The 43364-nt window shown below is 46.1% G+C and carries 33 protein-coding genes and 1 tRNA gene; 12 read left to right on the top strand and 22 right to left on the bottom strand.

Annotated features, from left to right (window positions below):
* Positions 1 to 146: 146 nt before the first annotated feature.
* A complete protein-coding gene (locus JGK39_RS22585) occupies positions 147 to 683 on the bottom strand; it encodes a DUF2231 domain-containing protein (protein WP_293257907.1) in 537 nt (178 codons plus the stop codon).
* Between the two features lie 49 nt (positions 684 to 732).
* On the bottom strand, positions 733 to 1011 hold the full coding sequence (locus tag JGK39_RS22580; protein WP_293257905.1) for a hypothetical protein: 279 nt from the start codon (positions 1009 to 1011) through the stop codon (positions 733 to 735).
* A 212-nt stretch (positions 1012 to 1223) separates the two neighbouring features.
* On the opposite strand from JGK39_RS22580, the gene JGK39_RS22575 reads away from it, so the two are divergent.
* Entirely contained in the window at positions 1224 to 2402 is a 1179-nt protein-coding gene (locus JGK39_RS22575) for an FAD-binding oxidoreductase (RefSeq protein WP_293257982.1), read from the top strand.
* 432 nt (positions 2403 to 2834) lie between these two features.
* Here the strand turns inward: JGK39_RS22575 and JGK39_RS22570 are convergent, their stop codons facing one another.
* The 8 genes from JGK39_RS22570 to JGK39_RS22535 all read right to left on the bottom strand — a co-directional run bounded on the left by JGK39_RS22570 (position 2835) and on the right by JGK39_RS22535 (position 16356).
* Positions 2835 to 3956, bottom strand: a complete 1122-nt coding sequence (locus JGK39_RS22570) for an ATP-binding protein (RefSeq protein ID WP_293257903.1) — start codon at positions 3954 to 3956, stop codon at positions 2835 to 2837.
* A gap of 4 nt (positions 3957 to 3960) precedes the next feature.
* Complete coding sequence (locus JGK39_RS22565) at positions 3961 to 7332, bottom strand: PAS domain S-box protein (protein WP_293297777.1); 3372 nt, start codon at positions 7330 to 7332, stop codon at positions 3961 to 3963.
* A gap of 265 nt (positions 7333 to 7597) precedes the next feature.
* A complete protein-coding gene (locus tag JGK39_RS22560; RefSeq protein WP_293257899.1) occupies positions 7598 to 10384 on the bottom strand; it encodes an adenylate/guanylate cyclase domain-containing protein in 2787 nt (928 codons plus the stop codon).
* Between the two features lie 396 nt (positions 10385 to 10780).
* Positions 10781 to 12331 carry a PAS domain-containing sensor histidine kinase gene (locus JGK39_RS22555; protein ID WP_293257897.1) on the bottom strand — a complete coding sequence of 517 codons (1551 nt, stop codon included), beginning with the start codon at positions 12329 to 12331 and terminating at the stop codon, positions 10781 to 10783.
* A complete protein-coding gene (locus JGK39_RS22550; protein WP_293257895.1) occupies positions 12328 to 12864 on the bottom strand; it encodes a Rab family GTPase in 537 nt (178 codons plus the stop codon). The genes JGK39_RS22555 and JGK39_RS22550 overlap by 4 nt, the downstream gene beginning before the upstream one ends.
* A 2-nt stretch (positions 12865 to 12866) precedes the next feature.
* Positions 12867 to 15359: an OmpA family protein gene (locus JGK39_RS22545; RefSeq protein ID WP_293257893.1), complete on the bottom strand. Its 2493-nt coding sequence runs from the start codon at positions 15357 to 15359 to the stop codon at positions 12867 to 12869.
* 43 nt (positions 15360 to 15402) lie between these two features.
* Entirely contained in the window at positions 15403 to 15741 is a 339-nt protein-coding gene (locus JGK39_RS22540; RefSeq protein WP_293322403.1) for a hypothetical protein, read from the bottom strand.
* A 6-nt stretch (positions 15742 to 15747) separates the two neighbouring features.
* Positions 15748 to 16356, bottom strand: a complete 609-nt coding sequence (locus JGK39_RS22535; RefSeq protein WP_293257889.1) for a hypothetical protein — start codon at positions 16354 to 16356, stop codon at positions 15748 to 15750.
* A 1572-nt stretch (positions 16357 to 17928) separates the two neighbouring features.
* Here JGK39_RS22535 and alaS point away from each other — a divergent pair.
* The 4 genes from alaS to JGK39_RS22515 all read left to right on the top strand — a co-directional run bounded on the left by alaS (position 17929) and on the right by JGK39_RS22515 (position 26376).
* Positions 17929 to 20580: an alanine--tRNA ligase gene (alaS, locus tag JGK39_RS22530; RefSeq protein WP_293257887.1), complete on the top strand. Its 2652-nt coding sequence runs from the start codon at positions 17929 to 17931 to the stop codon at positions 20578 to 20580.
* A 296-nt stretch (positions 20581 to 20876) separates the two neighbouring features.
* Positions 20877 to 24254, top strand: coding sequence for a CHAT domain-containing tetratricopeptide repeat protein (locus JGK39_RS22525; protein WP_293297770.1), 3378 nt, complete (start codon positions 20877 to 20879; stop codon positions 24252 to 24254).
* A gap of 252 nt (positions 24255 to 24506) precedes the next feature.
* Positions 24507 to 24869 (top strand): hypothetical protein, encoded by a 363-nt coding sequence (locus JGK39_RS22520; RefSeq protein WP_293257883.1) that lies wholly within the window; start codon positions 24507 to 24509, stop codon positions 24867 to 24869.
* On the top strand, positions 24856 to 26376 hold the full coding sequence (locus JGK39_RS22515) for a hypothetical protein (RefSeq protein ID WP_293257881.1): 1521 nt from the start codon (positions 24856 to 24858) through the stop codon (positions 26374 to 26376). The genes JGK39_RS22520 and JGK39_RS22515 overlap by 14 nt, the downstream gene beginning before the upstream one ends.
* Positions 26377 to 26726: 350 nt before the next feature.
* Here the strand turns inward: JGK39_RS22515 and moeB are convergent, their stop codons facing one another.
* The 9 genes from moeB to JGK39_RS22470 form a co-directional block, all read right to left on the bottom strand.
* Complete coding sequence (gene moeB, locus JGK39_RS22510) at positions 26727 to 27896, bottom strand: molybdopterin-synthase adenylyltransferase MoeB (RefSeq protein ID WP_293257879.1); 1170 nt, start codon at positions 27894 to 27896, stop codon at positions 26727 to 26729.
* Positions 27897 to 27975: 79 nt separating this feature from the next.
* Positions 27976 to 28455, bottom strand: coding sequence for a M67 family metallopeptidase (locus JGK39_RS22505; protein WP_293257877.1), 480 nt, complete (start codon positions 28453 to 28455; stop codon positions 27976 to 27978).
* Positions 28456 to 28533: 78 nt separating this feature from the next.
* Positions 28534 to 29148: a Uma2 family endonuclease gene (locus JGK39_RS22500; RefSeq protein WP_293257875.1), complete on the bottom strand. Its 615-nt coding sequence runs from the start codon at positions 29146 to 29148 to the stop codon at positions 28534 to 28536.
* Positions 29149 to 29292: 144 nt separating this feature from the next.
* A complete protein-coding gene (locus tag JGK39_RS22495) occupies positions 29293 to 29520 on the bottom strand; it encodes a ferredoxin family protein (protein ID WP_293257872.1) in 228 nt (75 codons plus the stop codon).
* A gap of 251 nt (positions 29521 to 29771) precedes the next feature.
* Positions 29772 to 31007 carry an ATP phosphoribosyltransferase regulatory subunit gene (locus JGK39_RS22490; RefSeq protein ID WP_293257869.1) on the bottom strand — a complete coding sequence of 412 codons (1236 nt, stop codon included), beginning with the start codon at positions 31005 to 31007 and terminating at the stop codon, positions 29772 to 29774.
* 292 nt (positions 31008 to 31299) lie between these two features.
* Positions 31300 to 31536, bottom strand: coding sequence for a hypothetical protein (locus tag JGK39_RS22485; RefSeq protein ID WP_293257866.1), 237 nt, complete (start codon positions 31534 to 31536; stop codon positions 31300 to 31302).
* A 51-nt stretch (positions 31537 to 31587) separates the two neighbouring features.
* Positions 31588 to 32574 carry a tetratricopeptide repeat protein gene (locus JGK39_RS22480; RefSeq protein ID WP_293257863.1) on the bottom strand — a complete coding sequence of 329 codons (987 nt, stop codon included), beginning with the start codon at positions 32572 to 32574 and terminating at the stop codon, positions 31588 to 31590.
* Between the two features lie 102 nt (positions 32575 to 32676).
* On the bottom strand, positions 32677 to 33492 hold the full coding sequence (locus JGK39_RS22475; RefSeq protein ID WP_293257860.1) for an inositol monophosphatase family protein: 816 nt from the start codon (positions 33490 to 33492) through the stop codon (positions 32677 to 32679).
* 183 nt (positions 33493 to 33675) lie between these two features.
* A complete protein-coding gene (locus tag JGK39_RS22470) occupies positions 33676 to 34191 on the bottom strand; it encodes a thermonuclease family protein (protein ID WP_293257980.1) in 516 nt (171 codons plus the stop codon).
* Between the two features lie 15 nt (positions 34192 to 34206).
* Here JGK39_RS22470 and JGK39_RS22465 point away from each other — a divergent pair, with 15 nt between their 5' ends.
* Positions 34207 to 34383, top strand: a complete 177-nt coding sequence (locus JGK39_RS22465) for a hypothetical protein (RefSeq protein WP_293257857.1) — start codon at positions 34207 to 34209, stop codon at positions 34381 to 34383.
* Between the two features lie 2 nt (positions 34384 to 34385).
* Here JGK39_RS22465 and JGK39_RS22460 read toward each other — a convergent pair whose 3' ends face one another.
* Positions 34386 to 34754 (bottom strand): 2Fe-2S iron-sulfur cluster-binding protein, encoded by a 369-nt coding sequence (locus tag JGK39_RS22460; RefSeq protein ID WP_293257854.1) that lies wholly within the window; start codon positions 34752 to 34754, stop codon positions 34386 to 34388.
* Positions 34755 to 34978: 224 nt separating this feature from the next.
* Between JGK39_RS22460 and JGK39_RS22455 the strand changes: the two genes are divergently transcribed.
* Positions 34979 to 35063, top strand: a tRNA-Ser gene (locus JGK39_RS22455).
* Between the two features lie 222 nt (positions 35064 to 35285).
* On the opposite strand, the gene JGK39_RS22450 is transcribed toward JGK39_RS22455, so the two are convergent.
* Positions 35286 to 36089 carry a pentapeptide repeat-containing protein gene (locus JGK39_RS22450; RefSeq protein WP_293257851.1) on the bottom strand — a complete coding sequence of 268 codons (804 nt, stop codon included), beginning with the start codon at positions 36087 to 36089 and terminating at the stop codon, positions 35286 to 35288.
* A gap of 68 nt (positions 36090 to 36157) precedes the next feature.
* On the opposite strand from JGK39_RS22450, the gene JGK39_RS22445 reads away from it, so the two are divergent.
* On the top strand, positions 36158 to 37066 hold the full coding sequence (locus JGK39_RS22445; RefSeq protein WP_293257848.1) for a phosphodiester glycosidase family protein: 909 nt from the start codon (positions 36158 to 36160) through the stop codon (positions 37064 to 37066).
* Positions 37067 to 37141: 75 nt separating this feature from the next.
* On the opposite strand, the gene JGK39_RS22440 is transcribed toward JGK39_RS22445, so the two are convergent.
* The gene (locus tag JGK39_RS22440) at positions 37142 to 37711 is read right to left on the bottom strand and encodes a phycobilisome protein (RefSeq protein ID WP_293257845.1); all 570 of its coding nucleotides are present in this window, start codon (positions 37709 to 37711) and stop codon (positions 37142 to 37144) included.
* Between the two features lie 130 nt (positions 37712 to 37841).
* Between JGK39_RS22440 and JGK39_RS22435 the strand changes: the two genes are divergently transcribed.
* The 4 genes from JGK39_RS22435 to JGK39_RS22420 all read left to right on the top strand — a co-directional run.
* Positions 37842 to 40337 carry an MASE1 domain-containing protein gene (locus JGK39_RS22435; RefSeq protein WP_366049060.1) on the top strand — a complete coding sequence of 832 codons (2496 nt, stop codon included), beginning with the start codon at positions 37842 to 37844 and terminating at the stop codon, positions 40335 to 40337.
* Between the two features lie 227 nt (positions 40338 to 40564).
* On the top strand, positions 40565 to 41854 hold the full coding sequence (locus JGK39_RS22430) for a response regulator (protein ID WP_293257839.1): 1290 nt from the start codon (positions 40565 to 40567) through the stop codon (positions 41852 to 41854).
* Between the two features lie 33 nt (positions 41855 to 41887).
* Positions 41888 to 42220: a hypothetical protein gene (locus JGK39_RS22425; protein ID WP_293257836.1), complete on the top strand. Its 333-nt coding sequence runs from the start codon at positions 41888 to 41890 to the stop codon at positions 42218 to 42220.
* A 130-nt stretch (positions 42221 to 42350) separates the two neighbouring features.
* A partial coding sequence (locus JGK39_RS22420; RefSeq protein WP_293257833.1) for a ribbon-helix-helix protein, CopG family occupies positions 42351 to 43364 on the top strand: 1014 nt, incomplete at its 3' end.

The raw sequence follows: 43364 nt of genomic DNA, 5'->3' as shown, positions 1-43364 counted from the left end.
TTTAGTCCTTGATTATCCACGCATCAAGACGGACTGAAGTCCGCACTACAAACGAAACAATAAAGGTTCGTCCTAAGGACTTTAGTCCTTGATTATCCATGCATCAAGACGGACTGAAGTCCGCACTACAAACGGTTGGAAACCTACTAATTGTGACTGCTAGGGCCGATGACGCCGACTTTGTGGCGAAAACTTAGTTCGCCGCCAAACCAGCCTGTAACGCCCAGCAAGGCTGCAACGACGATGGACAAAGCTAAACCTGTAAAGACGATCGGCTGCGCCGGATTTCCTTGGCGCAACACCAGGTTAATCAGGGAAAGTACCATAGCCGCCACATTCCCGCCCATGTGCAACCAGCCCGCACTGCGATCGCGCACTCTTTTAACTTTGAAAAAATCTAAAAAGCCCGTGATTGCGGCCAAAATCCCCGCACCAAAACCGACACCGATCAGCCACACCGAAGCTCTCGCCCAAAACGGATCGCTTGTCAGCCAATAACCGATATCCGTGCCCGCGGCTCCTACTAAAAAAGCTATCGGAAAGGTGACGATTACGGGGTGAAGGGGATGGCCTGCAACTGAAACTGTACTGGTAATGCCGGCATCGCGATACTCTCTGTCGTCACTTTCGAGAATCGGCGGAACATTGGGAAAGGGCGTACTATTTCTTTGATTTGTTTCCATGATTTCTACCGATAAATTTTGTACAAAACCCGTTTTTATTGGATTGAACTTAATCCCAAATGCGATCGCCATTTTCGTCAACGCGCGCCTGCCGAATTACGTCAGAAATTTCCTCGGCGTCTTTGACGTGGTGCAATGCTTTCTTTTCCCCGTCCGGTTCGTCTACGATGAAATAAGTGGGAACTGTAACTGTATCTCCCGTGATGTCTGGCACGTGGTCAACTGCTAATTGCTGAGCTTTTTCTTCGATGCTTTGCGGTTCGTCGGAAATGCGATCGCCCGGATTGACAGTGCGCTCCATATCTTTACCCGGTTTGTCGATACTCATAAAACCTCTCTGGTGTTCTAATTTTTTGCTGCTTGTAATTGCTACTATTGAACGAAAAATCTCCGGTTGCGAGCATCTCCCGAGGGGTGGAAGTTTCTGTTATGGCGATCGCACCTCAGCTCTTTCTGTAGGTATAGACTTTGGGGCCTGTTCCGAAACAACCTAAGCTAAAATCAAAGCATTCCCGAATCCTTCCCTGTAAATTGCCCATGATGAAAAATTACGACTGGATTGTTATCGGCGGCGGGATTGCGGGTGCAGCGCTGAGTTACGAGCTCGCAAAAAAAGGTTTTGCTGTGCTGCTTTTAGAACGAGATGCTACCATGCAAAATGCTACTCGTTTTAGTTACGGCGGTTTGGCTTATTGGTCGGGTACGACTGATTTAACTCGGCAATTGTGTGCAGAAGGTATCGAACGCCACCGCAATTTATCTGCCCAATTAGATGCTGATACGGAGTTTCGCGAGTTGGATTTGTTGCTGACTATTGATGCAGGAGTCGAACCTGAAAAAGTTGCGGCTAATTACGCGCATTTTGCCATTCCTCCGCAGCTTTTGAGCGTTGCAGAAGCTTGCGAGTTGGAGCCTTTGCTGAACAAAAGTGCGATCGCCGGAGCTCTAACTGTCCGTCACGGTCACATTTCGCCGACTGCCACAAATCAAGCTTATTGTCAAGGGTTTTTGCGGTTGGGAGGAACTCTAGAATTTGCTGAAGTAACTAATTTAATAACAGACAAAAATCGGATTTCGGGAGTCAAGACGGTACAAGAAACTTACGCTTGCGAAAATGTGGTGATTTGTGCTGGAGGTTGGAGTCGGAGTTTGTTGAAGGCGGCGGGTATTTCTGCGGGAGTTTATTTTACTCGCGCCGAGATTTTGGAGACGGCGCCTGTGGATGTCAAACTCAGGACTTTGGTGATGCCCGCACTATTAAAACGTTTTGAATTGGAAGCACAATCGAGTAAAATTGAGGTAGATCACCTTTGGGATGAACCGGGTAAGGAGTTGTTACCGCCGATTTTGGATGCTGGTGCAGTTGGGTTTAATGACGGGAGTTTGCGGATCGGACAATTGTCTCGCACTTTGAGCGATTTGAATGCTAAAGTCGATCGCCAAAGGAGCGAAACGGCAATTCGTGCAGGTATCGGCAAAATTTTGCCTGCTGTGGCAAATTTACCCGCAACTTGGCACGATTGTATTGTGGCATTTAGCGCCGATCGGCTGCCCGTAGTCGGGGAAATAGGCTCTCGCCCTGGATTGCACGTTTTTTCTGGTTTGAGCAATCCTTTGGTTGTTTTACCTGCCTTAGCTGAGCGATTTGCAAATTCGGCTGCGGTAGAAAAAGATTGGGCGATCGAGCTTTTGTCTCCGAATAGATTTGCTGAAAAATGACTAATTTTAACTGTTAGCTTTTAACTGTTAGTGAGGAGGGCGGGTTTGTTTATGTATATTGTTAGTTGGAATTAGAGATGGTTGGCGAACCCGCCCCTAGGGATTCGCTCAGACAAAAATACATCTAAAATATCAAGATTGGTAGGGGCTCCCCTCACCCAAATTCCCATCATCAAATCGCCGGATTCAAAAACCCGCCCCCTCCCATCGCAAATACCCAAAAACCTGTCCTCTCATCAAAATTGGTTGGTTGGGTGGGGGCGGGTTTATTAATATTTTGGATGTTAATTATAGATGGTTGGCGAAGTGAGCCCCTACGGATTCGCTCAGACAAAAATACATCTAGAATATGAAAATTGGTAGATACTATATTTTTGGAGATTACCAATTAATAACCAATGACCTGTTTTGCCAATGACCAATGACTAATGACTACTGACTAAAAAAAGGCAGCGCCACAATAAATGTAGTACCTTTGCCGATCGCACTTTCCACACTTATTGTACCGCCGTGCAGGTCAACTATGTGTTTGACAATGCAGAGTCCCAAACCCGAACCTTTAATCTTTCCGACATTAGCGCCCCGTTCAAACTGCTGAAATAGTTTTTCTTCATATTCCGCTGTCATCCCAATTCCTTCATCTCGAACGCAAAATATTATTTGCTGGTTTTCGCAGCTTAATTCTAAACTAATATTACCGCCATTGGGAGAATATTTTATAGCGTTTGAAAGCAAATTAGTCAGCAAGTGGTGCAGCAGTTTTCCGTCGAGATTGGCGTGCAGCGGCTCTGTTTTGGCGAGGAAAGTTACAAGGTGTTTGTCGGTGACGATCGGTTGCAGTTCTTCTAAAATAGATGTGCAGAACTCTGTCACATTTAGCTGATTTAAATTCAAGGAAAGTTTGCCTGCTTCTGCTTTACTGAGCATTAAAATATCGTCCAGCAATTCACTCATATTGCTGACGGCTTTTTTGATGCGATTGACATTTTTATTTTTTGTTCCTGGCGACATCTGCAAATTGCTATCTTCCAGCATTTCAGCCGAGAGTTGTATGGTAGTTAAAGGAGTGTTTAAATCGTGGTAAGCCATTGAAACAAATCGCGCTCTATTTTCGCTTTTTGCTGCTGCTAATGCCATGATTTTTTGCAGATTAACTGCTTCTTGATGTTTGCTCAGCGCTATCTTGATAGTAGCGTGCAGTTCTCTTTCTTTAAAAGGTTTGAGGAGGTAGCCGTAAGAACCAGTATTTTCGGCTCGCTGCAAAGTTTCGTCGTCAGCATAGGCAGTTGTATAAATAATTGGTATATCTAATTCTTGATGAATTATTGCTGCTGTTGCTATACCATCCATATCACCTTTTATGACTATATCCATTAAAATTAAATCTGGTTTGAGTTCGCCTGCGCGCTGGATGGCATCGGCTCCTGAAGAAACAATATCGGCGATTTGATATCCCAATTTTTGTAATTTTTGAGATAAATTCTTAGCGATTAATAGTTCGTCTTCCACAATTAAAATATAAATCTTTTTAATTGTTTTCTCTGGGAAACTCATGATTTTAGAACCTTTGCGAGTAGATTAACTCGTTAAATACTAAGTGAAAGGCTGTGCCGATTTGTCTTGACATTTCGATGGTTCCTTCTAACTGCTCGGTTAAAGTACAGACAACTTGAAAGCCCATCGAGTTAGTTTTCCTAAAATCTAAGTTTTGAGGAAAACCAATGCCGTTGTCCTTAACGAAAAGGTGGATTTCCCGATCGCCAGTTTGATAGCATTCTACACTAACTGTACCGCTCGCACCGTGAGGAAAAGCGTGTTTCAGGGTATTTGAAACCAATTCATTAGCAATTAAACCGCAGGGAGTAGCGGTCTCAAGATTTAGGGAAATTGGTTCAGCTAATACCTGCAACTGAATGCGGTTGTCACTTATATTGTAAGAGTGAAACAAGTTAGTTACCAAATCTTCTAGATATTCGCCAAAATTAATTTGTGCCCGGTTGGTCGATCTGTACAGTTTCTCGTGAATCAGAGCCATAGAGTACAGGCGGTTCTGACTTTCTTCAAACATTTTGGCTATTTGGGGGTCGGCAACCGTGTTAGATTGCAATTCTAATAGGCTGGCAACTACGCAGAGGTTGTTTTTAACGCGGTGGTGAATCTCTTTGAGCAAAATTTCTTTTTCTTTGAGGGAGTTTTTCAAATTGGCTTCCGCTTGGAAGCGATCGCTCAGTTCAGCTTGCAGTTGCTGGTAAAGTAGAGATTGCTGAATGGCGATCGCCAATTGATTCACCAACTGCTCAAATAAATTCATTTCCCATTCTTGCCACTCCCGGGGCCCATCGCACTGGTGCGCGATCAGCAATCCCCAAACTTCCCCGTGCTGAATAATCGGGACTGCTAGCTTGGCGCTAACTTCAATTTCTTTCATAAACTCCACCATACAAGGTGTAATGGAGAGGTCATCCCGTTCGGAAATTGCACAAATTCGTCCTTGCAAATAAAGCTGATAACATTCGGCAGGAAAAACCTCTCGGCCAAAAAATCTATCCATCAGCCGACTGCATCCTTCTACCACCGCTTCCGCAATGACTCGGCCGCCGCTTTCGGGTAAAATTTGATATACCAAAACTCGAGCGGCTAACAAGACTTGCTGGAGTTCGGCAACGGTAGTGTTAAGAATTTCCTCTAATTGCAAAGACTGGCGGACGCGGCGGGCGATCGCCTCCACCAGCCGTTCTTGCTCGAACTGGTGCCGCCAAGCTATTTCGGCGCATTTAGAATTGCTGATATCGGCCGCGTAACCAATAATTTCGAGGCGAATGCCCTTGCTGTCAACCAATAGTTTAAGTTCCGTCCGCAGCCAGCGGTACATTCCATCTTTATGCAGAAAGCGGTATTCGCAAATGCAATTTTTACCTACTGACAAAGCAGAAAAATTTACTATAAATTGCGGCAGATCTTCAGGGTGAATCCTGTTAGCCCAAAACTTAGAATCTGCTAACACCTCTTGGGGGTCGTAGCCAACGATTGCCTTAACATTATCGCTGATGTAAGTAGTACAAAAATCCCCTGCCGATGCGGCCGTAAAAATTACCGCAGGATTAGAAGCAAGTAAAAATTGCAGGCGTTCTTTTAACTGCTGCAATTCCATTTCTGCCCGCTTGCGGTAACTGATATCTTCGATCGCCGCCATGCTGTAGAGAGGAATGCCCTCGCCGTCGCGAATCAGCGTCACCGTCAAGTTTGCCCACACCAAATCGCCATTTTTCTTAATCAAGCGTTTTTCCATTTGGAAGCGAGGAATATTACCCTCGACTAACTGCTTGAGTAGATCTAAATCTGCTTCTAAATCTTCTGGGTGGGTGACATCAGCGAAACTCATTACCGCCCAATCCTCATCGCTGTAGCCCAACATCTGGCGGTGAGCTTCATTCACCTTGAGCATCCGGCAATCATCGCGCACGCTTGCCAAACCGATCGCAATTGGAGCATCGTCAAACAAGTTGCGAAACTTTTCCTCGCTCTTTTGCAGTGCAGCTTCTGCGTGTTTGCGAGCGGTAATGTCTCGGGCCACCCACATCACTCGATCGACTCCAAAGGGCGAAACACTGGCATCAAACCAGATTAACTTGCCCTCAATTTCCATGCTGTATTCAACTCTATGGGTTTGTCCAGATGCCAAGGTTTGGCGAATGTGGCCCTGGGCAAAATTAGCTTCCGCTTCTGGGAAGATTTCGGCGAGGGTTTTGCCGAGCACTTCAGCCGCCGGTTTGTACAGCAGTTGGGGAGCCGTGGGGGCGATTTTGAGGCAGCGGCCGCTGGCGTCGAAAACCAGCACGATATCCGTCATGCCATTAAAGTGCGCCAGCAGCTCAGCTTCCGAGTTTTGCAGTTTTTCTGCGGTCAATTTACCTGCTAATACGGTCTGTTCGTAGCATTCAGTCCGCTGCTGAACTCTCCGTTCTAACTCTGCATTGAGTTGCTGCAAAGCGATTTCTGCTTGTTTGCGATCGGTGACATCCCTACCCGCAGCTTGATACTCCACAATTTCTCCGTTTTTGTCGAATATCGCCCGATCTATCCACTGCTGAGTGCGAATTTCCCCGCTCGGCAAAATTACTCGGTGTTCGCAAGTAAACACAGGCTTTTGCGGAGACAGAGAAGCATATTGTTCTTGAAAAATTTCTCGGTCTTCCTCTGGGATCAGTGGCATAAAACTGTTACCGAGCAAGTCTTCCGATCCCACGCCGAAATAGTCACAATAAGCTTGATTCACAAATGTGATTTTACTGTCCCTCCGGTAGCGGCAAATTAGTTCGCTCTGGTCTTCCACAATTGCCCGGTAGCGCGCCTCGCTCTGCCGCAGGGCATTTTCGGCATTTTTGCGCACGCTCGCTTGTTTTTCGATTTCTGACTGGCTTGCTAAGAGTTCACACTGTTTTTGCTGAAGTTCGACAACTTCTTGCTGCAACATTTTGACTAGGCTGTAAATTTCTGGGCGAATCCTTTCTTCGGTGACTAAACCTACTGGCTGACCCGATTCATTTACAATTGGCAAACAATCAATAGAGTATTGACAAAATAGCTCAAATGCGGTAAAAATATCTGTAAATTCGGATTCTTTTAATACAATTAAATTCCGCGTCATGGCGTCGGCAACTTGCATTTCTTGCCATCCATATTCGGCGGCTAAGTTCAGCACATCTCCCCGGCTTAGCAGTCCGACTAGCTGATTTTCCTCGACCACTAAGACGCAACTAATCGATGTTTTTCCCGTTTCGTTTGAGTCGGGAAGCGGGCAAGTGTTTGGATCCCGACGCATCAGGGCGATCGCATCTCCGAGCGAAGTTGAGGGCGCAACTGTCACTGTTGGGCGATCGACAAATTCGTGGGGCGATCGTAAATTTACCGACAAATTCGCAAGTTCCATAAATCTTGGTCAAAAAGTATTTCTAATTAACTTTAGCAACACTTTTAGCCACCAGCCAGATAACATATCACTGATGACTGATGACTAATGACTACTGACTGCTGATACTAAATCCGGGTATCATAGCCCCTTTATGATTCGGCGGTTGAAACCGCGTCTATACAAACAAAGTCGGCCTGCACCGACGGTCGAAATAAAGGGGGTTTCAAGCCCGGACTTGGTATGACCACTGTCAACTGTCAACTGTCAACTGTCAACTGTCAACTTATTTTTTCCCAACAAGCAGATAAGTTTTCATTCCCCCTTTACCTTTAACTTCAATAGTTCCCCGCCCTTCAAGAACATATTTGTGTTTCAATAAGTTATAAGTAGTTTCACTGACTTGAATCCGCCAAGGCAAACCATGAGATTCCATGCGGGAAGCGATATTTACCGTATCGCCCCACAAATCGTAAATAAACTTTTTGATGCCAATTACTCCGGCAACAACCGGGCCGCTGTGGATGCCGATGCGGATGCTAAAATATTTCTTATTCTGACCATTAAACCGAGCTATCTCTCTTTGCATATCCAGAGCCATTTGGGCGATCGCCTCTGCATGGTCTGCCCGAGGGTAGGGCAGCCCTCCTACCGCCATGTATGCGTCCCCGATTGTCTTGATTTTCTCTAAGCCGTGCTGCTCGCACAACAAGTCGAATCCTGAGAAAATCTTATTCAAGAGCTCCACGAGGTCGATGGGATTCATGACAGAAGACAAAGCAGTAAACCCCACAATGTCTGCAAACAAAACAGTCACTTCCGGAAAGTATTCAGCAATAGTAGTTTCGTTTTGTTTGAGCCGTTCTGCTATTGGGTTCGGCAAGATATTTAACAGCAGCTTTTCCGATTTTTCTTGTTCTTCCCGCAGGGCATCTTCTGCTTGCTTGCGTTCCGTAATGTCGTGGTAACTCCAGACTCTACCGATAATTTTATCTCCCAGCCGCTGCGGTTCCGAATGGCGTTCAAAAAATCTGCCGTCTTGAAATTCCAACAAATCGAAACTTTCGGCTTCTGGGTGGTCGTAAAGCGATTCTATTCTCTCTTGGAATGCTTGCGGGTCTTTCAGTTGGTTCTGCACAAAGGCGATCGTTGTTGCGTCGTCTCGCAGCGCCATCACGTCGCTAGGTACGCCCCACATTTCCACAAATTCGCGATTGAAAGTAACTATTTTTCCGCTCCTGTCAATAGCTAAAATACCGTCAGCAGTAGAATCAAAAGTTGCTTGCAGCAAGGACGCAGATTTTGCTAGAGCATCTTCCGCCATCTTGCGAGCAGTAATGTCTCGCAAAATAGCGCGAATCGCCACTAACGAACCTTCCAAAAACTTACAGTTTATGCTACCTTCCAGCAAAATTTGTTCGTGATTCTTAGTAATAAATATTACTTGAATAGAGTGAGGATAAAATGTATTTTCATTAACAGTTTTTTTCGTAAAAGCTTGATATAATATATCCATCGACTCTGGGGAACTGTTGGGATGAATGATCTCAAAAACAGTCAGTTGAGCAATTTCGGCTTCGCTGTAGCCCAGAGTTTCCCGCCAAGCCCGATTTACATACAAAAAATGACCGTCGGATCCAATACTTTGAATTAAATCAGTAGCATTTTCAAATAAGTCTCGTAATTGTTCTTCGCTTTCCCGCAAAGCTATTTCCGCTTGCTTGCGCTTGAGAAATTGACCGAGTTGGCTGCCGATTGTTGCCATTGTCTGGAGCAATTCTTCATCAAAACACTGCACTTCGCGACTAAAAAAAGTCATCACCCCCAACACAGACTTTTCAGAATTTTCCTGCTCGTAGTCGCCCAAAATTGGGAAGCCAAAAGCTCCGTGCAGTCCTTCTTCTGCGGCGATTTCTCGGCGCAGACAACTGTCGCTTTCTGTGACATCTGCAATCCACTGAGACGAACCGCTGGCCCAAACGAGACCGGGCAATCCTTCCCCGAATCCACAGGTCATTTGTTCGGCAAATTCGGCAAATTTGGGGATGGAAACTGAGCCTTTTGTCCAACTGGCGACACACCTGAGCGAATTGGGGTCGGAAACCGCAGTTATTCTCTTATTTCCTGACAGCAATTTTTCCTCAGCTTCCGGCATCCAAAGTTCGGCAGTATCCCATCCCAAACTGTCGCAAATTGCGGGGAGAATTGCTTCTAGAGCTTTTTTGATTGTTTCGGATGTAGAGAGGATGTGAGTGGTGACGTACTGAGCTACTTTTCGCTTGCGGGCTCGCTGTCTGTATGTCATGTCGCGGCCGATGTACACAAAATCTTGGAGGGCCGCAGAATTTGCAGAAATACTTTTCATGTCACTTGGAATCGCCGTACAGGAAAAGGAAACTGTGAGCTTTTCTCCGGTTTTTGCCGTGCAAATTACTTCGGTGTTAGTTTGAGATAGTTGAGGCGGCTCTTGGCTGACTGCTTGTAAAGATGCGCCCTCAGCAGCCAGGGCGTCTATTTGCTGACCTACTAATTCTGATTCGCTGTAACCGAACAAATCTTGAGCCGCTTGATTGACTTTTTTAATTTTTCCCGAAGCCGTTGTTACCAACAAAACTTCGGCCATGGAAGTAATAATTTTTTCAACATAATTATTAGTAGCCGCTAAGGTACTCAATAAAATATTCATTTCATTGGTAGCCTGGACTAGAGTTTGTTCCAAACCCATCCTGTCAGTTACGTCTTCAAAAAATACAATTAATCTCCTATCGTTATCGTCATTGCTGAACTCGACGATATACATATCAAAATAAAGCCGCGAGCCATTTTCTAATACCCGCGTCATTGCTTTTAATTCAAAATTTGGCAACCGCCCTTCAAAAATATCGATTAAAATTTCTTCAGTTCCCAGCAATTCGGGAAAGGGAATGCGCGCATCGTTTCCGGCCGCTACTTCCTCGGGACAGTCGGCAAACCGCTGCACATTGAGAGATGTCTCTTCGATAAGAAAGTCTCGATCCAGTGCTAGGTACTCCAAGTGGTGGGGAACCAACAGTTTTTTTAACAGGGTTGTCATGTTGGATTTTGTAATAGTGAACGCGCCCTCTGTTCGTGATAGTCATTAGTCATTGGTCATTAGTCATTGGTCATTAGTCATTGGTCATTAGTCATTGGTCATTAGTCATTGGTCGATTTGAGATTTTTCGATTTGAGATTTACTTCACAGATGAATCTGGCAGCGCGAACTTTTGTCTAAAATTTTTGGCTCGACCAGCCAAGCTCGCGGACGTGGCACGGTACCCATTTTTGGGCGGGGTCATTCCCAAATCGAAAAATGGAAAATCGAAAAATGGAAAATCGTATTATAGCGGTTCTCAAGCATAGTGAGGTATGCTTGCGTGCCCACGGAGGCCTATGCCCACGGAGGCCTATGCCCTATGCCCAATTCCCCATTCCCCATTCCCAAATGGTATTACCTCTGTTTTTCAAATGGAATTGTGACTACAAAGGTAGTGCCTAACCCTGTATCGCTGGAAAATTCGATTTGACCTCCGTGCAAGTCTACACACTGCTTGACTATGGATAAACCCAGTCCTGTACCGGGTACTTTTCCGACATTTTGGGCCCGGTAATAAGATTCAAACAGTTGTTCTTGGTCTTCTATAGGAATGCCAATGCCCGCATCTTTTATTTTAAATATAGCTTCTTCATGACGACAATTTAATTGAAAATCAATATAGCTGTCGATCGGCGAATATTTGACAGCATTTGACAGCAAATTTGTCAAGATGTGCCGCAGCAATTTGGCATCCAGTGCGGGCCAGTGTTCTGTTTCCTCCGACTCCCGAGCGGTTTTTTTCGCCTGCGGAATAGCTTTTCGGCAATTAAAGTTAATTCTATGATTTTTTCCGTAACTAATTTTAATTGATTCTACTAACTCGCTGCAAAATTTTCGCAAGTCAAGTGGTGCGGGATTGAATTGGAGTTTTCCAGCTTCGGCGCTGCTGAGCAACCGCACGTCATCTAATAGCTGAGCCATGTGTTTAGATGCTGATTTAACGTGTTCGAGGTATTCTTGTTTTTCCGCTTGGGTGATTTCGTCGCCGTATTCTTTGAGGATTTGAGTAGCAAATAATACTGTATTTAAAGGATTGCCGAATTCGTGAGCAAGCATTGAGAAAAAACGAGATTTTAGTTGTCTGAGTTCTTGCTCTTTTACCAAACATCGGCGAATTTCCATGTCTTTTTGCTTGCGTTCTGTGATGTCCCTGCCGATATAGATGAAATCATAAAGTCCGTCTAATTCTGTCTGAATTGCCGAACAGGAAAATTCTACCCAAATTTCTTCTCCCGACTTAGTAGTGCAGGCTACTTCCAATTCTCTTAGCAGCTCTTTTTGAGACAAAATATAGCGGTGGCGACCTTGGTAAAGCAATGTTTCTTCGACTACTATGAGTGAGAGGGGCTGGTCGATCAATTCTGCTTCGCTGTACCCAAACAACCATTGTGCCGATTGATTGACTGTTTTGATAATTCCTAATGTTGTTGTCACCAACAAAGCATCGCCCATGGAGCGAATAACTTTATCTATATAATCTTTTGAAGCGGCTAAGGCGCTCAGTAAAAGATTAGCTTCATTCGCCCTCTGAATCAAGGATTGCTTCATCACCATTTTTTCGGTGGTATCTTCAATCAAAATTAGCAAATTACTTGCCATATCTTGTTCGTTTTCATGTTCTATAGCCAACAGATCGAAGTATAAAGGGCGGTTGTTGTCGGTAAATCGAGCGATACCTTTGAGTTCAAAACTCGGCCGCCTTCCCATCACGATCGACATGAGGATATTTTCAATGCCAATCAGTTCGGGAAAACTGATGCGAGCATCTGTACCGAGGAGCGCGTCGCCTGGAGTATCGGCATAATTCTGCACTTCGGCGGAGGTTTCTTGAATGATGAAATTGTGATTTACTACCAGATACTCTGTTTGTCGCGGGCCCAGGAGCTTTCTAAAAAGGGGGTTCATACTGCTTCTACCATTGTGTAAGCTAGTTTGTGGAAAATTTCGTCAACGTCTTTGCCTGTTTTAGCCGATGTAGTGTAAACTGCTATTACTTTGTCTTGACCGATCGCATGGGAGATTTCCACTAGCAGTGCCAATTTTTCTTCGTCAATTAAGTCTACTTTGTTCAGGGCGACAATAATTGACCCTTTGGGATTGACTGAAGAAAACAGCTTAACGTGTTCGGAGATTCGCTCGACTGTTTCGGAGCGGCTGACATCGGCAACGATTAAAACGCCGCTAGCTCCTTGCAAGTAAGTCGGTGCGATTCCTTTGAATTTTGTATGTCCTTCTAAGTCCCAAATCAGCAACTGTGCTGTGACACCTTCCTGGTGTTTGGTGTTTTCTAATGGGATACTTTTACGGGAAATTTTGACTCCGACGGTGGAGAGGTACTCGTCGCTGAATTGCCGATCGACAAAACGGCGGATCAAACTGGTTTTACCGACGCCAAAGTCGCCGATCATGCACATTTTTTTAGATATAGTAACTGACATAATTATTTGCTGTTTATGGTCTTAGTTATTGGTTCAAATAGCACGCATCTGCTTAAAAGTAGCGGTTGATTGGGTTCCACGCCGGGGGGAGGATTTTGACTGCCAACCGCAAGGAGGCGCTTCGGATCGGCACCTTGCCGCACCAAAGCATCTCGCACTGCTGCGGCACGCTGGAGCGACAACCGTTGATTTGTGACAAGTTCCCCTGTGCGATCGCTGTGTCCAATTATCTTAATATGTTTTTGAGGATATTGATCCATGAAACTTTTGACACTGGCGATGATTGCTTCTGATGTTGAGTCTAATGTTGTCGTTCCTTGGTCGAAGTAGATGCGGGTGGCAATTTTGAGCGGATCTAGTTTAACAGTGCTGACGACTGACTCAACGCCGGGAATTTGCTTCAGGGACTGAGCAATTTTCTCGGCGTCTGCACCGTCGGTGACTGTCCCCTCTACTGTAACTTTGCGATCGCCATACCGACTAGAAATAGAAACGCCCGACAAGCGGTTCAAAACAGCGGTGATCCGCTGCACCTCGGCCGCCGTCAAAACTGGATCTGGGGGGACATCTACAGCTACAATTTTATTATCTAATTGCAATGAAGGTGCAGTTGATGCGGCTATTTTTTCAGCTTTTGTCCGCAATTCTTGATTGGGCAACTTTCCGGTTAGCTTTAATGTTTTGCCATCGACATCAACATCTAAGCGGTAAACTGCTAATTCGGGAGTCGAGGCTAAGGCTGCGAAGGCATTTGCTTCGAGGCGGCGGTCGATGCTGCTGCGGTACTGATAAATTCCCCAAGGTACTAAGATTAAGCTGAGGGCGGCTAAACCGATACCGACTATGGCGATCGGGGGTTTGGTTGATTTTTCCCTTTGCAGCGGCTCGAATAAATTTTGGATGAACGGGTGCAGCGAGTCGGGTATAGTACCGGGATCGCCGTTAAACTCGTGAATTAATTTAGCGTAATTAAGGATCAGATTACTAACTGTTTGCCGCAGTTTGTTGATGAACGACTGTGGCGGTTCTCCTTTAATCACGACTGCCATGTAGCAGTATCCGGCTACTTCTAGCATGATTTTGGAGTCGCCGTATTCAATTTGATTTAGTTCCGAAATTTCTCCGGGCTGAACGATGCACTCGTTCACAAAGCTGCGAATAGCTGTGAGCATTCCTGCTACCATTTCTGATTCTAACTGGTAGGTTTCTGAGTTTTGAACTTCGGAAATTACCAAGCCTGATGCTTTGTGAATTAAGAATGCTGCTTGGACGGTAAAATGTATTGATTCTCTGAGGATTAATTCAGCTTCGGAGACTCCTTGTACTTGGGAGCGAATTTTGCGCCCTACTCCTTCCATGCTTAAGCTATTTGAGACTTTTTCATTGATAGTTTTAATAGCTTCTGCCATGTATTTAGAGATCGTACTGCCAATGACGGGATAGAGAGCATCCACCATAGAGTCGCGTTCGAGGGCGATTTGGGCTGTAATGGCTTTGCCCATTTCCGGGGCGAGGGCTTGGGCGATCGACTCTTGATCGAGGCGAATTTGCTCTTTAATAGCCAAACCCATTTCTGGGGCGATCGCCCGAGCAATATCCGCTGGCGAATTTTCTATTTGTTGAGCAAGTGCGTCGGGCAGCAACTCACCTATCGCCGAACTCATTGCTTGCCTGTTTTCCACAGTTTTAGCCCTAATCACTTCGTCAATAATTGGGACTATCGCATTAACAACTTCTTCTCTGGAATCGGCAATTTTGCGGCTGAGAATTTCTGCTATCCAAGGCAGCATTAGGGCGATCAGCTCTTGTGGATCGTAGATTTGGTGTTCCAGTTTTTCTAATTTAGAGTCGATGCTTGCTAGCAGATTGCACACCCCCGGCAAATCAGTTTCTGCTAGGAGATTTTTGAGTTGCTCGATATCTGACATTTGCGAGCCAAAAATCAGATTTTGCAGCCTTCCCATGGCGCTGTCGGCTTCATTGAATTCTTGTTTAATATCGCCTATGATTTCCGATCGCTGCGATAGTGGTATCGGCTGTTCTTGCGACTCTCGCTTCGGTTCAATTGATGCCACACTTGCATCTGCATATATTTTTTGGGATGGCTGCGAAAGTCCGGACACTGAGGAATTCGGAGCGGTGGCTGCGGGTGGTGCCAGAGTTTGGGGAATGGGCGAATTCTCTAAAGCGGTGTCAGAATCCTGGGATTTTTCGCCCTGTACGTGCTGGGGAGAATCAGAAATTGTCAAGGGCAATTCTTGTAGCGGCGGCGATTCTCTCTCCAAATCGGAAACATCTGCGGAAACATCTATAGTTTTAGCTGAGGAATAGTTTCTTTCCAGTTCAGAAGTGTTGAGTTTGTGAGTAGCAAACAGCCAACTTTTGGACTCGCCTGCAACAGCCGGGGAAGCAGTAGAATCCGGTTTGCGAGAGCCAGTTTCTGACGCGGCTGCAATGGACTCTGGCTGTGCGGAGGAAATACCTAACAAATCCATCAACCCGCCGAGGGCCCCAGCTTGACCGTTTTTGTCGCTGCTGTCAGCTTCGGGCTCGGGATTTTGCTGCGGTGAAATTTCTGTCGCTGCTGTCAGCTTCGGGCTCGGGATTTTGCTGCGGTGAAATTTCCTCTGGCTGTGGGGAGGAAATACCTAACAAATCGATCGACCCGCCGAGGGTCCCAGCTTGACCGTTTTTGCCACTGCTGTCAGCTTCGGGCTCGGGATTTTGCTGCTTTGAACCAGCAATAATTTTGAGATCGAATAACAGATTCAGCAAGGGGTCTAGCTGGGTTGCTGCCGAGGCAGCAGGCTCGTCAGGTTTAGAAACAAAACCCTCTAGCTGATTTTCAACTTCCGGATTTTCTTTCGGTAAAGCCATGCGTTATTATCCGTGATGGTGGCGCTCCGGCAACAAAAATTCGTTATTTGACTTATTATCAGCAACGCCTTTAAGTTCGGGCACAAATTCTGTTCCTTTGAGCCTCATGCCTAGTTCAAACAGAATTTCTGCCATGTCATCTCTGGAAACTTTAACATCCCTGAGCATGGAAAAGCGCCGGTCGAGTTCTTCAAAAACCTGTGTTTTCAAAGTCCGGGTTTCTTCGGAGAGTCGCTCTCTGGTTTGGGAGAGTTCGTCGCGAATGGAACTGGTTTGATTGTCTATCGCCTCGTCGAGGGCTTCGATGGTGCTGGAGCATTTGCGGTTAACGCGATCGATTTGCTGTCGGAGATCGGCGGTTTCTTCTTGCGTATTTAAGGTGAGCGATTTAACTTTCTTTTCTAACGAATCAACTGCCGCCCTCATTTCTGCGGACAGAACTGTTTTCACCTGTTCGATGCGAGCCTGCATATCTTGCTGCATCATCGACAAGTCGGAATCTATTTTGTCGAAACGATTGTCGTATTCTCTAAGCTGTGCCCCGAAAATTATATCGCGAATCTGGTCAATATTTCCCAGCCGTTCGCGCATTTCTTCTTTGGTTATTTCGGCCATGATTTTACCTCGAATCTCCTAAAATTGTGAGTTTAAGAACTGTACTATATTTTTTGTTAAACTGCTAGTCGAACGGTTTGAGCAGGGTCAAAAGACGTGCTGCTGACTTTTACTGTTATTGGTGACAGTTGTCAGAGACAGGGGCTTTTTGACTGGGGACAGCTCGACTTTTAGATACTCCCACCCCTGCGGCAGGGATGAGATGATTGAGAAGTTTAACTCTAAATTTCCTGAAATTCAGGTTGTTGGAGGCAATCATCGGAGCTACAACCAGGCTCCGGAAAATAGCGGTTTGCTATCCTTGCCTTGCAGCAAGCTCCTCAATTGTAGGCTATCACCCAGATAGCGAGGTAGGTTTTAATATCTTGCACAGACTTTTCAATGATATCGCATCTTTGACCTTGCCTAGTGCCACAGCGCCGGGGCCGCGGCAAAAAGCGGGCGGGGACGATCGCTCGCTATGTATAAGATATAACTCAAAAGCTCGATCGATCGCTGTTTCACAGGACTCCGAGCCGGATAGCACGAATAGAGCCAGACGCTCGAAGTGAGTTTTGCAAGCGAGCGAGACAGCACTATAAGAGCTGGCGCACAGATGCTTGCATCGGGATTCTTCCCTCTGTCCCCCTCTTCCCCTATAAAAAAGCGTAGGGCCCGATCGACAGCGACCAGACCCAATAATATAAGAATCTTTGATTTTCTAACAAACGAGATGTGTTTCCGGTAGAGAACAATATGCTTACTAGGGTTTACAACTTGTGCAGCTTTACTTTTAATCCGCAAACACAATAAGTCTGACTCGACTGCGGTTTGGCTTGACTGCGCGATCGGCAGTTTTGCCACTATTCCAAGTTGTGTTTGGTTAATTTCTGCCGCGCCTGGGAATCTAGACCGGAGACACCATGTCTATATCCTTGAACTTTGCTTGTGACGCTCCTACATCAATTGCAAGCAATATGTTGTAGGCATCTGAGTCCTGTTAAGGATATCTAGATCTTCCTTCGAGATACTCCAAAATGTTTCTCTCTACGGCGTTTTATAGTGAGGAACACGTCCAGCCCCACTGTCTTTCCAATATATCAAGGATTGTTTGTTCAAGCTGTGAAGATTTCCCTGTCCTACGGAATCGGTCAACCTTCCATTTTTCACAAACCTGGCTTTCATCCCACCCCAAATTAAAAATTATCGAGAGGGGGTTCCCGCTGAACGGGCTAAATATAGCGACCTCCTGTTTCTTTCTGTCCCGGTGTCTATTGTTAAGTTAGCACGACCTTTGGGAGGAGTAAAGCACAATTTGTAAAACTTGATAGGTCTTTACATTACTAAGTATAATGATATAAATATCCACATAGATGTAAGTTCTATTGCAATACGCTTGGGCTAAGCCCGATCCCCCCTTAGCTTGCCCCCTACTCCCCCTTAAAAAGGGGGGGACAAGAGTTTTCTCAAAGTCAACCCCTACTCCCCTTTTTAAGGGGGATGCGAGGGGGATCTCCGGGCAATAAACACTATTAACTGAAGCGTATTGAGTTCTATTGCTGCTACATCTTTACATACTTAACAGTTTTTGTCATGTCTATTACTCCTAAGTCTCTGGGCGGCAGTCAAATCCGCCAAACATTCCTCGACTTTTACGCCCAGCGGGGACACAAAATCCTGCCGAGTGCTTCTTTGGTGCCGGAAGATCCGACAGTGTTGCTGACGATCGCCGGAATGCTACAATTTAAGCCGATATTTCTCGGACAGCGCACCGCCGAATCACCGCGCGCCACGACTTCGCAAAAGTGCATCCGCACCAACGACATCGAAAACGTCGGCCGCACCGCCCGCCACCACACGTTTTTTGAGATGTTGGGGAACTTCAGTTTCGGGGATTATTTCAAGAAACAGGCAATTGCTTGGGCTTGGGAACTTTCTACGGAGGTTTTCGGTTTACCAGCGTCCAATTTAGTTGTTAGCGTTTTCCGCGAAGATGACGAAGCTTTTGCGATTTGGCGCGATGAAATTGGCATTCCGGGCGATCGAATTCAGCGCATGGGAGAAGCAGACAATTTCTGGCAATCAGGCCCCACAGGCCCCTGCGGCCCTTGTTCCGAGATTTATTACGATTTCCACCCAGAAAGAGGCGACAATATTGACCTCGAAGATGATAGCAGGTTTATTGAATTCTACAACCTGGTTTTCATGCAGTACAATAAAGATGCAGAGGGCAATTTAACACCGCTGCAAAATCAAAATATTGATACTGGGATGGGATTGGAACGGATGGCGCAAATCCTCCAGAAAGTCCCTAACAATTACGAAACAGATTTGATTTTTCCGATCGTTCAATCGGCGGCGGAAATTGCCGGAATTGATTACCACAATAGCGATGAAAATGTCAAGGTTTCGCTGAAAGTAATTGGCGACCACATTCGGGCTGTGGTACACATGATTGCAGACGAAATTCGCGCGTCAAATGTGGGGCGCGGTTACATTTTGCGCCGGTTGATCCGCCGGGTGGTGCGCCACGGGCGGCTGATTGGAATTCAGGGCGAGTTTACGGTGCGGGTGGCTGAAAGTGCGATCGCCCTTTCGGAAGCTGCTTATCCGAACGTGCGATCGCGGGAAGCTCAAATTAAGGCAGAATTGGCAAGGGAAGAGGCGCAGTTTCTCAAGACTTTGGAACGGGGAGAGAAGCTGCTTGAGGAAATTGTCGATCGCACAAAACAGCAAGCAAACCCACAAATCAGCGGTCAAGATGCTTTCACCCTTTACGATACCTACGGTTTCCCCTTAGAACTGACACAAGAAATTGCTGAAGAACAGGGAATTACTGTCGATTTGGACGGCTTTGAAGCGGCGATGAAGGAACAGCAAACTCGCGCTAAAGATGCTCGCCAAACAATCGATTTAACCGTGCAGGGTTCTTTGGATAAGTTGGCTGAAACAATTGACGGAACAGAGTTTGTCGGCTATGACGAACAGTCGATTTTAGCTCAGGTTGAGGTGCTATTGGTAGACGGCAAATCTGTAGAATCAGCCGCAGCGGGAACTGAGGTACAAGTTGTGTTGAACCAAACTCCGTTTTATGCAGAATCCGGCGGACAACTTGGGGATAAAGGTTATTTGAAAACAGGAGAAAATGGTGATGGTTTGTTGGTGAGAGTTGATGATGTGAAGAAAGAGTCGGATTTCTTCGTGCATTTCGGCTTTGTAGAACGGGGAACGCTGAAAGTTGGGGATAGTCTGACTGCAAAAATTGACAATAGCGGCCGCCGCCGAATTCAAGCCAACCACACAGCAACTCACTTATTACAGTCAGCTTTGCGGGAAATTGTGGATGGTTCAATTTCGCAAGCGGGTTCCCTGGTATCGTCGGACAGATTGCGGTTTGATTTCAATTCTCCGCGCGCTGTGACAGCAGAAGAGTTGGAGAAAATTGAGGATTTAGTTAATAGTTGGATTGCTGAGGCTCACGCTGCGGAAGTTGCAGAAATGCCGATCGCCCAAGCCAGAGAAAAAGGCGCCACAGCCATGTTTGGCGAGAAGTACGGCGACATCGTGCGGGTAATCGATTTTCCCGGGGTTTCGATGGAATTGTGCGGGGGGACTCACGTCAGCAATACGGCTGAAATCGGGCTGTTTAAGATTGTTTCCGAAGCGGGGGTTGCGGCTGGTACTCGCCGGATTGAGGCGGTTTCGGGCCAGGCTGTTTTGGATTATTTGAACGTGCGAGACAGGGTTGTGCGCGATTTGGGCGATCGATTTAAGGCGAAGCCGGAAGAGTTACCCAACCGGATTACTAATTTGCAGAATGAGTTGAAGGATACTCAGAAGCAGTTGGCGGCTGTGAAGTCCGAATTGGCGATCGCAAAATCTGACCAGTTGTTAAATGCGGCTGAGGATCTCGGCGAATTCAAAATCATTGTAGCTCAATTAGGAGATGTGGATGCAGAAGCGCTGAAAACTGCGGCCGAAAGATTGCAGCAAAAATTAGGAAATGCTGCGGTTGTTTTGGCATCAATTCCTGAACCGGATAAGGTAAGTTTGGTGGCTGCTTTTAGTCCAGAAGTCAATAAGAAAGGATTGCAAGCTGGCAAGTTTATCGGGGGAATTGCTCAAATTTGCGGCGGAAAAGGCGGCGGGCGGCCGAATTTGGCGCAGGCTGGAGGACGCGATGCTAGTAAGTTGCAGGAAGCGTTGGAAAGTGCTCGCAATCTGTTGGTTGAAGGGTTGGGTTAGTCTGGGTTTTTCCCGAAAGTCCGCCAGGGGTTAAAACCCCTGGCTAATAGCGAAAGTCCTCTGAAGAGGACTAATGAGTTCTTCAGTCCTCTTTAGAGGACTTTCGCTTTGAGGCGGGGGTTTTAACCCCCGCCGGACTTCGGGAAAGCGCGTTATTTCTGGGCGCTTACATCTGCGTTCATCCGCGTCCATCCGCCTCGATCTGCGGTTCAAAATGAAAACCTCAAATTATCTCAAAAATCCCTTGTTTTTTCCACATAACAAATGTAAAATTATACAAACATGGGTAGCAAAAAATGAACCAACCACGCCGCCAAGCCTATCTCACCCTGATTGAATCTCTCCTCACCTGGGACAGCGACGAACAAACCGCCATCCTGCAAGCCAATCTAGAATTATTAGACGATGATTTTGCCGAATATTTGCGAGAGTGGGCAACAGAAACACTGCCCAACTTCGATGCAGACAAAGCAAAAAATCGTGCGCAAATATTATACAATTTAAATAACGCATTTTCAAGTCTTCAGCAAGGCAGTCGGAGAAGCAACATAGAGATTGCGATTGCTTGTCTGGATATAGGATTAACTATTTTTACCCGCGCAGCTTACTCAGAAAAGTGGGCTATAAATCAAAATAGTCTAGGTGCTGCTTACAGCCGGAGAATGAAGGGAGACAAAGGTGATAATTTAGAAACGGCAATTAAATTTTATGAAGCAGCTTTACAAGTTCGCACCCGCCAAGCTTTTCCCGAAGATTGGGCAATGACTCAAAATAATTTGGCAATTGCTTACTATTCCAGAATCAAGGGAGACAAAGGTGAGAATTTAGAAAGGGCGATTAAATTTTATGAAGCAGCTTTACAAGTTTACACCCGCCAACCTTTTCCCGAAAATTGGGCAATGATTCAAAAGAATTTGGCTGCTACTTACACGAAGAGAATCAAGGGAGATAGGGGTGATAATTTAGAAAGGGCGATTAAATTTTATGAAGCAGCTTTACAAGTCCGCACCCGCGCAGCTTTTCCCGAAAATTGGGCAGACACTCAAAATAATTTGGCGACTGCTTACAGCCAGAGAATCAAGGGAGACAAAGATGAGAATATAGAAAGGGCGCTCGCATTTTATGAAGCAGCTTTACAAGTTCGCACCCGCGAAGCTTTTCCCGAAAATTGGGCAGACACTCAAAATAATTTAGGAGAAGCTTACAGAAACAGAATCAAGGGAGACAAAGGCGATAATTTAGAAAGGGCGATCGCTTTTTATGAAGCAGCTTTACAAGTTCGCACCCGCGCAGCTTTTCCCCAAGATTGGGCAGACACTCAAAATAATTTGGCAATTGCTTACTATTCCAGAATCAAGGGAGACAAAGGTGATAATTTAGAAAGGGCGATCGCATTTTATGAAGCTGCTTTACAAGTCCGCACCCGCGAAGCTTTTCCCGAAAAATGGGCAGACACTCAAAATAATTTGGCGGCTGCTTACAGAAACAGAATCAAGGGAGACAAAGGCGATAACTTAGAAAGGGCGATCGCATTTTATGAAGCAGCTTTACAAGTTCGTACCCACGAAGCTTTTCCCGAAAAATGGGCAGATACTCAAAATAATTTGGCAAATGCTTACTTTGACAGAATCAAGGGAGACAGGGGAGAGAATATAGAAAGGGCGATTAAATGTTATGAAGTAGCTTTAGAATTCCGCACTCCTACAACTTTACCCCTTTACTGTCTGCAAACAGGCCGTAACTTAGGCAATTTAGGATGGAGAGAAAGTTTGTGGGAAACAGCCATCTTCGGCTACGAAAAAGCCATCGAAGCAGTCGAACAAACCCGCGAGTGGGTAACATCCCAAACCCGCAAACGACAAATAATAGAAGAAAACCTCAACATCTACGAAAAAATGATGCAATCCTGCATCAATCACCAACAATATCACAAAGCAGTCCAAACTGTAGAACGCAGCAAATCCCGCTACCTAGTCGAACTCTTCACCAACAGCGAAATCTACCCCAAAACAGCCACCGACACCGAAAAACAGCAACTCCAAAACCTGCGCCGCCAAATCGCCACCTCCCAACAACTCCTAGAAACAGAAACCCCATCTCCTCTTCCTCTTTCTCCCCCCCTTACCAAGGGGGGGCCGGGGGGGGTTCCAGATGACTCTCCCTCACAACGCACAACCCAAACCCGCAGTCTCAGCCCCGAATCTTTCCAACAACAAAAAGCCAAATTAGAAACAACATTACAGCAACTAGCACAACTGCTAGAACAGATAAAACAGCGAGAACCAGAATTCTCCCTAACTCAGAAAGTCGAACCCATAGACATCACCCAATTCCAACAAACCTTAAACACCGAAACAGCGATCGTAGAATGGTACATCGGCGGGGGCGGGCACGGGGGCACCGCCCCTACGGGTGGATTTGCATTTATCATCACCCGCGACAGCATAAAACCACTCACATATACCACAACCGAAATAGCCGAATTAGAAACCTGGAAAAACAACTATCTCGACGAATACCGCGACAAAAACACCAACCAAACCTGGCAAAACACCCTATCCCAAAAACTCGAAAAACTCTCAGAAATCCTGCGACTAAACGAGATAATCGCCCACATATCCCCCAACTGCAAACAACTAATCCTAGTACCCCACCGCTACCTGCACTTATTCCCCCTCCACGCCCTACCATTCACCTCAGAAACCCGATTTAAACAAAAAACCAACTTTCGCGGATACCTCCTCGACGGCTTCCCCGCCGGCGTGAAATACGCCCCCAGCTTGCAACTTCTGCAACTCGTAAAAAATCGCATCACCACCAGAAACTCCCCCCCACCAAATCAGCAACAACTATTCGCCCTCCAGAATCCCACCGAAGACTTATTCAACGCGGATATGGAAGTAGAAACCATCAAAACCCGATTCAATCCCCATCAAATTTTACTCAAAAAACAAGCCACAAAAACCGCCCTCAACGACAACCGAGAAAACCTCTCAAACACCAGCTACCTGCACTTTTCCTGTCACGGCGTATTCAACTTTGACAATCCGCTGCTGTCATCCCTAGTCTTAGCCGATTCCCTGGAACCAACATTAGAAATTAACCCCCCCCAACCCCCCCTTAGTAAGGGGGGGCTAGAAGAAAATACCTTTGCTGAAGGGGGGCTAGAGGGAGACCGGCTAGAAACCAAGCGCTATGTCACCCTACGCAGCGGCAGAAAAGCCATCCCAGAAAAATGCCTCACCCTGCGAGAAATCTTTGCCGAATTGCAGTTACCGCAGTGCAATCTCGTCACACTTTCCGCCTGCGAAACCGGGTTAACCGACTCAACCGCAATGACCGATGAATACATTGGTTTACCCAGTGGCTTCTTGTATGCGGGTAGCATGAATGTTGTCAGCAGTCTGTGGGCTGTCGATGATTTTGCCACAGCAATTTTGATGATTAAATTTTATCAGGAATTGCCGGATGCAGATTCAGTAGCACTCGCTTTGAATGCCGCGCAAAACTGGATGCGCGGGGTGAGTGAGGAGGATTTTCGAGTTTGGGTAAGATTGTTAAATTTAGATAAAAAATCTGGGCAAAGTGTGGAATTGTGGTTAGCGTCTTCGAGTGAGGAACAGCCGTTCCGCGAGCCGAAATATTGGGCGGCATTCTGTGCGACGGGATATTAAGTTAGGCGTGCCATCAGGATTTTGTAGGGCGGGTTTTACCAACAATATATAACGATGACCAACAATCTAGATAAACCCGCCCCACCCCACCAATAACCCACATCAACCTGAAATTTGCATCGAATGTTAAAATGTAGGTGATGATTTTTCGTTGGGTGGGGGCGGGTTTGAGAGATTGTCGATTTCAGGCAATTATTGTCGGTGAAACCCGCCCCTACAAATTTATATTTTTTAATCGCGGGAGTAATTACAATGGAACCTGAAAAAGTGATCGCTATCTTTCTCAAATGGCTGCACGAAAATCCGAGTATCTTCATGCCGACAGCCTGGAAAAAATTACCCCAATTAGAGGAAGAAATAGCAGAATCCGCAGATGAGGAATTGTTTCCCATTGCTTTCACTATCAGCAAGTGGTGTGGCAAGAATGGATTGGGAGACGCATTAAGAGATTGTCTGCGGAAAGAAATCGACGACGCGGGCGAACCCACCCCAAGTACAACACCGCCACTAACCAATATCACTCAAACTCTGCGTACCAGCATTGAAGATAGCTACCAAAAGCTTCAACAAATCGCAGTAAATAATCAATCAGATACCAGCAATGACTCCAAGTAGCAAAATTTATGCCCCCAACGTCTATTTGTTTGCCTTTCACCTCTGCAACGCCCTAGAATCAGAGTCAAATTCCCCTGTGGAATTAGCCCGTTTGTGGCAGAAGTGCGATGAGATTTTGCAAGCTAAATTAGCAGTCGGTAAGGCATTCAGCGGCAGCTATTTATCCAAGAAAGACGAACCTCTCGGATGGCGAGTTGACCTGATTAATAAACAAGTTGTTGGCAACCGCAATTCTCTACCCTTTGATAAGAACATTTCCAACGAAAACCAACAAATTAATCTCAAAGGTTTCGCCCAACCGCTGCGGATTGATGACAGCTACGCTTTGGGTTTACAAATTCGCGTGCCCGAAAAAGTTAACAACATTAAAACGCCCGCTGTCGATGTTAGCATCTTCAAAGAATTTAATCCCGATAACTGCTTGCTGCCGGATTTTGTGCAAAGCTATTTCGGGCAAACTCTGCTGCTTACAGCTTGGCTGAGTATAGAACAAAATCAGGCGGCGCGGGAAGATTCGCAGTTTCTGAAAAAATTAGCCCAACAGTGTCTAGAAAAGTTTATTTCCGGTGAAAATCAGCCGACTTTTTACCGTCAAGGCGAGTTGTTCGGCAGCCCAATTTTAGAATACGGCAATCCCAGTCGCCAAGATACTGAGTACAACATTATAGTCTGGTTTTTCAACAGTTCTGCAACTGATGAAATCTGGGATGAGACGCGGTACAGTGATTTTATGGATTTGTTTTTGTACCGAAATAAGATTATTCGCGCTTATCGCGATAGCCGCAAACTTTACTTTGTGACTCGCGAGGAATACAAACAAATTGAACTCGATATTGACAATACTTTTAAGTATTTGCGGCAAGACGAAGCCCAGCAGCGACAATTGAAAGGTGCGGGTTTAAAGGAAGAGGAATTAGAACGTCTGGAACGTCAGACAATCGATATGCCGCCGCGCGCTGTGAAGTATGCCCGGTTGCTGATGGATTTGGAATTTCGCCAAAATACGATCGCAATTAACGCCAAAAACTACCAAGATAAATTATATCAGATAAGTCTTGACTTAAAATCCCGGAAGAAATACAATGAAACTGACTATGATTTAAGCTTTCTCGAATTATTCAGCAAAGAAACCTCGCCGCAGTTTCAAGCACAAATCAAAGCCGACTTAGGCTACTTCACCCACGGCACCGGCTTGCTAGACAAAGCAATGGAAGCAATTCGAGGAGTTGTCGCCATTGAGGAAGCTTATCGGGATGCGAAATTAGAAGTCACGATTCAAGCTGTGGGCTTTGGTTTGGGAGTCGCCGGGGTAGTTGCTGGCAGTTCTCCTTATTTGATTAAACAAGACCCGCCGAATCAGGTGGTTGCTTTGCCTTTCCTGAAGGTGGGAATTAATTCTTTTGCGTTGGTATTGTTGATTAGTATCGGCGCGGGGGTTGTGGTTTGGTCTTTGGTTATGTTGGGGGCCAATTCTAAGAATCTACTGGGTAAAATTAAGCGAAGATGAGACGGCGGTTGAAACCGCGGCGACACAAACGATGTCCGCCTCCGCGGACTGAAGAAAATGACATAATTTGAGTGAGATGTCCGGTTTTCTTCAACCCACGGAGGTGGGTTTTGTCCGTGTCGCTGCGATTTCAATCGCCGGGATATCTTCAACCCGCGGAGGTGGGTTTTGTCTGTATCGCCGCGATTTCAATCGCCGGGATATCTTCAACCCGCGGAGGTGGGTTTTGTCCGTATCGCCGCGATTTCAATCGCCGGGATATCTTCAACCCGCGGAGGTGGGTTTTGTCTGTATCGCCGCGATTTCAATCGCCGGGGCCGTATCGCCGCGATTTCAATCGCCGGGATATCTTAATATTGAGGAACGGACGAATCTACTTCTTGACTCCAAGCAGTAATCCCGCCCTTAACATTAATTCCCTCAATTCCCGCTTCCTTCAAAATCCCCAAAGCCTTCGCAGAACGGCCGCCCATTTTGCAATGTGCAATCAAGCGGTGCCCGTTCAACAATTCCTTGACCTTCGCAACACCTGCGCCTTGTTCGATATCCGGTAAAGGAACCAAAACTGACCCAGGAATTTGAGCAATTTGATATTCGTTAGGATTGCGAACATCTAACAATACAAAATCCTTGGCGCCGCTGTCAATTAACTTTTTAAGTTCCGTGACAGTCATCTCAGGAAGTTTCTGTTGTTGGGCTTCCTCGGCTTTAGCTTGAGGAATGCCGCAGAATTGTTCGTAATCGATTAACTTTTCAATTACCGGTCGTACTGGATTCGGCCGCAATTTCAACTGGCGGAATGTCATGTCTAGGGCGTTGTACAGCAACAATCTGCCGCTCAAAGTTGTGCCTTGACCTAAGATAATTTTGATAGCTTCCGTTGCTTGAATGCAGCCAATTACTCCAGGCAAAACGCCTAAAACGCCGCCTTCAGCACAGGAAGGAACCATCCCTGGAGGCGGGGGTTCGGGGTACAAATCGCGGTAATTCGGGCCGCCTTCGTAGTTGAAAACTGTTGCTTGTCCTTCAAATCGGAAGATGGAACCGTAGACGTTGGGCTTGTTTAAAAGCACTGAAACGTCGTTCATTAAATAGCGAGTCGGAAAGTTGTCGGTACCGTCGATGATGATATCGTAGGGAGTCGCAATGTCGATCGCATTTTCGGAACAAACGTTAGTCTCGTACAAATCAACTTGACAAAAAGGATTGATTTCTAAAATCCGATTTTTAGCCGACTCAATCTTCGGCTTTCCAACCCAAGAAGTGCCGTGAATTACTTGGCGCTGCAAATTAGAATGGTCTACAACATCAAAGTCTACAATCCCAATGCGGCCAACACCAGCGGCGGCTAAATACAGCAGCAGCGGCGAACCGAGTCCTCCCGTACCGACGCAGAGCACGCTGGCTGCTTTGAGACGCTTCTGCCCTTCCAATCCAACTTCTGGCAGGATCAGGTGGCGAGAGTAGCGTTCGTATTCTTGTTTGTTGAGCTGGATCTCGTCCAGATTAGGATTTAGCATGATATTCTCTATAGTCCCGATTTTGAATTATATCCTATCTGAATCTTTCGCATTTTTACCTGTTTGTTATTTTTACTAATTATTTCTTAATCTGAGTCGGTTCGATCGCGAGAATTTCCTCTGCTTGAAAGTTGCCCTCTGCGTCAAGACTCCAACTGCGGAGGTCTTCTGAAGTGCCTTGCCGCACGGATACTATGATGTAAGAGTATTGGGCCCAAGCCATTTTGCGATCGCACTCCGAGGGCACTGCGGCACAATCCGGGTGAGAATGGTAGATGCCGACGATCTCTAAATTGCGATCGCGCCCGTGTTTCATCGCCCGCAACATATCTTCTGGCTTAATAGCATATCTGCGTCTTTCTGTCAAGCCTGTTTGTTCGGGCCAATTCTCCTGGGCTTCGGCACTCCAAGCATTATCAGCCGGCAAAACTTCTACTAAAGTTTTAATATCGTCAGTGATTGTACCTAATAACAAGCCGCAGCATTCTTCGGGATAAGCGCTTTCGCCGTGGCTGCGGATGGATAATATTTGTTCGGGGGTAAGTGCAATATTTTGCATTTTTTTATAGGCTTTTTTTAAACGAACCGCGAAGGCGCTAAGAACGCGAAGGAAGAGAGGAGAAGGGAAGGGAATATTTTATAATTGATTGGGGATTTCTCTAGCTGTTTGTAAAACAGTTCTATAAGCAATCACAGCTTGAGTCTGGTTATCATATCCGACATATTGACTCAACACAGAAAAGTCTAACTCCGGCAAAAATTCACTACTGGAAATTAACTTGTAACCCGACTCTCGCAAGTGGTAAAGAGAAAATTGGTCATTCGCCCAAAACCAGACTTCAGGAACCTGCAAACCGCGATAAACCTCCAGTTTGTCAACACCGCCGCTAGTTAGAGCAATTTCTATCACAATATCCGGCACTTCTGCCAGTAAACCCATACAGTAACACTCGTCTGGTTCCGCACCCCGTCTTACAACTTCGCGGCGAAATGTAGCACTTCCGTAACCGTTGAGATTAATTAGCCTTTCAACTGCATAGGTTTCGACTAATCGGGCAATAATCTTTTTGAGTCTTTCGTGTTCGGGCGAAGTCGTCATTATAATTTCTAACGTTCCTTCTAAGTAAGTCATCCTGGGAAATTCGTCGGCAAACATATCGGAAAGTTGCACGTATTGTCCCCAAGTCACATCATATAAAATAATGCGCTGTTCGGTGGCTGGTTCGAGGGTTTTTGGATCTAAAAGTAGCATATTTAATTACCTGCACTTAGATTTGTAAACGTTAGATTTCTCCGCTATTTCTCACCCTTCTTCTCTGCGTCCTCTGCGTCCTCTGCGGTTCAAAAAATGTAGGGTGCGCATTGCGCACCTTACAGATGAATTTAATTAATGCAATCAAGCAGGAGTTTGCTGCAATTCTGGCCGTTCATCTGCGACGATCGCATTTTCGACTGGACACACCTGCAAACAAATACCGCAGTCTATGCAGGTATCAAAATCAATCCAATACCAATCGGTACCTTTGACGTTTTTCCCGGGGCCGGGGTGAATGCAAGCAACTGGACAAGCGCCGACGCAATCAGCAACTCCTTCGCAGATATTTGTAACGATAGTGTGCGCCATGTTTCTATTTTAGATTTTAGATTTTAGATTTTGGATTGGACATTATATCATGTCTTTCTAACTATAACAATACAATTGGTTCGTAGTGAGGACTTTAGTCCTCGGATTTTATGCGGACTGAAGTCCTCACTACGAACCTTGTTAGAATTTTATTCTTTTGGTTTTTTGCGGACTGAAGTCCTGACTACGAACCGTTTTTATTGCTGGTAATTTGTTGGACACGAGCTTATGAATTAGGTTTCAAACAAATCTTAGTTTACTGTTTCAATTGTTGGGACGCCTTCGGCATTTACCCAAGCAATTTGACCAATTCTACGATCGCGCGCGTAGTCTCTAGCAGCCTCCTCTGTCTCCCTAATCTCTAAATCTATCTCCACCCGCACTAGGTGAGTAGACTCTCGGATTTTGCGGGCATAATCAAAGGCCGCTGCTGCCGCTTCCGGTGTTTGAGGCACTACCAACCATTCGCTGGCTGCTGTCTCTGCGGGCAATTGACCCTCTGTTAGCAAAACTTGGTGCAAATCTTCAATGTTCAGACAAAAGCCGATGCCGGGGGAATTTTGCCCTTGCGGGTCGAACAGTCCCAACAGTTGGTCGTACCGTCCGCCTTGTCCTAAAACTCGCTGTCCGCTCTTGCTGCTGCTGACAACTTCAAACACTATTCCTGTGTAATAGTCAAAGGTTTGAATTAAACTCAAATCGAGGTGGATGTGAGATTTCAAATTGGGGATTTTTGCTTGGCATTTTTCCAGCAGTTCGATCGCACTTTTGAGTTCATTTAATGCGGCTTGCTGCGTCACATCTAAATCCAGCTTCGCCACAATCTCCAATACATCTTCTGGGCGGCCGCGCAAGTCAAACAACAGCAGAGCTCTTTCTCGCAATTCGTCCGACAGCGGCAAAGTTTCCAAGGCTATGCGATCGAGATTTGCGATCGCCGATCGCACTTTTTGCCGCACGTTTGGCCCAAACGGTTCCAGCAAAGTTGCAGTCAAGCCCGCTTCTCCCAGCACCAAATGCCAGTCATCAATTTCTAAGTTTTGCAAGCACTCAGACAGCAGCAGCAGCACTTCTGCATCCGCAACGCTTCCCCCCGCGCCCAGCAGTTCTACCCCCGCTTGATAGAACTCCTGTTGCCCGCCTGAACCCGTATCCGAGCCTTTGCGGAAGACGTTCGCGTTGTAGTAGAGGCGTTGGGGCTGCCAGCTTGTCCCGGACATCCGCATCGCAGCCGCCCGGGCGATGGATGCTGTCAATTCCGGCCGCAAGCCGAGTTCTCCATCCTCGGCATCTTGGAGTTGAATTAAGGTCGATCGGTCGATCGCGCCCCCAGCCATCAAAGTCTCCAGCCTCTCTAGAGTAGAAGTAATAATCCGGTGATAGCCCCAGCGGTGAAAAACCTGCTGCAAGCGCCGTTCGATCGCAATTTTTTGAGCAACGTCAAGGGGCAATAAATCTCTTGCACCCGATGGGGGTTGGTGAACCATATCAATTTTAGAGTTTAGACTTTAGATTTTAGATTGACCTTAGAAGCTTAGCTTTAGCGGACGTTGTTAAAGCCAAACGAGGCAACCTTAATATTCGACTTTTACAAATTAAGCCGTCATATTCTGTCAGGTAAAAAAACCATTATCAGGTTTGTAGTGAGGACTTGAGGACTTCAGTCCGCTTCCAAATCAGGTTTGTAGTGAGGACTTCAGTCCGCTTCCAAATCAGGTTTGTAGTGAGGACTTCAGTCCGCTTCCAAATCAGAGGACTTGCAGGTTTGTAGTGAGGACTTCAGTCCGCTTCCAAATCAGAGGACTTGCATTCCGAACGATCGAACACCTTGATTGCGGTTAATTTACCGGACATCATATCATATCGTTGACCTTGGCATCGGAATAATAATTTTCCCCCTGCCGTGCGATCGTGCCGAAGAGCTCTTCGGCACGATCGCACGGCGCGGTATAATTCCGATGTTACCGAATTTAATATCGCCAAGTCTTGATTGTTTTGCTGGTTCTCACTCCACATCTGTGCAATTCACCACTTTTAAACTCTTCAAGACTTAAAACAGACAACTTCTCATTTCTTCTTCCCGCCAAACAAACTTGCAAAAAATCCCGGTTTCTCGTCACTTTTTTTATCCTTTGCGGAAGCTTGTTCCAGCTTTTTCTTAACCTCCAAAGCCGTCGCTTCTTGAGGATTTGATGCCAAAGCTTTTTGCACCTCAAGTTTTGCCATTGTGGCTTGATTTTGTTGAAGGTAACACATTGCTAACAAAGCGTGGGCTTTGCTGTGTTTCGGATCGCGCTTCAGGGCTTCTTTTAACTCCAAAGTTGCTTTGGCGTAATTTTTGCTGTCCATGAATCCTTGAGCTCGGACGCAAGATCGATCGGCCAGCGAGTCGTCTTTTGGTTTGTCTTTGGGCGGTGGCGGTGGAGTTGCGGTGGCTGGGGTTGATGGTTTTGTTGCTGTGGTTGGTGCGGCTTTTGTTACTGTGGTAGTTTGGTTTGCGGCTGTTGCGGGCGTAGTTCCAACCTCACAGCCGATGGGTTCTTTTGGGCGCACACCGGTGCCAACCACACCGCCAAGCCGCTCTTTTCGCAGCAGGTAAACCATGTTAAGTTCGCTAATTTGATCGATCGCATCTTGCGTTTCCTGAACCGATTCGTACTGCTTGAGAGCCAGTTTGCCAACTGCTGTTTTATAAGCTTCTTCCAAATCTTTAGCGGTAGCTAACTCTTTGGCTGCTGCGCTTTCGACTTGCATTTTTGCTTGTTCTTTAGCGACGCGCTTAGCGATGGCTGTTAATAGCAGGTTGTATTCTTTGCGATCGCTTTCCTTAGAGAATTTGTTGTAAGCCGGATTGACCACTTTTGACAAAAATTGGTTTGCCCACTCTTTATCGGCTGAGTCTTCAAAAGAGCAAGTATCCGAATGCAAGCGGCGGGCGATTTTCATGTAGCGCTTGCGGATGTCGTTAAACTCTGCGTCTAAGGGAATTCCCAAAATTGCGTGCTGATCCGTAAAGTCGTACTTGAACAGCCCTTTTGTCATTTCAAAAGACATAACTTTTACTCTCGCTTTCCTGACTTTTGACTATTCTTTAATGTAGCCTGACTTAAGGGGTTGTGACCCCCGTACTATCCCTGAGCCCTTGCTGTCGAAGCGCTACCTCCAGGAAGATAAGGGCCCAACTGCTAGCAGCGCGCCGCTGAGTTCGGCGTGTATTTTGCCGTTTGTCGCCAAAACCCGACCCGAGCTCATCTCAAAGGCACCGCCGTCATAGGCTGTAACTTGACCTCCGGCTTCGGACACGATGAGTACACCGGCTGCTACGTCCCAAGGAGAGAGTCCCCGTTCCCAGTATCCGTCCAATCGCCCGCAGGCTGTATGTGCGAGGTCTAGGGCAGCGGAACCGCTGCGCCGCACGCCTTGGGTGAGGTGGGTGAGGTGACAGAATTCCGCATAGTTATTGTCTGCTGTTTCGCGCCGATCGTATGCAAAGCCCGTGACTAGCAAGCTGGTTCTCAATTCTAAACTTTGGGAAACTGCGATCGCCCTCCGGTTGCAGGTTGCGCCCAATCCTTTACCCGCCCGAAACAATTCGTTATGAAAAGGATCGTAAATTACGCCAATTTGTGGTATGCCGTCGATTAAAAGTCCGATCGACACAGCGTAAAAAGGATATTGGTGAGCGTAATTAGTTGTACCGTCCAAAGGGTCGATCGCCCACAGGTATTTGCTAGTTGCATCCCCTAATTTGCCCGATTCTTCAGCGAGGATAGCGTGTTCCGGTACGTGGCGGCCGAGAATTTCTAAGATGACAGCTTCAGAGGCTTTGTCAGCTTCTGTGACTAAATCGCCCGAGCGACCTTTTTCTTGAATATTTTCTAATTTACCGCAGAAAGATTGCAGGACAGAACCAGCGGCGAGGGCTGCTTCGGTGGCTATTTCTAAGTAGTTTTGCAGTTGATTGTCTGTCATTGGGAAGAAGTAAGAAGTAAGAAGGAAGAAGGAAGAAGTAAGAAGTAAGAAGTAATAACGAACCGCGAAGACGCGAAGGACACGAAGAAAGAGATAAGAAGGAAGATAGCATTGGGAACAATAATCCCCAATGACTAATGACTAATGACTAATGACTAATGACTACTGACTAATGACTAATGACTATTTCTGATTTTGCTGTCGGAATTCTGCGGGAGTTTGGCGCAAAGCTCGTTCTGGATTCCACAGGCCTTTACCCATCAGTCTCGCCCATTCTTGAGCGTTAGCGAGCCGCTGTCGATATTTGGTATTGCGCGATCGCACGGAGGCCAAAACATAACCTTCTTTGACTAGCAGTTCGTTGAGCAAAATTTTATCTTGCCACAAATACGCTAGTTTGCGATCGAACTGGTCTTTGGGTTCGATGTCTGATTCTAACAATACCTCTTTCCCCCCAATTAGCTGTTCTAATCTTTGTTTCGCTGCTTCTCCCCAAGGCTGCTGTTTTAAATCGGGTGCATCAATCCCAATCAGCCTGATTTGTTCTAATAAGGCGATTTTGTCGGCTGTACTGATAACTTCGATTGTTTGACCGCTGATAGCCCTTTCTACTTTGGCTATCGTACCTTGGGGCATTTCGGGTTTTTGGCAGCTAGCTAACAACACGCAAAGGGCGATCGCAAATAACCGATAAAGCAGCATTGGGAATGGGGAATGGGGAATGGGGAATGGGGAATGGGGACTTGGGAATGGGGAATTGGGAATTGGGAATTGGGAAGCTATTTTGCATTTAAATTGTGTATCAAAAATCAATTAAACTCTTTTGTGGGGTGGGCTTTGAGCATCGCCACCCACCAGCAATTCAAAGGCGCAACAGCTTACCGGATTTGACATCATTCTTCATCCAACGGCAAACCGACTTTCACTTTACCCTTACCGAAATAGCGGCCGAATTGCAATTCGTAAACTTCATCTTCGTCTTGCGTCTCTACCTCGACGTTAGAACGGGGATAGCAGACGCACAGCAAAGCATAACCCTCTTTTTGCAGTTCCACAGAAAGTCCCATTGCTTCAGGCTGGTGCAGTTGTCCCGACTTGACGCGCACCGCACAGGCTGTACAAGCCCCGTTGCGGCAGGAAAAGGGCAATTCTACGCCTTGATTTTCGGCGCTTTGCAGGATGTAACGGTCTTCGGGTACTCGCACTGTGTGCCGATCGCCCGTTTGTCTGTTATGAATTTTAATTGTGTAAGAGCGAGTCATAGGGATTTTAGATTGAAGAATTGAAGAATTGAAGAATTGAAGAATTGGGCTTGGGGGCAAAATCCTTGATATGAATGGGTTTGCGACACAGGGCGCAGAGTTCTGCCCGCTCGTTTGACACCCTACCCATATTAAACAACAAATTTATGCCGTTACCCCCTTCCCAAATCAGATTTGTTCTGCTAAGATAGTTTAGCTGTGGCTGAATGAATTAATTTAGCCCTGGAGAGGTGGCCGAGCGGTTGAAGGCGCACGCCTGGAAAGTGTGTTTAGGGCAACTTAACGAGGGTTCGAATCCCTCCCTCTCCGTTACACAAGCTGTTTAGGCAAAAACAACAGCTTGCAAACAATATCTTGTATGAGATAAATACTTTAATTCGATCGCCCCTGAGTTTTTTTGAGAAAAGTCAGGGGCGATGCTTTTATGTTTTTGAGTGTAAATTACGGGCTATTTGAGTATGTTAGGTGCAGGCTAGAAGCCCACTTCACCAGAAAGTCAGGAACTTGTGGAACTGGCTTTGAGCAGCGTTGCTAAAAATCGTGCAAGATGTCAGTGCGATCGAACTTAGCACCGGTGAGATTTGCCCCTCTAAACGAAGTACCCTCAGCATTCGCAATCTCTCGAACAATAGCAGAAAAAGAGACAAACGCAAACCAAAGATACAGCAGCGACAGCAAGCCGAAACACGTACCCAAAAACAGTTTCTGAGTGCTCGCAAAAGCGCTAGCAGTTGCAGAAAACAAAAAAGCTCCTCCGTAAGTCGCCACACTTCCAGCGGCTGCGATCGCAACTTTAGCAAATTGACGGCGAATCCGAGAATTCACAAAAAACATTAACACACCGCCGATCGCCATTCCAACAAGAGCAGCCTGAGAATTATTATTAGTTGCAGTCCCAGCATAGAAAAATCCCAACAAAGCCCCCGATAGAATAGCAGAAATTGTTCCCGCAAATCTACCCAATTTTGACCTTGGTGGGTGTGTGCGGGCGATCGCCCCAGCCATACCAGCAACACTCAAAACCCCGTACAGCAACAGCACAAAAGGCCAACTGCGAGACTCCGGTATTTGTCCTTGGGTTCCCAAAATAAGCCGAGTTACAACATCACCCACAATTAAACAAATCGCGATCGCCACGCCACTCAAAACACCAATCTGTCGCCCCGAAAGCCCCATTTTAGCACCAATAAAATTCGCCCCTTCCAACTGAGCATTACTAAAATTGCAGCCGCGAACATCCGCACCGCCGAAATCCGCACCATTCAGAACTTGTCCCCGGAACGATCGATTACACAAAACTTGATTGCTAAAATTATTAGCATCAGAATAATTCATACTTCTCTTCTCTTCCTTCGCGTCCTTAGCGTCTTCGCGGTTCGTTCAAAACAAATCTCCATCACAAAATGAAACTAACCAATCCGCTCAAAATCAAACAAATTCCCCACATTCTCGGTTGCGGAATCTTGCTCGCACCAATACTAATCTACAACATTCCATACTTTTCGCGTCCACCACAAACAAAGGAAGTGCGATCGCTATTTCAAGGAATCGCCTACCGCAGGGAATTTCGCTCAAATCCTCGTCCCGCCGTCATTCACACTGTTAGCATCGACCTCAAAGCGCCAGGAATTGGAATTTTTGTCACACCCGGAACCGCCACACCCGATTTAACAGAAACCCACGCCCGCACCGCTACTGAATTCCTCAAAGAATTTAAATTGCAATTAGCAGTCAACGCCAACTTCTTTTATCCCTGCATCGAAGAAGCACCTTGGGATTATTATCCCCGCAGCGGCGATCGAGTAAATAACGTCGGACACGCCATTTCTAAAGGCCAAGCTTACTCTCAACCACAATCACACTTTCCCGCCCTGTGTTTTGACACCAACAACCGCGCTCAAATAATCGAAAACGGTGTTTGTCCTCCGGGAACAGCCCATGCAGTTGCGGGAGATACCGTGCTGGTGAAAAATGGCAAAGCCCTAGCACAAAGTCAGGAAAAAAGCAAGGATGATAAACCTTATCCGCGAACAGTTGTGGCGATCGATAAAACAGGCGAAAAATTGTGGTTGATTGTAGCAGACGGCAAGCAAAGGATGTACAGTGAAGGGCTGAAGTTAAGCGAAATAACAGAGATTTCGATGCAGTTAGGAGCCGATACAGTGCTGAATTTAGACGGCGGCGGATCGGTAACTTTGGCCGTCGCATCGCCGTCAGGAGCAAAACTGTTGAATGCTCCGATTCAGAATAAAGTTCCTATGCAGCAGCGTCCAATTTCCAATCATTTAGGGTTTTACGCGCGGGAAAATTAGGGTTGCCAATTGCGGTTTATCTCCGATAAATTGTAGGGTGCGCATTGCGCACGGCCGTGCGCATTGCGCACCCTACTAACTAAATTGACTCAGTTTCTCAATCAAATGGTCGAAATAAGGAGCTAATTTTGCTGCATCGGCCGAATCGCACCGTTTCAAACTAGCAGCCTTAATCCCTTCCAAGCCCAGCACCATTGCCGGCAAAGGAACCCCCAATTCTTGATAGAGCAAATTCATATTGTGCAGCCCTTCCTCGCTGGTAAATTCTGCCGTATTTCCAGCAATTCCATAGGTAATGCAGCGGAGAAAATGCCAGAAATCTCGCCAACAAGCCTCCGCCCTGGCTGGGGGATAAAGCTCGCCTCCGGGCTCGGAAATATTCGGATATGTGGCTAAAACTTGTTCCCGGGCTTCGGATACGATATCCGCCGCACTGTCGCGCAGGAACTTGGCAGTATTAACCGATGTTGGTTCCGATGAATGAAGTTGTTGCAAATCTTCATCGGCGAGATAGCTGCCTGCGTCGTCAGCAGCCTGAATGAGTTGGATTTCTGCGGGAGAATGCGAATTTTCCCAGGTGGCCAAACTGACAATTCGGGCTTTCGGGATTAATTCTTTGGCTTTTTCGCTTAATTGGAGAGTCATAGACAAATGGCTAGTCGCTAATTAGTGGGAGATTGCATATTTGAATTTTACCAGAAGTGCGATCGGCATCACTGCAAACCAACCTAAATCTGGAGTAGCTTAATTGAATATTGTTTAAATTTTAACTTTAATGCAAAAATTACTAGGACAGCTAAAACAAATAAACACAGCTAATAAGCACTTTTTATTTATGCCGAACAAAAAGATCCTGATAGCATCATTAATAATTCCTACTCTTCACTTTATTATTGCCAAGATCTCCCTATTGCTATCCTTACAAAATGGCTCAGCAGCAATTTGGCCCTCAGCAGGTCTGTTTTTGGCTGCTTTTTTACTGCTAGGTACTAGAATTTTACCGGCTCTTTTGCTCGGCGATTTCCTCACTGAATTAATACTTTTTTACCCGGATAACTTTCTGACAAGCTGTTTCATTTCTGTTTGCAACAATGCCGATCATTGGGTAGCAAGTTTACTGATCAAACGCTTTATTAAACACGGCAATTTACTAGAACGATCCCAGGATGTTTTCAGATTTATTGTACTGCAAATACCCACTCCTATTATCAGCAGCACTCTCGCCGTTACCGCACTGTCTCTAGAGGGCATTAGTCCTTGGACAAGTTACGCAGAAGTTTGGCGGAGTTGGTTTACTTCAATTATTGCTGGTACGCTGATTGTGACACCAGCAATTCTCGCCTGGGCTCGGGAACCCAAGCAGTCGGAAAGACTTCGATCGCCACAAATTGCAGAATTTGGACTTTTGCTGGTGTTGCTGGTTATCATCAGCAAAATCGCTTTTTGGCAACTGTATCCCGTCGAGTACATGATGATTCCGCTGCTGATTTGGTCTGCCTTTCGATTCACATCGCGGCAATCGACTTTGCTGGTGGTGATTGTTTCGGCGATCGCAGTTTTTGGAACATCCCGCGGTTTGGGATCTTTTGTCAGGTCTTCTGTCAATGAATCGCTTTTGTTGCTGCAATCTTTTATCGGGGTTGTCGCCGTTACCACCTTTGTTTTATCTGCCGTAATTAACGAAAATAAACAAGCAGCAGCCCAGCTTAAAAAACTGAATAACGAGTTAGAAGAGCGAGTAGAAGAACGCACCGCCCAACTGCAAGAAGCTAAAGAAGCTGCTGACAATGCCAACCAATCCAAAAGCGACTTTCTCGCCAATATGAGCCACGAACTCCGCACTCCCCTCAACGGCATTTTGGGCTACGCTCAAATCATGAACCGTTCCCAATCTTGGGGAGAAAAAGAGCGCAATGGCGTCAGCATTATTCACCAGTGCGGCTCCCATCTTTTGACGCTGATTAATGACATTCTAGACCTTTCAAAAATCGAAGCTGGTAAATTAGATTTACATCCGAAAGCTTTTCATTTCCCCTCTTTTTTGCAAAGCATTGTTGAGATTGTTAGCATCCGCACCGAACAAAAACAAATTGATTTGATTTATCTCCCAGATGCTGAACTTCCCGAAGGCATAGAAGCGGATGAAAAGCGCTTGCGTCAGGTGTTAATTAATTTACTGGGAAATGCCGTAAAATTTACCGACAAAGGCAGCGTCACTTTCAAAGTAGAGGTAATAAAATCCGAGTTTTCCCCACCAGCGGAATCTGCAATCCAAAATCCAAAATCCAAAATCCAAAATCGATTGATTCGCTTCCAAATAGAAGATACAGGCGTCGGCATGACTCCGGATTCGCTGTCAAAAATCTTTACACCTTTTGAACAAGTAGGAGATACCAACCGCAAAACAGAAGGCACCGGACTAGGGCTGGCAATTAGCACCAAAATTGTTAATCTAATGAACAGTAAAATAGAAGTTGAAAGTCATTTTGGCAGCGGCAGCACCTTCGCTTTTACCGTCGATTTGCCCTTAGCTGCTGACTGGGTAAATGCAGCCGCCGCCGCTACAGGGAAGCAGATTGTGGGCTATCATGGAACTCAGAAAACAATTCTCGTCGTCGATGACAACTGGCAGAACCGTTCAGTGATTGTTAGCCTCTTGGAACAAATTGGTTTTGCAGTAGTCGAAGCTGAAAATGGCGAGGATGGCTTAGCTAAAGCAGCTAAAATAACACCGGATTTAATCATCGCTGATTTGTCGATGCCTCTGATGGACGGTTTTGAAATGATGCGACTGTTGCGGAGTTCTGAATCCTTGAAAAACCTGCGTACTATTGTCTCATCAGCATCTGTTTATGAGATGGACAGGCAAAAAAGTTTGGATGCTGGCGGCGATGATTTTCTGCCTAAGCCGGTGCAGCTTGAGGAATTATTTTCAATATTGGAAAAGCATTTAGAAATCAAATGGCAATATCTGGATGCAGCCTCAACTGAATCTGCTGGGGAACAATTAGCACCGAAACCTATATCTAATTTACCTCTGGTAACTTCAGAAATGACAATTCCTGCACCGGAAGATTTAGCTTTGTTGCTGAAGTTAGCGCAGCAGGGGCGCTTGAAAAAACTTACTGAGGAAGCTAAGCGCATCGAACAACTCGACAAGAGTTATACTCAATTTATGCAGCCTATTCTGCAATTGGCAAAGAGCTTTCAATCTGATAAAATCGAAGACTTGCTCGAACAGTATCAGGACTTGCGTAGAGATCCCCCCTAGCCCCCCTTAATAAGGGGGGGACAAGAGCATTCAAAGCCCCCCTTAATAAGGGGGGGACAAGAGCATTCAAAGCCCCCCTTATTAAGGGGGGGGACAAGAGCATTCAAAGCCAACCCCTACTCCCCTTATTAAGGGGGGTTGGAGGGTTCTTTACTCGGCTACAAGCGAGAGATACAGGTGCTTTCAGTCTGAAGTTGAAGTATATAAACTAACAGGGGAAAATATTTATGTCAGAAGCTGAGTTGATTTTAGTGGTAGACGATACGCCCGCCAATCTGGATGTGATCTCCGAGGCGTTGACGGATGCTGGTTATGAAGTTGCGATCGCCATTGACGGCGATCGAGCTCTCAAGCAAGTTCAGTATACGCTGCCGAGTTTAATTTTACTCGATGTCATGATGCCGGGAATTAGCGGGTTTGAAACCTGCCGCCGCCTCAAAGCTTCCGCCGCTACCAAGGACATTCCTGTAATTTTTATGACGGCTTTGTCGGATACAGCAGATAAGATTAAAGGATTTCAGCTAGGTGCGGTTGATTATATCACTAAACCTTTTGAAGAAACGGAGGTTTTGGCGCGCGTCAACACTCACATTAAACTGCGAAATCAGAATAAAGAACTAGAACAGCGGGTAGCCGATCGCACGGCGGAACTAACTGCTGCTTTGACACAAGTCAAGCAATCGCAACTTCAGTTGATCCAGAGCGAAAAAATGTCTGCTTTGGGCAATTTAGTCGCTGGTGTCGCTCACGAAATTAACAATCCAGTCGGTTTTATTTATGGCAATATCAAGGAGTTGAATTTGGCACTGAAAGACATTGTTGACCACTTGCGGCTTTATCAGCAAGAATGTCCAAATCCTGGGAAAAATATTGAATTTCACGCCGCAGACATTGATTTAGAATACGTGTTGCAAGATACAGCAAAGATGTTATCATCTATGGAGATGGGATGCGATCGCCTGCGAAACATCAGCACTTCTCTCCGCACCTTCTCCCGCGCCGATACGGCGGTGAAAGTCTCGGCTAACATCTGCGACGGGATTGACAGCACGCTGATGATTTTGCAGCACCGCCTGAAAGCTCAAGATACTCGTCCCGAAATTCAAGTTATCAAAACATATGGAGAGATTCCCCCGGTAAAATGCTATTTGGGACAACTAAATCAGGTGTTTATGAATGTGCTTTCCAATGCGATAGATGCTGTGAATGAGTGCAATTGCGGACGCAGTTTTGCGGAAATTGAAGCTGCTCCTAATAGGATTATTATTACTACAGAATTAACTAAAGACAGACAAAGCGTTGCGGTCAAAATCCAAGATAACGGTAAGGGGATTTCTGAAGAAGTAAAAGCGCACATTTTTGACCATTTGTTCACTACGAAATTAGTCGGTGAAGGGACGGGTTTGGGTTTGTCGATCAGTCGCCAGATAGTGGAAGAAATACACGGCGGTAGTTTGACTTGCTCTTCTGTGCTGGGTGAGGGGGCCCAATTTACGATCGCACTGCCGATCGATTAATGCGATAATTTTAGAACGATCCCCGGCGGCCATTTGATTGTTCTGGATGTGCAGCCTCTGTTGGGCGGCGGGGCTGACTACCGGGCTAAGTATACTCGGTCGATCGCACAATTTTTGCAAGTTCATCAACCGCACCTCCCTTGGGCTGGCGATTTGACCGAGGAAGCGCCGCATTTTTTCCAAGCCGGCGTTGCTGTGGACTATCTGGCTGCTGATGTGGAGAAGGTCGATCGGGCCGAAGCCGTGACAGATAGGGCAAAGTTAGATAGTATTTTACAAGCTCAACTGCGCTATCTGCCGTATTGTGCCGAAAAAAAAACCGGGTCGGGGAATGTTGAAGCGGTTCTGCGGCGAGGAATCGACTAAGCGAGTATATTCACAGCTTTTTGTTAGATTGGGAACAGAAGCTGGCACAATTGGTAAGTAACAAAATTGATTTTAATAGAAGCTTCAGCCACTATACTAATAAGTGTAGGTTGGCATGAGGAAAATGCCAATGGTCAAAAAAAATCGCAATGTAGTTAGTTCAAATCCAGAAAGCAAAGTCAAAGTCGGACTTTCGCTGACTCCTTCTAGTGCCGATCGATTGAACGCGATCGCTCGAAAGCTGGGAATATCAAGGTCGGAACTCCTAGAACGCTTGGCAAAAGGCGCTCTGGATATTTCTAAAGACAAGAGTCAAGTTAGTGTCACTTGGAAAAAAGGTGAAGAAACTGCGGTCGATACCGCTGAGTTGGAAGGGGAAACAGCCGAAGAAAGCGACATTAATGACGCTATAACGGCAGAAACCCTATTGGACTCGGTAAGCGTACAGTCAAATCCCCTGGAAGCAAGTTACGAATCTTTACAGCAGCAGTTGAGCGAACGCGAAAGTGCGATCGCTTCTTTGCAGCAGCAATTAGCTGACAAGCAAAATCTCGAAGCTCAATTGCAGGAAACTGTATCGAAGTCAAGTTACGAATCGTTACAGCAGCAGTTGAGCGAACGCGAAAGTTCGATCGCCCAATTACAGCAGCAATTAGCCGACAAGCAAAATCTCGAAAGCCAGTTGCAGGAAACTGTATCGAAGTCAAGTTACGAATCTTTGCAGCAGCAGTTGAGCGAAGGCGAAAGTGCGATCGCCCAATTACAGCAGCAATTAGCTGACAAGCAAAATCTCGAAAGCCAATTGCAGGAAACTGTATCGAAGTCAAGTTACGAATCTTTGCAGCATCAATTCGGCGAAAAAGAACATTGGGCCAACGAATTGCAGCAGCAATTAAGCTCCAAATCGAGCGAGTTGGAATCTTTGCAGCATCAATTCGGCGAAAAAGAACATTGGGCCAACGAATTGCAGCAGCAATTAAGCTCCAAATCGAGCGAGTTGGAGTCTTTGCAGCATCAATTCGGCGAAAAAGAACATTGGGCCAACGAATTGCAGCAGCAATTAGCCTCCAAATCGAGCGAGTTGGAGTCTTTGCAGCATCAATTCGGCGAAAAAGAACATTGGGCCAATGAATTGCAGCAGCAA

The organism is Microcoleus sp. PH2017_12_PCY_D_A (assembly GCF_020738565.1).
In the GTDB taxonomy this organism is placed as follows: Bacteria; Cyanobacteriota; Cyanobacteriia; order Cyanobacteriales; family Microcoleaceae; genus Microcoleus.
Note: the sequence above shows the minus strand (reverse complement) of the source record. Positions and strands in the feature narration are given on the sequence as shown.

Bases quoted from the DNA above. Each gene is read 5' to 3' on its own strand.
- JGK39_RS22585 (WP_293257907.1), bottom strand. From the start codon at position 683: ATGGAAACAAATCAAAGAAATAGTACGCCCTTTCCCAATGTTCCGCCG.
- JGK39_RS22580 (WP_293257905.1), bottom strand. From the start codon at position 1,011: ATGAGTATCGACAAACCGGGTAAAGATATGGAGCGCACTGTCAATCCG.
- JGK39_RS22575 (WP_293257982.1), top strand. From the start codon at position 1,224: ATGAAAAATTACGACTGGATTGTTATCGGCGGCGGGATTGCGGGTGCA.
- JGK39_RS22570 (WP_293257903.1), bottom strand. From the start codon at position 3,956: ATGAGTTTCCCAGAGAAAACAATTAAAAAGATTTATATTTTAATTGTG.
- JGK39_RS22565 (WP_293297777.1), bottom strand. From the start codon at position 7,332: ATGGAACTTGCGAATTTGTCGGTAAATTTACGATCGCCCCACGAATTT.
- JGK39_RS22560 (WP_293257899.1), bottom strand. From the start codon at position 10,384: ATGACAACCCTGTTAAAAAAACTGTTGGTTCCCCACCACTTGGAGTAC.
- JGK39_RS22555 (WP_293257897.1), bottom strand. From the start codon at position 12,331: ATGAACCCCCTTTTTAGAAAGCTCCTGGGCCCGCGACAAACAGAGTAT.
- JGK39_RS22550 (WP_293257895.1), bottom strand. From the start codon at position 12,864: ATGTCAGTTACTATATCTAAAAAAATGTGCATGATCGGCGACTTTGGC.
- JGK39_RS22545 (WP_293257893.1), bottom strand. From the start codon at position 15,359: ATGGATTTGTTAGGTATTTCCTCCGCACAGCCAGAGTCCATTGCAGCC.
- JGK39_RS22540 (WP_293322403.1), bottom strand. From the start codon at position 15,741: ATGGCTTTACCGAAAGAAAATCCGGAAGTTGAAAATCAGCTAGAGGGT.
- JGK39_RS22535 (WP_293257889.1), bottom strand. From the start codon at position 16,356: ATGGCCGAAATAACCAAAGAAGAAATGCGCGAACGGCTGGGAAATATT.
- alaS (WP_293257887.1), top strand. From the start codon at position 17,929: ATGTCTATTACTCCTAAGTCTCTGGGCGGCAGTCAAATCCGCCAAACA.
- JGK39_RS22525 (WP_293297770.1), top strand. From the start codon at position 20,877: ATGAACCAACCACGCCGCCAAGCCTATCTCACCCTGATTGAATCTCTC.
- JGK39_RS22520 (WP_293257883.1), top strand. From the start codon at position 24,507: ATGGAACCTGAAAAAGTGATCGCTATCTTTCTCAAATGGCTGCACGAA.
- JGK39_RS22515 (WP_293257881.1), top strand. From the start codon at position 24,856: ATGACTCCAAGTAGCAAAATTTATGCCCCCAACGTCTATTTGTTTGCC.
- moeB (WP_293257879.1), bottom strand. From the start codon at position 27,896: ATGCTAAATCCTAATCTGGACGAGATCCAGCTCAACAAACAAGAATAC.
- JGK39_RS22505 (WP_293257877.1), bottom strand. From the start codon at position 28,455: ATGCAAAATATTGCACTTACCCCCGAACAAATATTATCCATCCGCAGC.
- JGK39_RS22500 (WP_293257875.1), bottom strand. From the start codon at position 29,148: ATGCTACTTTTAGATCCAAAAACCCTCGAACCAGCCACCGAACAGCGC.
- JGK39_RS22495 (WP_293257872.1), bottom strand. From the start codon at position 29,520: ATGGCGCACACTATCGTTACAAATATCTGCGAAGGAGTTGCTGATTGC.
- JGK39_RS22490 (WP_293257869.1), bottom strand. From the start codon at position 31,007: ATGGTTCACCAACCCCCATCGGGTGCAAGAGATTTATTGCCCCTTGAC.
- JGK39_RS22485 (WP_293257866.1), bottom strand. From the start codon at position 31,536: ATGTGGAGTGAGAACCAGCAAAACAATCAAGACTTGGCGATATTAAAT.
- JGK39_RS22480 (WP_293257863.1), bottom strand. From the start codon at position 32,574: ATGTCTTTTGAAATGACAAAAGGGCTGTTCAAGTACGACTTTACGGAT.
- JGK39_RS22475 (WP_293257860.1), bottom strand. From the start codon at position 33,492: ATGACAGACAATCAACTGCAAAACTACTTAGAAATAGCCACCGAAGCA.
- JGK39_RS22465 (WP_293257857.1), top strand. From the start codon at position 34,207: ATGGGGAATGGGGAATGGGGAATGGGGACTTGGGAATGGGGAATTGGG.
- JGK39_RS22460 (WP_293257854.1), bottom strand. From the start codon at position 34,754: ATGACTCGCTCTTACACAATTAAAATTCATAACAGACAAACGGGCGAT.
- JGK39_RS22450 (WP_293257851.1), bottom strand. From the start codon at position 36,089: ATGAATTATTCTGATGCTAATAATTTTAGCAATCAAGTTTTGTGTAAT.
- JGK39_RS22445 (WP_293257848.1), top strand. From the start codon at position 36,158: ATGAAACTAACCAATCCGCTCAAAATCAAACAAATTCCCCACATTCTC.
- JGK39_RS22440 (WP_293257845.1), bottom strand. From the start codon at position 37,711: ATGACTCTCCAATTAAGCGAAAAAGCCAAAGAATTAATCCCGAAAGCC.
- JGK39_RS22435 (WP_366049060.1), top strand. From the start codon at position 37,842: ATGCAAAAATTACTAGGACAGCTAAAACAAATAAACACAGCTAATAAG.
- JGK39_RS22430 (WP_293257839.1), top strand. From the start codon at position 40,565: ATGTCAGAAGCTGAGTTGATTTTAGTGGTAGACGATACGCCCGCCAAT.